The 54,424-nt window shown below is 68.4% G+C and carries 62 protein-coding genes and 2 pseudogenes (2 of these 64 running past the window's edge); 38 read left to right on the forward strand and 26 right to left on the reverse strand.

The genetic code is table 11. The annotated features are described in order from the left end of the window. Positions 1–14: the 5' portion of a response regulator transcription factor gene (locus DL990_RS12250; RefSeq protein ID WP_125788335.1), read on the reverse strand. 679 nt of this gene lie to the left of the window's left edge; the window shows 14 of its 693 coding nt (coding positions 1–14); it begins with the start codon at positions 12–14; its stop codon lies beyond the left edge, outside the window. A 110-nt stretch (positions 15–124) separates the two neighbouring features. On the opposite strand from DL990_RS12250, the gene DL990_RS12255 reads away from it, so the two are divergent. After that, entirely contained in the window at positions 125–1,072 is a 948-nt protein-coding gene (locus DL990_RS12255) for a phosphatase PAP2 family protein (RefSeq protein ID WP_125788334.1), read from the forward strand. A 116-nt stretch (positions 1,073–1,188) separates the two neighbouring features. Here the strand turns inward: DL990_RS12255 and DL990_RS12260 are convergent, their stop codons facing one another. Further along, positions 1,189–2,697 carry a diguanylate cyclase gene (locus tag DL990_RS12260; RefSeq protein ID WP_125798720.1) on the reverse strand — a complete coding sequence of 503 codons (1,509 nt, stop codon included), beginning with the start codon at positions 2,695–2,697 and terminating at the stop codon, positions 1,189–1,191. Positions 2,698–2,837: 140 nt separating this feature from the next. On the opposite strand from DL990_RS12260, the gene DL990_RS12265 reads away from it, so the two are divergent. Further along, positions 2,838–4,058 carry a cytochrome P450 gene (locus tag DL990_RS12265; RefSeq protein WP_125788332.1) on the forward strand — a complete coding sequence of 407 codons (1,221 nt, stop codon included), beginning with the start codon at positions 2,838–2,840 and terminating at the stop codon, positions 4,056–4,058. A gap of 255 nt (positions 4,059–4,313) precedes the next feature. On the opposite strand, the gene DL990_RS12270 is transcribed toward DL990_RS12265, so the two are convergent. Then, positions 4,314–6,596, reverse strand: a complete 2,283-nt coding sequence (locus DL990_RS12270) for a helix-turn-helix domain-containing protein (protein ID WP_233620445.1) — start codon at positions 6,594–6,596, stop codon at positions 4,314–4,316. A gap of 391 nt (positions 6,597–6,987) precedes the next feature. Here DL990_RS12270 and DL990_RS12280 point away from each other — a divergent pair, with 391 nt between their 5' ends. Further along, positions 6,988–7,923 (forward strand): DMT family transporter, encoded by a 936-nt coding sequence (locus tag DL990_RS12280; RefSeq protein ID WP_125788330.1) that lies wholly within the window; start codon positions 6,988–6,990, stop codon positions 7,921–7,923. Here DL990_RS12280 and DL990_RS12285 read toward each other — a convergent pair. Continuing rightward, the gene (locus tag DL990_RS12285) at positions 7,848–8,354 is read right to left on the reverse strand and encodes a GNAT family N-acetyltransferase (RefSeq protein WP_370308573.1); all 507 of its coding nucleotides are present in this window, start codon (positions 8,352–8,354) and stop codon (positions 7,848–7,850) included. The genes DL990_RS12280 and DL990_RS12285 overlap by 76 nt on opposite strands. A 135-nt stretch (positions 8,355–8,489) precedes the next feature. On the opposite strand from DL990_RS12285, the gene DL990_RS12290 reads away from it, so the two are divergent. Next, entirely contained in the window at positions 8,490–8,690 is a 201-nt protein-coding gene (locus DL990_RS12290; protein WP_125788329.1) for a hypothetical protein, read from the forward strand. A 21-nt stretch (positions 8,691–8,711) separates the two neighbouring features. Here DL990_RS12290 and DL990_RS12295 read toward each other — a convergent pair whose 3' ends face one another. Beyond that, a complete protein-coding gene (locus tag DL990_RS12295; protein ID WP_125788328.1) occupies positions 8,712–9,071 on the reverse strand; it encodes a VOC family protein in 360 nt (119 codons plus the stop codon). Positions 9,072–9,160: 89 nt separating this feature from the next. Here DL990_RS12295 and DL990_RS12300 point away from each other — a divergent pair, with 89 nt between their 5' ends. From DL990_RS12300 to fgd, 5 genes are all read left to right on the forward strand, one after another. Further along, complete coding sequence (locus DL990_RS12300) at positions 9,161–10,354, forward strand: zinc-dependent alcohol dehydrogenase (protein ID WP_125798722.1); 1,194 nt, start codon at positions 9,161–9,163, stop codon at positions 10,352–10,354. Positions 10,355–10,413: 59 nt separating this feature from the next. Continuing rightward, the gene (locus tag DL990_RS12305; RefSeq protein WP_125788326.1) at positions 10,414–10,830 is read left to right on the forward strand and encodes a CBS domain-containing protein; all 417 of its coding nucleotides are present in this window, start codon (positions 10,414–10,416) and stop codon (positions 10,828–10,830) included. A 17-nt stretch (positions 10,831–10,847) separates the two neighbouring features. Further along, positions 10,848–11,375, forward strand: a complete 528-nt coding sequence (locus tag DL990_RS12310) for a hypothetical protein (RefSeq protein ID WP_125788325.1) — start codon at positions 10,848–10,850, stop codon at positions 11,373–11,375. 43 nt (positions 11,376–11,418) lie between these two features. Then, positions 11,419–11,895, forward strand: a complete 477-nt coding sequence (locus tag DL990_RS12315) for a DIP1984 family protein (protein WP_233620446.1) — start codon at positions 11,419–11,421, stop codon at positions 11,893–11,895. 352 nt (positions 11,896–12,247) lie between these two features. Next, the gene (fgd, locus tag DL990_RS12320) at positions 12,248–13,252 is read left to right on the forward strand and encodes a glucose-6-phosphate dehydrogenase (coenzyme-F420) (RefSeq protein ID WP_125788324.1); all 1,005 of its coding nucleotides are present in this window, start codon (positions 12,248–12,250) and stop codon (positions 13,250–13,252) included. Between the two features lie 259 nt (positions 13,253–13,511). Here the strand turns inward: fgd and DL990_RS12325 are convergent, their stop codons facing one another. Continuing rightward, positions 13,512–13,925, reverse strand: coding sequence for an SsgA family sporulation/cell division regulator (locus DL990_RS12325; RefSeq protein WP_125788323.1), 414 nt, complete (start codon positions 13,923–13,925; stop codon positions 13,512–13,514). A 435-nt stretch (positions 13,926–14,360) separates the two neighbouring features. Between DL990_RS12325 and DL990_RS12330 the strand changes: the two genes are divergently transcribed. The 5 genes from DL990_RS12330 (at position 14,361) to kstD (ending at position 19,344) form a co-directional block, all read left to right on the forward strand. Next, complete coding sequence (locus tag DL990_RS12330; RefSeq protein ID WP_125788352.1) at positions 14,361–15,284, forward strand: tol-pal system YbgF family protein; 924 nt, start codon at positions 14,361–14,363, stop codon at positions 15,282–15,284. A gap of 60 nt (positions 15,285–15,344) precedes the next feature. Beyond that, positions 15,345–15,860: a helix-turn-helix domain-containing protein gene (locus tag DL990_RS12335; protein ID WP_125798723.1), complete on the forward strand. Its 516-nt coding sequence runs from the start codon at positions 15,345–15,347 to the stop codon at positions 15,858–15,860. A 48-nt stretch (positions 15,861–15,908) separates the two neighbouring features. Then, complete coding sequence (locus DL990_RS12340; protein WP_125798724.1) at positions 15,909–16,427, forward strand: SRPBCC family protein; 519 nt, start codon at positions 15,909–15,911, stop codon at positions 16,425–16,427. Next, the gene (locus tag DL990_RS12345; RefSeq protein ID WP_125798725.1) at positions 16,427–17,464 is read left to right on the forward strand and encodes an LLM class flavin-dependent oxidoreductase; all 1,038 of its coding nucleotides are present in this window, start codon (positions 16,427–16,429) and stop codon (positions 17,462–17,464) included. Before DL990_RS12340 ends, DL990_RS12345 begins: the two co-directional genes overlap by 1 nt. A gap of 131 nt (positions 17,465–17,595) precedes the next feature. Then, positions 17,596–19,344, forward strand: a complete 1,749-nt coding sequence (kstD, locus tag DL990_RS12350) for a 3-oxosteroid 1-dehydrogenase (RefSeq protein ID WP_125798726.1) — start codon at positions 17,596–17,598, stop codon at positions 19,342–19,344. Positions 19,345–19,349: 5 nt separating this feature from the next. Here kstD and DL990_RS12355 read toward each other — a convergent pair whose 3' ends face one another. The 3 genes from DL990_RS12355 to DL990_RS12365 all read right to left on the reverse strand — a co-directional run bounded on the left by DL990_RS12355 (position 19,350) and on the right by DL990_RS12365 (position 22,217). Beyond that, a complete protein-coding gene (locus DL990_RS12355; protein ID WP_233620447.1) occupies positions 19,350–20,645 on the reverse strand; it encodes a pentapeptide repeat-containing protein in 1,296 nt (431 codons plus the stop codon). Between the two features lie 109 nt (positions 20,646–20,754). Further along, positions 20,755–21,729 carry a DNA-binding protein gene (locus tag DL990_RS12360; protein ID WP_125788318.1) on the reverse strand — a complete coding sequence of 325 codons (975 nt, stop codon included), beginning with the start codon at positions 21,727–21,729 and terminating at the stop codon, positions 20,755–20,757. A 17-nt stretch (positions 21,730–21,746) separates the two neighbouring features. Continuing rightward, complete coding sequence (locus tag DL990_RS12365; RefSeq protein WP_125798727.1) at positions 21,747–22,217, reverse strand: DUF1772 domain-containing protein; 471 nt, start codon at positions 22,215–22,217, stop codon at positions 21,747–21,749. Between the two features lie 37 nt (positions 22,218–22,254). Between DL990_RS12365 and DL990_RS12370 the strand changes: the two genes are divergently transcribed. Continuing rightward, positions 22,255–22,863 carry a TetR/AcrR family transcriptional regulator gene (locus tag DL990_RS12370; protein WP_125788316.1) on the forward strand — a complete coding sequence of 203 codons (609 nt, stop codon included), beginning with the start codon at positions 22,255–22,257 and terminating at the stop codon, positions 22,861–22,863. 41 nt (positions 22,864–22,904) lie between these two features. Beyond that, positions 22,905–23,456: a TetR/AcrR family transcriptional regulator gene (locus DL990_RS12375; protein WP_125798728.1), complete on the forward strand. Its 552-nt coding sequence runs from the start codon at positions 22,905–22,907 to the stop codon at positions 23,454–23,456. Positions 23,457–23,554: 98 nt separating this feature from the next. Here DL990_RS12375 and DL990_RS12380 read toward each other — a convergent pair whose 3' ends face one another. Then, positions 23,555–24,247: an IclR family transcriptional regulator gene (locus DL990_RS12380; protein ID WP_125798729.1), complete on the reverse strand. Its 693-nt coding sequence runs from the start codon at positions 24,245–24,247 to the stop codon at positions 23,555–23,557. Positions 24,248–24,475: 228 nt separating this feature from the next. Here DL990_RS12380 and DL990_RS12385 point away from each other — a divergent pair, with 228 nt between their 5' ends. Next, entirely contained in the window at positions 24,476–25,873 is a 1,398-nt protein-coding gene (locus DL990_RS12385; protein ID WP_125798730.1) for a serine/threonine-protein kinase, read from the forward strand. On the opposite strand, the gene DL990_RS12390 is transcribed toward DL990_RS12385, so the two are convergent. From DL990_RS12390 to DL990_RS12400, 3 genes are all read right to left on the reverse strand, one after another. After that, on the reverse strand, positions 25,848–26,705 hold the full coding sequence (locus tag DL990_RS12390; RefSeq protein ID WP_125798731.1) for an LLM class F420-dependent oxidoreductase: 858 nt from the start codon (positions 26,703–26,705) through the stop codon (positions 25,848–25,850). The two genes, DL990_RS12385 and DL990_RS12390, sit on opposite strands and share 26 nt — an antisense overlap. A 26-nt stretch (positions 26,706–26,731) precedes the next feature. After that, positions 26,732–27,922 (reverse strand): cytochrome P450, encoded by a 1,191-nt coding sequence (locus DL990_RS12395; protein ID WP_125798732.1) that lies wholly within the window; start codon positions 27,920–27,922, stop codon positions 26,732–26,734. Positions 27,923–28,066: 144 nt separating this feature from the next. After that, on the reverse strand, positions 28,067–28,591 hold the full coding sequence (locus DL990_RS12400) for a GNAT family N-acetyltransferase (RefSeq protein ID WP_125788310.1): 525 nt from the start codon (positions 28,589–28,591) through the stop codon (positions 28,067–28,069). A gap of 78 nt (positions 28,592–28,669) precedes the next feature. Between DL990_RS12400 and DL990_RS12405 the strand changes: the two genes are divergently transcribed. The 3 genes from DL990_RS12405 (at position 28,670) to DL990_RS12415 (ending at position 30,521) form a co-directional block, all read left to right on the forward strand. Beyond that, positions 28,670–29,038, forward strand: a complete 369-nt coding sequence (locus DL990_RS12405; protein ID WP_125788309.1) for a helix-turn-helix domain-containing protein — start codon at positions 28,670–28,672, stop codon at positions 29,036–29,038. An 82-nt stretch (positions 29,039–29,120) separates the two neighbouring features. Beyond that, a complete protein-coding gene (locus tag DL990_RS12410; protein WP_125798733.1) occupies positions 29,121–29,717 on the forward strand; it encodes a TetR/AcrR family transcriptional regulator in 597 nt (198 codons plus the stop codon). Between the two features lie 33 nt (positions 29,718–29,750). Next, entirely contained in the window at positions 29,751–30,521 is a 771-nt protein-coding gene (locus DL990_RS12415) for a glucose 1-dehydrogenase (protein ID WP_125788307.1), read from the forward strand. A gap of 3 nt (positions 30,522–30,524) precedes the next feature. Here DL990_RS12415 and DL990_RS12420 read toward each other — a convergent pair whose 3' ends face one another. The 6 genes from DL990_RS12420 to DL990_RS12445 are packed head-to-tail and all read right to left on the reverse strand — an operon-like array spanning position 30,525 to position 35,135. Beyond that, positions 30,525–32,315 (reverse strand): thiamine pyrophosphate-requiring protein, encoded by a 1,791-nt coding sequence (locus tag DL990_RS12420; RefSeq protein WP_125798734.1) that lies wholly within the window; start codon positions 32,313–32,315, stop codon positions 30,525–30,527. Positions 32,316–32,344: 29 nt separating this feature from the next. After that, the gene (locus tag DL990_RS12425) at positions 32,345–32,845 is read right to left on the reverse strand and encodes a hypothetical protein (protein WP_125788305.1); all 501 of its coding nucleotides are present in this window, start codon (positions 32,843–32,845) and stop codon (positions 32,345–32,347) included. A 13-nt stretch (positions 32,846–32,858) separates the two neighbouring features. Then, positions 32,859–34,154, reverse strand: coding sequence for an NAD(P)/FAD-dependent oxidoreductase (locus DL990_RS12430; protein WP_125788304.1), 1,296 nt, complete (start codon positions 34,152–34,154; stop codon positions 32,859–32,861). Between the two features lie 2 nt (positions 34,155–34,156). Further along, on the reverse strand, positions 34,157–34,423 hold the full coding sequence (locus DL990_RS12435) for a DUF4235 domain-containing protein (RefSeq protein ID WP_125798735.1): 267 nt from the start codon (positions 34,421–34,423) through the stop codon (positions 34,157–34,159). Then, complete coding sequence (locus tag DL990_RS12440; RefSeq protein WP_125788303.1) at positions 34,420–34,725, reverse strand: DUF3618 domain-containing protein; 306 nt, start codon at positions 34,723–34,725, stop codon at positions 34,420–34,422. Before DL990_RS12440 ends, DL990_RS12435 begins: the two co-directional genes overlap by 4 nt. Continuing rightward, the gene (locus DL990_RS12445) at positions 34,722–35,135 is read right to left on the reverse strand and encodes a phage holin family protein (RefSeq protein WP_125798736.1); all 414 of its coding nucleotides are present in this window, start codon (positions 35,133–35,135) and stop codon (positions 34,722–34,724) included. The genes DL990_RS12440 and DL990_RS12445 overlap by 4 nt, the downstream gene beginning before the upstream one ends. A gap of 135 nt (positions 35,136–35,270) precedes the next feature. On the opposite strand from DL990_RS12445, the gene DL990_RS12450 reads away from it, so the two are divergent. The 3 genes from DL990_RS12450 to DL990_RS12460 all read left to right on the forward strand — a co-directional run bounded on the left by DL990_RS12450 (position 35,271) and on the right by DL990_RS12460 (position 36,647). Beyond that, positions 35,271–35,732, forward strand: coding sequence for an SRPBCC family protein (locus tag DL990_RS12450; protein ID WP_125788301.1), 462 nt, complete (start codon positions 35,271–35,273; stop codon positions 35,730–35,732). A 94-nt stretch (positions 35,733–35,826) separates the two neighbouring features. After that, positions 35,827–36,288 (forward strand): hypothetical protein, encoded by a 462-nt coding sequence (locus DL990_RS12455; protein WP_125788300.1) that lies wholly within the window; start codon positions 35,827–35,829, stop codon positions 36,286–36,288. A gap of 29 nt (positions 36,289–36,317) precedes the next feature. Beyond that, positions 36,318–36,647 carry a DUF3140 domain-containing protein gene (locus tag DL990_RS12460; RefSeq protein WP_125798913.1) on the forward strand — a complete coding sequence of 110 codons (330 nt, stop codon included), beginning with the start codon at positions 36,318–36,320 and terminating at the stop codon, positions 36,645–36,647. A 107-nt stretch (positions 36,648–36,754) separates the two neighbouring features. On the opposite strand, the gene DL990_RS12465 is transcribed toward DL990_RS12460, so the two are convergent. From DL990_RS12465 to DL990_RS12475, 3 genes are all read right to left on the reverse strand, one after another. Continuing rightward, a complete protein-coding gene (locus DL990_RS12465; RefSeq protein WP_125798737.1) occupies positions 36,755–37,342 on the reverse strand; it encodes a dihydrofolate reductase family protein in 588 nt (195 codons plus the stop codon). 65 nt (positions 37,343–37,407) lie between these two features. Beyond that, positions 37,408–38,229: a helix-turn-helix domain-containing protein gene (locus DL990_RS12470; RefSeq protein WP_125788351.1), complete on the reverse strand. Its 822-nt coding sequence runs from the start codon at positions 38,227–38,229 to the stop codon at positions 37,408–37,410. A gap of 55 nt (positions 38,230–38,284) precedes the next feature. After that, on the reverse strand, positions 38,285–39,073 hold the full coding sequence (locus tag DL990_RS12475) for a SigB/SigF/SigG family RNA polymerase sigma factor (protein ID WP_125788297.1): 789 nt from the start codon (positions 39,071–39,073) through the stop codon (positions 38,285–38,287). Between DL990_RS12475 and DL990_RS41465 the strand changes: the two genes are divergently transcribed. Continuing rightward, positions 39,023–39,271 (forward strand): hypothetical protein, encoded by a 249-nt coding sequence (locus tag DL990_RS41465; protein WP_199746370.1) that lies wholly within the window; start codon positions 39,023–39,025, stop codon positions 39,269–39,271. The two genes, DL990_RS12475 and DL990_RS41465, sit on opposite strands and share 51 nt — an antisense overlap. A 315-nt stretch (positions 39,272–39,586) precedes the next feature. Here the strand turns inward: DL990_RS41465 and DL990_RS12485 are convergent, their stop codons facing one another. Next, positions 39,587–39,889, reverse strand: a complete 303-nt coding sequence (locus tag DL990_RS12485) for a plasmid stabilization protein (RefSeq protein ID WP_125798738.1) — start codon at positions 39,887–39,889, stop codon at positions 39,587–39,589. 110 nt (positions 39,890–39,999) lie between these two features. Here DL990_RS12485 and DL990_RS12490 point away from each other — a divergent pair, with 110 nt between their 5' ends. Beyond that, on the forward strand, positions 40,000–40,962 hold the full coding sequence (locus DL990_RS12490) for a TIGR03557 family F420-dependent LLM class oxidoreductase (RefSeq protein WP_125798739.1): 963 nt from the start codon (positions 40,000–40,002) through the stop codon (positions 40,960–40,962). 80 nt (positions 40,963–41,042) lie between these two features. Next, positions 41,043–41,240, forward strand: coding sequence for a hypothetical protein (locus DL990_RS12495; RefSeq protein ID WP_125798740.1), 198 nt, complete (start codon positions 41,043–41,045; stop codon positions 41,238–41,240). Here DL990_RS12495 and DL990_RS12500 read toward each other — a convergent pair. Next, a pseudogene (locus DL990_RS12500) lies at positions 41,241–41,486 on the reverse strand (uracil-DNA glycosylase family protein); the annotation flags it as partial. Here DL990_RS12500 and DL990_RS12505 point away from each other — a divergent pair. Further along, positions 41,486–41,842 (forward strand): annotated as a pseudogene (locus tag DL990_RS12505) (cytochrome P450); the annotation flags it as partial. The pseudogenes DL990_RS12500 and DL990_RS12505 sit on opposite strands and share 1 nt — an antisense overlap. On the opposite strand, the gene DL990_RS12510 reads toward DL990_RS12505, so the two are convergent. Together DL990_RS12510 and DL990_RS12515 are read right to left on the reverse strand one after the other, a co-directional pair. Then, on the reverse strand, positions 41,839–42,051 hold the full coding sequence (locus DL990_RS12510) for a helix-turn-helix transcriptional regulator (RefSeq protein WP_125788292.1): 213 nt from the start codon (positions 42,049–42,051) through the stop codon (positions 41,839–41,841). The pseudogene DL990_RS12505 and the gene DL990_RS12510 overlap by 4 nt on opposite strands. Continuing rightward, positions 42,051–42,530: a DUF2975 domain-containing protein gene (locus DL990_RS12515; protein ID WP_125798741.1), complete on the reverse strand. Its 480-nt coding sequence runs from the start codon at positions 42,528–42,530 to the stop codon at positions 42,051–42,053. Before DL990_RS12515 ends, DL990_RS12510 begins: the two co-directional genes overlap by 1 nt. 480 nt (positions 42,531–43,010) lie before the next feature. Here DL990_RS12515 and DL990_RS12520 point away from each other — a divergent pair, with 480 nt between their 5' ends. The 11 genes from DL990_RS12520 to DL990_RS12570 form a co-directional block, all read left to right on the forward strand. Continuing rightward, positions 43,011–43,418 (forward strand): VOC family protein, encoded by a 408-nt coding sequence (locus DL990_RS12520; protein ID WP_125788290.1) that lies wholly within the window; start codon positions 43,011–43,013, stop codon positions 43,416–43,418. 144 nt (positions 43,419–43,562) lie between these two features. Then, on the forward strand, positions 43,563–43,931 hold the full coding sequence (locus DL990_RS12525) for a hypothetical protein (RefSeq protein ID WP_233620448.1): 369 nt from the start codon (positions 43,563–43,565) through the stop codon (positions 43,929–43,931). A gap of 558 nt (positions 43,932–44,489) precedes the next feature. Further along, positions 44,490–45,746 (forward strand): ATP-grasp domain-containing protein, encoded by a 1,257-nt coding sequence (locus DL990_RS12530; RefSeq protein ID WP_125798742.1) that lies wholly within the window; start codon positions 44,490–44,492, stop codon positions 45,744–45,746. A gap of 58 nt (positions 45,747–45,804) precedes the next feature. Next, a complete protein-coding gene (locus tag DL990_RS12535; RefSeq protein ID WP_125788288.1) occupies positions 45,805–47,118 on the forward strand; it encodes a lysine N(6)-hydroxylase/L-ornithine N(5)-oxygenase family protein in 1,314 nt (437 codons plus the stop codon). Between the two features lie 26 nt (positions 47,119–47,144). After that, positions 47,145–47,510 (forward strand): cupin domain-containing protein, encoded by a 366-nt coding sequence (locus DL990_RS12540; RefSeq protein ID WP_125798743.1) that lies wholly within the window; start codon positions 47,145–47,147, stop codon positions 47,508–47,510. A gap of 2 nt (positions 47,511–47,512) precedes the next feature. Further along, entirely contained in the window at positions 47,513–49,132 is a 1,620-nt protein-coding gene (locus DL990_RS12545; RefSeq protein ID WP_125798744.1) for a class I tRNA ligase family protein, read from the forward strand. A gap of 6 nt (positions 49,133–49,138) precedes the next feature. Continuing rightward, positions 49,139–50,398 carry an MFS transporter gene (locus DL990_RS12550; protein WP_125788285.1) on the forward strand — a complete coding sequence of 420 codons (1,260 nt, stop codon included), beginning with the start codon at positions 49,139–49,141 and terminating at the stop codon, positions 50,396–50,398. Positions 50,399–50,428: 30 nt separating this feature from the next. Beyond that, entirely contained in the window at positions 50,429–52,180 is a 1,752-nt protein-coding gene (locus DL990_RS12555; protein WP_125798745.1) for an ABC transporter substrate-binding protein, read from the forward strand. After that, on the forward strand, positions 52,177–53,457 hold the full coding sequence (locus DL990_RS12560; protein ID WP_125788283.1) for an ATP-grasp domain-containing protein: 1,281 nt from the start codon (positions 52,177–52,179) through the stop codon (positions 53,455–53,457). The genes DL990_RS12555 and DL990_RS12560 overlap by 4 nt, the downstream gene beginning before the upstream one ends. Then, entirely contained in the window at positions 53,454–53,915 is a 462-nt protein-coding gene (locus DL990_RS12565; protein ID WP_125798746.1) for a cobalamin B12-binding domain-containing protein, read from the forward strand. Before DL990_RS12560 ends, DL990_RS12565 begins: the two co-directional genes overlap by 4 nt. Then, positions 53,912–54,424, forward strand: the 5' portion of a protein-coding gene (locus DL990_RS12570; protein ID WP_125788281.1) for a methylaspartate mutase. The gene runs 795 nt beyond the window's last position; the window shows 513 of its 1,308 coding nt (coding positions 1–513); the start codon lies at positions 53,912–53,914; its stop codon lies beyond the right edge, outside the window. The genes DL990_RS12565 and DL990_RS12570 overlap by 4 nt, the downstream gene beginning before the upstream one ends.

Consider the following 54,424-nt stretch of genomic DNA (forward strand, 5'->3'; position numbering starts at 1 on the left):
AGGACACTTGCCACGCCGCCATTATTCGGATGTCGCCGCGCGTGTGCGACTCGGCTCGATCTTGTAGCAGAACCATGACATTGTCCGGACCTCCCGGCTAAACGGCGTGGGGACAGTGAGACGCATGGCCCTACTCACCCACGAAGCGAAGCCGACCCCCGCCCACCGTCCGCTGCCGGGACGGCACGCCGAGCCGAGGCGCACCCTGTCCAGAGCAGTGTTCCAGCTCGCCACCGGACTGGGACTGGCCGCCGCGTTCGTCGTGACCTACGTGCTCTTCGTGCACACGTCGGCCGGGCAGCTCGCGGAAAACGGCGTCGTCCGCAGCGCGCAGTCCGGTCGGTGGTCCACAATGGACTGGTCGGGACCGCTGCGCGATCAGGACATGGTGCTCGTCATCGGCGCCGCCGGGATCGTGCTCGTCGTACTGGCGCTGCTCCGGCGCAAACCCGGCCTTCTGATCCCCGCGCTGAGCGTGCTCGTGCTCCCGCTCGTCGCCGCGCAGTTGCTCAAGCTCTACGTCCTCGTCCGCCCCGAACTGCCCGACGGCGGTCGCGGGCCGGGGCACAACAGTTTCCCGAGCGGACACGTCAGCGCCGCCATGGCCATTCTGATGGCCCTCGCTTTGGTTCTGCCCCAACGGTTTCGCCCGGTGATCGTCGGGATCGGCGGGGTCGCCGTCGCCTGGGTCGCGTCGTCGACCATCGCGCTGGGCTGGCACCGGCTCAGTGACACGGCGGGCGCCTGCCTCCTGGGCGCGTCGTTCGCCTGCCTTCTCGCCGCCTGGCTGACCACCCGGCGCCGAGACCTGCGCCGCACCCCGGCCGCGCTGGTGGCGCTGGCCACGGTGCTGCCCACCGGGATCGTCCTGATCGGCTTCGCGGTGCTGAGCACGGCGACCGACGGCGCCGCCCAGTTCGTCGCCGCGCTGGTGCTGGCCGCGCTCGCCGCGGTGGGCATCGTGCTGGTCGCGCTGTGGCCGTTGCGCGGATCCGCGTTCGAACGGCGGACCGGCGTGGAGACCCGCGTGGTCGACGACCTGCTCGAGACTCGCCTCGTGACCCGCCGCTGACGCGGGCTTCAAGACGTAACTCGCGTGATTGAAGGCGTAACTCACGTGATTGGAGCCGTAACTCACGAGTTACGGCTCCAATCACGTGAGTTACGCGCCTGGACACGCGAGTTACGTCAATCCCGGCGTGAGTCTCCGGCCCTGCTCAAGGGCGACATCGGGGCCCGCGGCGAAGGAGGAACGACGGAAGGCGCCATGACCACGCGGTTGCGCCCGTTCCGTTTCGCTTGGTACATCGCCGAGTCGGCCGCACGGAACAGCTCGCCGTAGTCCGTCGAGTGCTCGGGCGAGAGCCCGACGCCGATCGACACGGTGCAGCCGAGGATCGGTCCCACCGCGCGGGGTTCGTTGGTGGCGTGTCCGCTGGCGAGCTCGGTCAGGCCGGTGATGGCGGTCTTCGCGACGGCCTCCCGGATCCGCTCGGCGATCCGCATCGCCACTTCGCGGGTGGTGTCCGGCAGCAGTACCGCGAACTCCTCGCCACCCCACCGCCCGACGACGTCGGTGGCGCGGGTGTTCTGCCGCAGCACGGCGCTGACGCAGCCGAGCACGATGTCGCCGCCGGAATGCCCGTACTTGTCGTTCCACTGCTTGAAGTGGTCGAGGTCCAGCATCAGGAACGCGGTCGGCCGCCGGTCGGTCTGGTCTTCGAGCAGCCGCAGGGCGGCAGGGGCGTGGAAGGAGTCCTCGGTGAGCAGCCCGGTCTTCCGGTCACGCTGGCTGCGCGCGATCGTGTCCGCGAGCGCCTGCGAGAGCCGGGTCGAGCGCAGCGCGACACCGATCATTACCAGCGGCACCAGTGCGATGTTGACCGCGCCGAGGATCGTGGTGCACGCGGCCAGTTGCAGCGCGTAGACGAAGTCCGCGTTGTCGGCCCAGCTGCCGATCAGCTTCTGCCGCCGCCAGCCGCCCCACGCCAGGCCGCGCGCGATGCTGATCAGGAGGGTTTGCGACGCGAAGTACCAGAGCGCGGCGCCCACCAGCGCGACGGCGGCCATCACGATGTCCTCGGCCCGCTGGGGGAGCGTGCCCGAAGCGAGCCAGGCGTGCAGTGACGTCAGTTCGGTGATCGTGTGCACGCCCAGGATGGACACGGCGTGCGCGGCGGTGGTGAAGAGGAACGTCGTCATCGCCTTGTGCGCGATGGAGTAGCGCTGCACGCGCACCATCAGCAGCAGCACGAGCGACAACGTGGGCGGCAGCAGGACGGCCGCGCTGCCCAGCCAGACGGCGGTCTGGTCGATGTGCTCGCCGCGCCGGTCGTCGGCGCGGCGCTGTTCCTCGGGATGCTGCGTCTGGACGAGATACCAGATCGTGCAGCCGGCGATCACACCGAAACGGACGAGGTCCGTGGCGGTGACGGAGTCCTTGAAACCGCTGTACAGGGCCCAGACGGCGACCGCGATCTCGGTGCCGAGCATCCAGAAGACCGCCGCGGGCGGCAGCCGCCACAGTTCCCATCCCGCCGGATGCCGCAGGGTGTTCCAAGCGCGACCGCGCAGCCGCCAGACGCGGGCGGCGGCGAGGCCGACGGTGTCGGCGAAACCCCGGAGCGAACCGCGCGGGCGCTCCGAGACCGGGTCACGGTCGTGCTCGGTGAACTCGCTGACGAGGGTCACCTCCATCCGTCACACACCGCACCCGCTCGATCTTGCTGGGTCACCACGAGGGGGTGACAGGGGGACCGCGTTGACGATCGCGTGAGACAGGCCGATGCCTGCGTTCGCCGGACGCGATACCGCCACAAGCTGGCATGGTGACTCGTATGCCTGATGCCGCATACGACGACGCCGCGGTCCCCGTGATGTTCGGCCCGGAATTCGACAGGGATCCCTCGCCCGCATACGAATGGCTCCGGGCGAACGCCCCGGCGTTCCGGCTCCCGCTCCCCGGCGACACCTGGACCTGGCTGCTGACCCGGCACGCGGACGTCGTCTCCGCGATGGCCGATCCCCGGTTGTCCAAATGCCCGTCCGTCGCGGCGGAACACTGGCGCAAGGCCAACCTGGGCCTGCCCGCCGACCACCGGCCGTCGCTCATCGGGCATATGAACAACTTCGAGGGCGAGGAGCACGCGCGGCTGCGCAAGGCCTGCGCCGGCGCGTTCGGCCCGCGGCGGTTGCAGCATATGCGCGACCGCACGCATCGGCTCGCGAACGAACTGCTGGACCCGATCCTGGACCGGGGTGAGGGCGACCTCGTCGAGGATTTCGCGTACCCGCTGGGAATCCGCTCGATCTGCGAGCTGATCGGCATCCCGGACACCCTGCTGGACGAGGTCCGCCCGCCGGCGCTGGTGGTCGCCGCCGGCGACGTCACCGACATGGCGTCGATGCTCAAGGCGACCGACGATCTGGACGCGTTGCTCGCCGACGTCGTCGCCCGCAAACGCGCCGAACCCGGGGCGGACCTGATCAGCGACCTGCTCACGCAGGAAGCCGCCGGGAAGCTGACCGACGAAGAGGTCGCCGCGACGGCGTTCCTCTCCCTGATCGCCGGGCACGAGACGACGATCAGCCTCATCGCGTCCACCGCGCTGACCCTCATCACACATCCGGAGGAGGCGGCCCGCGCCCGCGCCGACGGCTCGTATCTGACGCTCGTCATCGAAGAGGTCCTGCGCCGCGACACCCCGCTGCAGAACACCAGCTGGCGGTTCGTCACCGAGCCGATGGAACTCGCCGGGCAGCGGATGGAAGCGGGCGATCCGATCCTGTTGTCGTTGCTGGCGGCCAACCGCGATCCGGAGGTCCACCCCGAACCGCTCGCCTTCCGCCCTGGCGAGCGGCCGGTGCGGCACGTGGCCTTCGGCGTCGGCCCGCATATCTGCATCGGCGCCGCGCTCGCGCGCATGCAGGCGTCCGCGGCCCTGGAGACGCTGTTCGGCCGCGCGCCGTCGATGACGCTGACCGTGCCGGAAGACCGGCTCGTGTGGTGGCCGAGCGCGATCACCCGCGGCCTGCACAACCTGCCGGTGAAGCTCTAGGCCGGAGCTGAAGGCGTTGTTTGCGGAGGGGTCGTGAGTGGCGATTCGGGTTAGAACCCGAATCGCCACTCACGACCCCAGTCGAAAACCGGACATGGCAGCGTAAGCCGAACGGCCACTCAAGCTCTGCCCCTTCGGACAGTCGACGATATCCGGTTCGAATCATCAAGAGCGACACCGACAAGCGGATATTCGACGTTGCCGGGACCCTGGCGCCTAGAACAGGAAGGGGTCCTTCATGTACTTCAACGCGCTCTAAACCGCGCCTTCGAGGCGGCCCCGCAGCACGCTCGCCTTCCGGTCGTCGAGATCCATGACGAGCTGGAGCGCGTCGCGCCAGGCGGTCATGGCCTCATCGGCCCGCCCCCGCGCGGCCAGCGCGCAGCCGCGTTCGTCGAGTGCGTCGGCCTGCCCCCAGACGTCGCCGCAGTTCCGGTAGGCGGTCAGCGCCTGCTCGCAGTACGCGAGCGCCTGGTCCAGATCGCCGAACCGGCGGCTGGTCCTGGCGAGCGGCACCAGCGCGAAACCCATGCCGTGCTGGTCCGCGTCCTTCGCGTACGCCTCGAAGGCGCGGAGGCCGTGGTCGAGAGCGAGGTCGCGTTCGCCGAGATCGCGGTACGCACGGCCGAGGTGGACCCGCGCGGTCGCTTCACCGAGCCGGTAGCCGATCCGCGCGTTCACCTCGACGCTCTTTTCGGCCAGCCGCACGGCTTCGGCGTAGTCCTCCCGCTCGTGCGCGATGTTCCCGAGCCCGACCAGCGCCCAGCCGAGGCTCGGGTTCTCGCCGATCTCATCGGCGATCTCGACGGCTTGGCCGAACAGTTCGTGCGCTCGGTCGAGGTCGCCGCGCCGCCGGTGCGCCTCGGCGAGGTTGATCGCCGACCACGCCAGTCCGCCGAGGTCGTCGCCCGCCTTCGCGGACTCGATCGCGACTTCGTGGCTGGAGATCCACGTCTGCCATGGCCTGCCGAGCAGGTGGTAGTCGAACAGTTCCACCGGCAGCCGCCAGCCGATCTCGTACAACCCGTGGTCCAGCGCCAGCCGGGCGACGCCGGTGATGCTCGGCATCTCCGACGCGCACCAGATGTAGGCCTCGTCGAAGGTGGCGAACCGGAGCGGCTCGACGCCTTCGGGTGCGGGACCGAGGTCGACGTGGTGGTCACGGGCCGGGGTGAGCGTCCAGCTCGCCGCGTTGGCCGCGTGGAGGTACCAGTGGGTCAGCCGGGAGACCGCCGCCTGCCGCTCGTCCCGCCATTGCCCGGCTGCGGCTTCTTCGGCGGCGTAGACGCGGAGCAGGTCATGGAAGCGGTAGTACCGCGCGCCGATCTGCTGGACGAGATGGGCCTGCACGAGTTTGTCGAGAAGCCGGCGCGCGTCGTGTTCGGGCAGCCCGGCGAGTGCGGCCGCCGCGCCCGCGGTGAACCGCGGGCCGGGGTGGAGGCCGAGCAGCCGGAACATGCGGGCGGTGTCGGCCTCCAGCGCGCGGTAGGACCAGCTGAACGCGGCCCGGACGCCGACCGCGTCGTCGTCGACCGCGAGCAGTTCCAGCCGCCGCCCCTCGGCGACGAGTTCGCGGGCGAGCTCGCCGACACTCTGATGCGGATGCGTGGCGACCCGTTCGGCGGCGATGTTCACCGCGAGTGGCAGCGCCGCGCACAGCCGGACGAGCCTGCCGACACCTTCGGGATCGCCCGCCGCGCGTTCGTCGCCGATGAGGTCGGCCATGAGTCGCGTCGCTTCGAGTTCTTCCAGCGGTTCCAAGGAAACCTGGACCGCGCCGCTGCCGACGACCAGTCCGGACAGCCGGCGTCTGCTGGTGATCAGCACGGTGGTGTCCGGCGTGCCGGGCAGCACCAGCCGCACCTGCTGCGAGTCGAGGGCGTTGTCCAGCACCACGAGCGTGCGCTGGCCGCGCAACAGGCCGCGCAGGAGCGCGAGCCGCATGTGCTCCTCGGCGGGGATGCGGTCGGGGCGGACACCGAGGCAGCGCAGGAGGTCGTCGAGGATGTCGGCGGGTTGCGCGGGGGAGCCCGCCGCGTAGCCGCGCAGATCCGACCAGAGGACGCTGTCGAACTCCTCCTGGCGCCGGTTCGCCCAATGCAGGACGAGCGCCGTCTTCCCGACGCCGGGCGGCCCGGCGACGAAGACCACTTTGGCCGCTTCGGTGAACACTTTTTCGTCGAGCAGGGCGAAATGTTCCGCACGGCCGACGAAATGGCCCGGCGGCGGTGGAAGGTGCACATACGGTTCGGCGCGGGCGGCTTCGGCGAGCACGATCAGCGTCCCGCCGGCCCCCAGCGCGCGATCGCAGGCCGCGGCGAATTCCGCGCTCGGCGGGGTGAGGCCGCGTTCGACCCGGCTGATCAGACTTTTGTCGACATAGGCGAGTTTCTGGAGATCGCGCAACGCCAGTCCGACGTCCTGCCTCCGCTGTCGCAGTGCGCGCCCGAACGTCAACGCGGCCGTGGAAACCGGTCTCGGTTCCGCGCGTGCTTTCCCGGTCTCACCGGATCTGGCGGAGCCGGAATTCTCGGTCACCAGAAGCACCTTTCTCCCCGCTTCGCGGCAGATCGTGCCACAACCTTCCCATTGCCTGGGTCACAACACGGACACCGGGTGTGCGGAGGTGCGAAGACAGCCCGCAAACTGAGCGAGAACGCGCCCGTTCCCCACCGGTGCGCCAGTCGAAAGGGAGGTGGATCATGCGCGACCGCGAAATGTGAGCAGGCCCTGTTCCGCCTTGCGAACAACCGGGCGAGTACTGATCTCCTCGGAAACCGGTCGTGGCCGCCTTTCCCGGCGGCCACGACCGGGACCCTTTCGGAACATGTAGGAGCGCTTAACGTCGGTGTAGATCTTTTCACTTGTCCTGACGAGTCGCCCGAGGCAGCTTGGAGAGGTATCGAAGCGGCCCGGCGAAAGGAAACAAGTGGGCATCGGCGCGCCGGGAACCCTGGTCCGGATGGGTGTTCTCGCCCTGTTGTGGGGATCGGGGTTCCTCTGGATCAAACTCGCGCTGACCGGGCTTCCGCCCGTTCAGGTCACCGTCATCCGCTGCGCCCTCGGCGCGGCCGTCCTTCTCGTGCTGAGCCGCTGGGCCGGGCAACGCCTCCCGCGCGGCCGCCGGATCTGGGGCAGGCTCCTCGTCGCCGCCTTCTTCTGCAACGCCTTGCCGTTCGCGTTGTTCAGCGTCGGTGAACTGACCGTCGACTCCGGTGTCGCGGGGGTGATGAACGCGACGACCCCGTTGTGGTCGTTGCTGATCGGCATCGGGATCGGCACCGAACGCCGGATCACCGTGTTCCGGATGGGCGGGCTGATCCTCGGTTTCAGCGGCATCCTGCTGATCTTCGCGCCCTGGCAGAAAAGCGGCCTGCTCGGCTGGGGGACACTGGCCCTGCTCGGCGCCGGCATCAGCTACGCCATCGCTTTCGCTTACATGGGAAGGAAACTCGTCGGCGAAGGCGGCCCGATCGCGATCTCCGCCGCTCAACTGCTGACCGCCACCGGGTTGAGCGCGCTCGCCCTGCCGTTCGACGCGGCACCGGCCGGACCGCTGAACGTGACCGCGTTGATCGCCGTCGTCGTCCTCGGCATCTTCGGCACCGGCGTCACGTTCTACCTCAACTACCGGCTCATCGCCGACGAAGGCGCCACTTCCGCGGCGACCGTCGGCTACCTGCTGCCGGTCGTCTCGGTCGCGCTGGGCGCGATCGTGCTCGGCGAGGACCTCGGCCCGCGGGTGCTCGCCGGGATGGCGGTGGTGCTGCTCGGAGTCGCGCTGACGCGTTACGTGAGGTCTTCGGCGAGCAAATCCATCAACAGCCCGTCGTGCCAGCCGTCGCCATCGGTGTCGCGTTCGTAGCCGCGCATCACCCCGACCTCGCGGAAGCCGACGGCCTTGTAGCAGCGGATGGCGGCGTCGTTGTCCACGGCGGGATCGATCACCAGCCGGTGGTGCCCGCGATCGTGCAGCAGGTGGCGGGCCATCGTGCGGACGGTGTCCGTGCCCAGCCCGCGGCCGTGCGCGGCCGGATCGAGGAACAGATCGACCGACGCGTGCCGGTACATCGGGTCCTCCTCCTCGCCGTATTGGACGAAACCGCGGACGACGCCTTCCTCGAGGACGGTGAAGCAGGCCGTCGTGGGGTCGTCGAACGGCCAGGTGGGGGAGTCATCGACCGAACCCCAGCGAGCCCCGACCTCGGCCGTGCCTCGGATCCGCCGCAGATCGGCGACGTGGGCTTCGGTGACCGGGGTCAGCGTCACGATCTCCCCGCGCAACTCGGTGGTCAGTTCCCGCTCCGTCCACTCGTACGAATGGCGCCAGTCTAGGGAGAAATCGGCGGGGGCGCCGCCGGAACAGCACGGAGAGAGGGTGTCTTCCCGGCCCGGATCAGGTATCAACGAAAGGGAAGGTGGAGGTGGGTCATGGGGAACCCGATCGAGGGACTTCGTCCGGTGGAAGAACTGGCCGACGGCGGCCCGACGGCCGTGCGGGCCGCGGTGCTGCGCAAGGCGACCGAAGCGGTCGTCGGGAACGCCCGCGACGCGACGGATTGCCGGATGCTGCTGGAGATGCTGGGGCTGCATTCCGAGCCGTCGGTCCGGGCAGGCGATCAGGCGGCTTGAGCCCCGGCGGAGCCGCGCTGCTCAACGGCGCGGCAACACGCAGAATTCGTTGTCCTCCGGGTCGGCCATGACCACCCAGTGATCCGATTCGGGGTCCTCGACGATCCTGGCACCGAGTGACACGAGCCTCGCGACCTCCTCGCGTTGCTCGAGTTCGGTGGGGGCGAGGTCGAGGTGCAGCCGGTTCTTGCCCGACTTCCCCTCGGGGACCGGCTGGAAGAGCAGGCTCGGCACGTCCGGGCTCTTCAACTCGACATAGGTCACGCCGTGACCGTCGGTCCAGCGTTCGGTTTCGGGATAGCCGAGTGCTTCCTTCCAGAACGCGGCCAGTGCTTCGGCCTCACGGCAGTCGACGGCGACGGCGATCATCCGGGTTCGCATGATTCCACGGTGGCACGGAGCGGCGAGGTTTGCCGGATGCGCGGACGGGCATCCGGCGGAGAACTGGTCCACTCGCCGAAGGGAGCACCATGAAGGCCGTCACCTGGCACGGGAAACGTGATGTCCGGGTGGACACCGTCCCGGATCCGAAGCTGGTCGAGCCGACCGACGCCATCGTACGCATCACCTCGACCGGTATCTGCGGCTCTGACCTGCACCTTTACGAGGTCCTCGGCGCTTTCATCGACGAGGGCGACATTCTCGGGCACGAGCCGATGGGCGTCGTCGAAGAGGTCGGCGCCGAAGTGACGAACCTGAAACCCGGTGACCGGGTCGTGGTGCCCTTCAACATCTCCTGCGGCCACTGCTTCATGTGCGACCGCGGTCTGCAATCGCAGTGCGAGACCACGCAGGTCACCGACCACGGCAAGGGCGCGGCACTGCTCGGCTACACCAAGCTCTACGGCCAGGTCCCCGGCGGCCAGGCCGAATACCTGCGGGTCCCGCAGGCCCAGTACGGCCCGATCAAGGTGCCGGACGGCCCGCCGGACGAGCGATTCGTGTACCTCTCGGACGTCGTGCCCACGGCTTGGCAGGCCGTCGATTACGCGAACATCCCCGAAGGCGGCACGGTCGTGGTCTTCGGGCTCGGCCCGATCGGCCAGTTCTGCTGCCGGATCGCGAAACACCGGGGCGCGGGCAAGGTGATCGGCATCGACCTGGTGCCCGAACGGCTCGCGAAGGCCGCCTTGACCGGCGCCGTCACCTACGACACGCGGGAGCACAAGCGTCTCGGCGACCTCATCCGCGAGACCACCGGCGGCCGGGGCGCGGACTCGGTGATCGACGCCGTCGGGATGGAGGCGCACGGTGCCCCGGTCGGGCGGCTGGCGCAGAATCTCGTCGGTCTCCTGCCCGATCCGATCGGCGCGAAGATCACCGAGAAGGCCGCGATCGACCGGCTCAGCGTGCTGTACGCGGCCATCGACTGTGTCCGGCGCGGCGGCACGATCTCGCTGAGCGGCGTCTACGGCGGCATGGTCGACCCGCTGCCGATGATGGATCTCTTCGACAAGCAGATCACCTTGCGGATGGGGCAGGCCAACGTCCGGCACTGGCTCGACGACCTCATGCCGCTGATCGCCGACCCCGCCGACCCGCTCGGTGTCGAGGGCTTCGCGACGCACAAGCTGCCGCTGGCGCAGGCACCGCACGCCTACGAGATCTTCCAGAAGAAGCAGGAGGGCGCGGTCAAGATCCTCCTCGAACCGTCTGCGGCCTGAGGTGTCGGCTCGCGGATGGCGGGTATCCGTAGGCGGATCCTGACGAAAGGAGCGAAGGGATGACCACGGCACGAGAGATCATGACCGCCGACGCGACCTGTGTGTCCGCGTCCGACACCGTGCTCGACGCCGCGAAGAAGATGGCCGCCGAGTCGGTCGGCGCGCTGCCGATCTGCGGTGAGGACGGCAAGCTCAAGGGCATGCTGACCGACCGCGACATCGTGGTGAAGGTCCTCGCCGAAGGCAAGGACCCGAGGGCGCTGCACGCCTCGGAACTCGCTCAGGGCGAGGCGGTGACGATCGGCGCCGACGACGACGCCGAGGCGATCATGCGCACCATGGCGAACCACAAGGTCCGGCGTCTGCCGGTGATCGACGGCCACAAGCTGGTCGGCATCGTGGCGCAGGCCGACGTGGCGAGGGCGCTGCCCAACCCGGACAGCGGCGAACTGGTGGAAGCGCTGTCCTACGACTGACCGGCCATACTCCTTCGGTGGCGTTCTTCGACATCGAAGGTTATGCACCCGTGTGGCTCTCCGGACTCGAGACGATCCGGAGGGCGCACGGGGATCGTTTGCGCGCGTTGGTGGGCGAACGGCTCCAGCGCGTCCACCTCACCTGGTTCGTCGAGTACGCCGAGTGGCTTTCGGACGCGCCCGTGGTGGTGGACTTCGGTGCCGAGCGGCTGGAGATCACGCACTGGAAGTTCGACGAGCTTTCCCTGACCTGGAACACGATCGACCCGTACGGCAGGTCCGCATGGGACTGGGGTGACCCGGCCGAGCCCAGCCCGCTCCGGTGGCGGCAGGACGTCCACCCGGAACTGTCCGCTTTGGAGGGTCAGGTACTGCAGGATGTCGAGCTCCTGCAATCCGTCAGCCGGGACATGGCCGGACGCATGGTGGCGCTCGGGTTTGTCTTCCCGCGGGGCCGGTTCACCGTCTTCAACGCGCTCGACGAGAACGGCATCGAGTTCGTCGAGCCGGACTCCTCCTACCGGAGGCATTCCCTGGCGGGCTGAAAACGGGATGCGGCGGTCTTCGATCTTGGCGATACTTCCCGGCATGTCCCGGATCAAGCTGGCCGAAGCGCTCGCCTTGCGCGCCGACGCGACCAAGAAGGTGGAGGCACTGCGCTCCCGGATCGTCGACAACGCGCGGCACCAAGAGGGCGAGGAACCGTCGGAAGACGCGTCCGCACTACTCGTCGAGGCCGAAACCGCTTTGGACGAACTGGAATCGCTGATCCAGCGGATCAACCGGACCAACGCCGCGACCTCGCTCGGGGACGGCACGATCACCGACGCGATCGCGCGCCGCGACGTCCTCCGCCTCCGGCACGGGGTGCTCACCGCGGCCGCCGACGCCGCGGCCGGTCGCAACCAGGGCGGCTACGGCCGCCAGCTCCGTTCGGAACTCCGGTATCTCTCCGCGCTTCCGGTCGCGGAACTGCGGTCCCGCGCGGACCGTGTCGCGGGGGAGATCCGGGTGGTCGACGTCGAGATCCAGCGCACCAACTGGGAGACCGATCTCCTGGACTGAACGTGGAAAGCAGGTAGCCCTCCGGGAAGCGGGCACAAGCCGAGGGCCGGCGGTACTCCGGCCCACCTCCTGGCACGTGGCGGGCAGCGTGGGGTTCGACTCCCCGATCACAACTCCGCCCAGCACGACGCACAGGTGACGGCGCAAACGGCACAGTTCATCACCACGTGCCGGTCCCGGAAGGCGAGGGTGGGTACGGGGTCTTTCCACGATCCGGCGGTTCCGCACCGCATTCCCCTCCGCACAGTGGTGTTCCCGACACCCTTCACTCGGTCGAGGCATGGGCGGAGCTGATCGACTCTGTGCCAAGGTGAAGAGCGGAACAACCCAAGAGCCCAGGTGGTGACCCCGGATGGCACTGAAGATCGGTTACAAGGCGTCGGCCGAGCAATTCGGCCCGCGCGACCTCGTCGAGTACTCCGTGCTCGCCGAGCAGGTCGGGCTGGACAGCGTGATGGTCAGCGACCATTTCCAGCCCTGGCGGCACCAGGGCGGGCACGCGCCGTTCTCGTTCGCGTGGATGGCGGCGGTCGGCGAACGCACCGAGAGGGTCGTTCTCGGCACCAGTGTGCTGACGGCGACCTTCCGCTACAACCCTGCCGTGGTGGCACAGGCGTTCGGCACCCTCGGCAGCCTGTACCCGGGCCGCGTACTGCTCGGTGTCGGCAGCGGCGAGGCTCTCAACGAGGTCGCGGTCGCCCGCATCGAGTGGCCCGCGTTCAAGGAGCGGTTCGCACGGCTGCGCGAGGCGATCGAGCTGATGCGCAAACTGTGGACGGAAGAGCGCGTCACGTTCGAGGGCGAGTACTTCCAGACCACCGACGCCACCGTCTACGACCGTCCCGAGGGCGGCGTGCCGATCTACATCGCGGCAGGCGGCCCGGTGATGGCGAAATACGTCGGCAAGCAGGGTGACGGCTTCATCTGCACCAGCGGCAAGGGGATGGAGCTTTACACCGAGAAGCTGCTGCCCGCGGTCGCGGAAGGCGCGGAGCAGGTCGGCCGCGGCACCGGCGACATCGACAAGATGATCGAGATCAAGCTGTCCTACGACCCGGATCCGGCGCAGGCGCTGGAGAACACCCGGTTCTGGGCGCCGCTCTCGCTGACGCCGGAGCAGAAGGCGGGCATCGAGGACCCGGCCGAAATGGAGAAGGCCGCGGACGCGCTGCCGATCGAGCAGGTCGCTCGCCGCTGGATCGTCACCTCCGACCCGGCCGACGCCGTCGAGCAGATCAAGCCGTACGTCGAGGCGGGCTTCAACCACCTCGTCTTCCACGGCCCCGGCCACGATCAGGAGCGGTTCCTGCGCTCGTTCTCCGAGCAGGTCGTCCCGGGTCTCCGCGAACTCGGCTGACCCGGCGCGGGCGGCGGCACCGCGCGGACGGTGCCGCCACCCGGCTCCCGGGTGGTGAGACCTTGTCGACCCGTCCCGGTGAACGATCCGCTGCTGTGCGACCAAGGGCCGGATCGCCTGGAACATCGTGACGTCCTATTCGGACAGCACGGCAAGCTGCGAAGGGGTGCTCGCCCTGTCCGGCTGTTCACCGACCTCGTGGTCCCGGAATTGCGGCAGTGCGGATCGGGCGCCGCGTTCGCGAGCATCCCGCCGGCGATCAGGACTCGGTGACGAGTTTGCCGATCTCCTGGTCGAAGTCGAACCATTCCGGCTCGGAGCCGGCGGGCACGATGTCGTAGGTGCGGTCGAGGAATTCGGCCAGTTCCTGTGCCGGGGCTTCGAGGACCGCGCAGCCGTCGGGCGCGCTGAGGGCGAAGATCACGATCGAGGTGTCGTCCGCCGGGCTGATGATCACGTCGCCCTCACCCGATGGAGTGAGGAGTCCGTCAGCGAGGAGGTCACGGCCGAACATCCACCGAACCGTCCCCCCGCCCGAGTGGTAGGCCACCACGACGGCGTAGGGATCCTCCGGGTCGTATTCGAGATCGGCCTGGACTGGGAGCGGGTCCGCACCGAAAGTGCGCAGGCCGAAGACGATCGTCCCCCGGATGAGGTCGCTTTCCTTGTCCAACGCTTCAGCCCCTTACGTTCGGTTGCTGTTGATCTTCAGCTATTGATAACGCAATGTGAAGCCTTTTCGTGACCCGAGTTGACAAGGTTCACACGTTCGGCTGAGAGCTGCGTCTCAGGTGCTCACGGACGGTTCCTGCCGGGCACGTGGGGTGAGCAAGCCGGGAATGCGATCATTCGTGCAAAAGAAAGAGATTCCGCACGTGCATATTCCGGTGAATGAAAATAGCCAACCGTTCGGCGGAGTGCATCGGTATTTGTCGTGGTTAGCATCATTGTGCGTCGTTCGCGTATTCCAGGAGATCGGCGTTGCTCCGTCCTGGACCTTGACGAGCTTGATCGTTGTGGATCGGGAGGGAGCGATAATGGGCGTACGAATCACCGTCACCATTCCGGTGCGTCGACCAGGCGCGTCGCCGTGATCGACCGGTTGCCGCTGCGCGTCGGGCGGCCCGATATCGACCGGCTGGAGGGCGTCATCGCCGCGCTCCGGGCGCGCGACTACCGGGAAGGCGGCGGGTCCTGCCGGGAACTGCTGCGCGTGCTCGAGCCCTATGGTTCGGCACTGCGACGGGGAATGATGTCCGATCAGCTGGCCAGGCGGCTGGCGGGAGTGGTCGCGGATCTGCACAACCTGAGGGGCTGGACGGAATTCGACTCCGGCCGCCCTGTCCGGGCGGAGCGGCACTTCCGCTGCGCGCTCGGGCTCGCGGCGGAGGCGGGCAACGACGACCTCGTCGCCAACGTCCGTTACCGGCTCGGCCGGATGTATCTGCATCATCGCACTCCGGCGGAGGCGCTCGAGCAGTTCGGTCATGGGCAGGTCGCGGCGCGCCGGGCGGGAAGGTCGTTGTCGCAGGCGATCCTGTCGGCGAACGAGGCTTGGGCTTATGCGCTGCTCGGTGACGTGCGCCGGGCGCTGGACAAGCTTTCCCTTGCCCCGGAACAGTTCGCGGAGTCCGTCGGGGACGCGGTCCCGTCGTGGTCCGCCTTCTTCACGGCTAATGACCTCGCCGCGATGATCGGCACGGTGCGCACCGAACTCGCCAGGCTCGTCGATGTCCGGCACAGCCGGGAGGCCATCCCCGCGCTCACCGAGGCTATCGACGGCTACGGCCCGGACATGGTGCGCAGCCGGTCGCTGACGATGATCTGGCTGGCGGTCGACCACGCGCTGGAAGGCGACCTCGACCGCGCGGCGGAGGTCGGTCTCGCCGCGATGGAGATCGCGGACGGAATCCGTTCCGCCCGGACACTAGACCGTTTGCGGCCGCTGTCGGAAAGCGTGCGGAGGCGGGTGGGTGACATTAATGCGCGGGATCTTCTTGACCGGATCGCAACATTTCGGGCCAGCGCCTGAGCGCCGGAGAATAGGTGGAGGAATGACCGGATCAATTTCGCCGGGCGTAGGCTCGCGGGCATGAAACGGACTTCGTTCGCGCAGTGGCCGTGTTCGATCGCGCGCACCATGGACCTGCTCGGCGACTGGTGGACGCCGCTGGTCCTGCGGGAGGCCTTCTACGGGATCCGCCGGTTCGACGAGTTCCAGCAGGAGCTCGGTATCGCGCGGAACACCCTCGCCGACCGGCTGCGCCGCCTGGTCGGGGAGGGGCTGCTGGAAAAGCGCGCCTACCAGGCCGACCCGGTCCGTTACGACTACGTCCTGACCGAGAAGGGCGCGGATTTCTACGGTGTGCTCGCGGCGATGTCGCGCTGGGGCGACCGCTGGCTCGCCGAGGAGGCCGGGCCGCCCATCGTCCTCCACCACGAGACCTGCGGGCGCGATACGCACGCCGAGGTCGTCTGCGCGCACTGCGCCGCGCCGCTCACCGCCGAGAACACCCGTGCACGACTGGGGCCCGGCTACCCGCCGAAGCTCGTGAACCGGCCTGACGTGGTGCGCCGCTTCGCCGCGCAGGAGGGTTTGACAACGTAAGTCCATCTACGCAACTATCGAGGTCACGAGCACGGGAGGGCGACCACGATGGAGTGGACGGGCGCCAAGTACGCCGACAAACCGACGGTCGAGGTCGAGGCATGGGTCGACGCCGATCCGAAGCAGGTCTGGTCGATCGTCTCCGACGTGCGGCTGATGCCGGAGATGAGCCAGGAAGTCCGATCGGTCGAATGGTGCGATGGCGCGGCCGGTGAAGTCACGGTCGGCAGGCGGTTCGTCGGCCGCAGCAAGCACGATTCGTTCGGCGAATGGGAGACGACCTCGTACGTCGTCGAATGCGAGGCGCCGCGTGTCTTCGCCTGGGCGGTGCAGGATCCCGAAACGCCGACCGCGGTGTGGCGCTTCACGCTGGAATCCGAGAACGGCGGAACCAAGCTCCGGCAGTGGATGCAGATGGGGCCGGGGCGGTCCGGGCTTTCGCTGGCCATCGACCAGATGCCGGACAAGGAGCAGAAGATCGTCTTCGTCCGGTTGCGCGAGTTCGAGAACGCGATGACCGGGACCCTCGCCGCGATCAAGGAGCGGGCAGAGGCCGGCGGCGCCTGATGCGGACGGCGACCACGGTCGAGGCCTCGCGCGGCCGGCGGGAAACGCTGGACTTCGTGCTGGAGGCGGAAAAGCTCGGTCTCGACGACTGCTGGGTCGCCGAGGCGTGGGGTTCGGACGCGCCGTCCGTACTCGGCTACCTCGCCGCGCGGACCGAGCGGATCCGCCTCGGCTCGGGGATCATCCAGCTCGGCACCCGGACCCCGGTGGCGATCGCGCAGGCCGCGCTGACGCTCTCGGACCTGTCCGATGGCCGGTTCGCCCTCGGGCTCGGCGCTTCGGGGCCGCAGGTGATCGAGGGCCTTCACGGTGTTTCGTTCGCCCGGCCGCTGACGCGCATGCGGGAGACGGTCGCGATCATCCGTCAGGCGTTCGCGGGGGAGAAGATCTCGTTCTCCGGCAAGGAGTTCGAGATCCCACTGCCGGGTGAGAGCAGGCCGATGCGGCTGTCGGCCGCGCCGAACCCGGATATCCCGATCTATCTGGCGACGCTCTCGCCGAAGCTGCTGGAACTGACCGGCGAGATCGCGGACGGCTGGTTGGGCACCAGTTTCGTCCCGGAGGGCGCGGAGGCCTACTTCTCGCATCTCGACGCCGGACTCGGGAAGTCGGGCCGGTCGCGGTCGGACCTCGAAGTCTGCCAAGGTGCCGAGGTCGCCTTCGCCGAGGCCGAGCACGAGTTGCGCGGGATGGTCGCCGGCCGCAAGGGCGAACTCGCGTTCAGTCTCGGCGGGATGGGTTCGGCGAAGACGAACTTCTACAACAACGCCTACAGCAGGCAAGGCTGGGCCGAAGTCGCCGCCGCGGTGCGGGAGTGCTGGCAGTCGGGCGACCGGGAAGGCGCCGCCGCGCTGGTGACCGACGAGATGGTGCTCGGCACGACGCTCATCGGCACCGAGCCGATGGTGGCGCGGCGGCTGCGCGTCTGGCGTGACGCGGGGGTCGACACGGTCCGGCTGTACCCGGCGGGGGAGACGGTCGCGGATCGGCTCACCACCCTCGGCCGCGCGCTGGACCTGGTCCGCGCGCTGGGCTGAATGCCCGAGCCGGTTGAGGTGACCGGTCGAGCGAAGCCGGTCCCGCCTGCTCCAAGCGGGTAGAACTTGTTTCACTTTTGTCGTCGGCTGGAGAACATGACCTCGCTCGATCCCCCACGCGAGGAGGATTCATGGGTCCCGATTTCCGCCTTTCCCGGCGTCAGGTGCTGCGCGGTACGGGGATCGCGCTCGCTTCGGGACTGCCGTTCGCCGGGACGGCGTCGGCCGAGGCCGCGGTGCTCGGCGAATACGACGTCGTCGTGGTCGGGGCGGGCCCGCCGGGGATGACCGCCGCGCTGACCGCGGCCAGACGCGGACTCAGTTGCGTGGTGCTGGAGAAAGCGGCGAAATTCGGTGGCTCGGCCGCCCGTTCGGGGGCGGGGATCTGGATTCCGTGCAATCCGGTGCTGGCCGCGGCCGGCGTCCGCGACACCCCGGAGCAGGCCGCACGGTACTTGGCCGCCGTGGTCGGCCCGTCGATCCCCGCCTCGCGGCAACAGGCCTTCCTCGCCAACGGCCCGGCGATGCTGTCGTTCGTGATGGCCAACAGCCCGCTGCGGTTCCGGTGGATGGAGGGCTACAGCGACTACTACCCGGAACTGCCCGGCGGGATGCCGGACGGCCGCTCGATCGAGCCCGACCAGCTCGACGGGAACATCCTCGGGGCCGAACTGGCCAACCTGAACCCGCCCTACCTCGCGACGCCCGCGGGGATGGTCGTCTTCAGCGCCGACTACAAATGGCTCGCGCTGGCCGCGGTCAACCCGAAAGGCGCCGCGGTGGCGACGGCCTGCCTCGCCCGCGGCACGGCGGCCGCGCTCGCCGGGCAGAAACCGCTCACCATGGGCCAGTCACTCGCCGCGGGACTGCGGGCGGGGTTGCAGCGTGCCGGTGTCCCGGTCTGGCTGAACACGCCGTTGACCGATCTCGTCATCGAGAACGGGAAGGTCGCCGGCGTGACGGTCGCGGCGGGTGTGGTGAAGGCCCGGCGCGGTGTCATCGTCGGCTCGGGCGGATTCGAGCACAACGCCGCCATGCGGGCGGAATACCAACGCCAGCCGATCGGTACACAGTGGACGGTCGGCGCCCGGTCGAACACCGGAGACGGGATCCTGGCCGGAAAACGCGCCGGAGCCGCACTGGACCTGATGGACGACGCCTGGTGGGGACCGGCGATCCCGCTGCCCGGCGAACCGTACTTCTGCCTCGCCGAGCGGACCCTGCCCGGCGGGCTGATGGTGGACGCGGCGGGCAAGCGATTCGTCAACGAGGCGGCGCCGTACAGCGACGTCGTGCACACGATGTACGACCGGAACCCGACGTCGCCGACCATTCCGGCGTGGCTGGTCGTCGACCAGCACTACCGCAACCGGTATCTCTTCCGTGACGTCGCACCGCTGCTGCCGCTTCCCAGCGAGTGGTACTCGGCGGGCGCGGTCAAGAAGGCGTGGACCGTGGAGGCGCTCGGCACCGCGATCGGTGTCCCGCCGCAGGCGTTGCGCGCCACGGTCAACCGGTTCAACGGACAGGCACTGTCCGGTGTGGACAGTGACTTCCGCCGGGGCGCCAGTGTCTACGACCACTACTACACCGACCCGCACGTCCTGCCGAACTCGTGCCTCGCCCCGCTCTGGGAGCCGCCGTTCTACGCGTTCAAGATCGTCCCTGGCGACCTCGGCACGAAGGGCGGGATGCGCACCGACGCGCGGGCGCGGGTCCTGCGGGCGGACGGCTCGGTCATCGCAGGCCTGTACGCCGCCGGGAACGCCAGCGCGGCGGTGATGGGCAACAGCTACGCGGGCGCCGGTTCGACGATCGGGCCGGCGATGACCTTCGGGTATGTCGCGGCGAACGACCTCGCCGAGCAGGCTGTGGGCTGAGGGAGCTATTCCTCCTTGAGTGGCTCGTGTGGCTGAAGTTGCGAGGGGATGAAGGGAACGCCGTCCAAGGTGGAGTCTGTGAATCTGATGTCACCGCTGAACGTCGCGCCGTGGAAAGTGGTGTAGCTGCTGAAGGTCACCTGGTTGAACCAGGCGTCGCCCGCGAACGCGGCTTCGGTGAAGTAGGATCGGTGCGCGAAAGTTACACCTGGCAGGTAAGCGTCTTCGAAAAACGTGGCGTCGTCGAAGGTCGCACTTTCGGTGAAGGTGGCTTTGCTGAACACGACGCTTCCGGTGAACGTCGTGTTCGTGAACCGAGCTTCGCGCAGGAATGAGGCAGCGCGGAAGGTGGCTGTGCCCTTGAAGGTGGCCGCGTCGAATCTGGCCATCGCCTCGAAGGACGCATGGTCGAACCGGACATTGCCGGTGAACCGGGCTTCCGAGAACCAGGAGTCGCCCGTGAAGATGACGCCGTCGAACCTGGTTTCTCCTTCGAAGTGGATGCCCATGAACAAGGTGTCACCGCAGAACCGAGCGTTCGAGAAGCGGGCGTTGTTGAGCCGGCAGTCGCGGAACATGACGTCGATCAACAGCGCTCCGCTGAGATCCAGGTCGATGTCCGGCCAGAACCGGTTCCCGTCCTGGTAGTTCGGGTCGAGATGATCGGTCAGGATGCGTTGGGCGGTCGTGCGTACCTCGCGTTCTTGGATGTCACTCCGGTATTCGTCATGGGCTTCTTTTTCGGCGCTGGGATCGGGAGGCTTGTCAGGTAGTTCGTAAGGCATCCGCAGATAGGCGCTGATGACGTTGACGATCATCTGACGTTGCGAAGGGGTGTCCTGCGCCAGGCGATCGAGCGCGTACAGCCCGGCGAGCCGGACGGGTGCCTTGTCCGATCCCAACTGCTCGACTGCCTTCAGGTAGAGATCACTGATCCGCCGTTCCGCGGCGTCATGGCGAGCGTCGTCATTGGCCCGCTCCCGTAGTTGGAGGTCATGACGTTTGGTGAGGAGGTCCTGCTCTGCGGTCTGCTGGCGTCGAGCGGCCAGGAGTAACGCGATGGCGCCACCTGCTCCGAGCACGATCGTACCGACGGTGCGCACGCCTTCCAGCTGGGCTTTGTCGGCGTCGGTCCCCTTTCCATAGAGAAAGAACAGCACCCAGCAAGCGGCGATCGCGAAGACGAGCAGAATCACGGCGCACAGGGTGATGGTGCGATTCGACAGGGTCCGGTGTTTTCCATTGGAAGGCGCGGCGGGTCGGGTTCGAGACTTCTCCGGAGGCTGGGAATCATCGACCATCTGACCATGATCGCAGCGTGGGGGTGGTTTCGAATCTGGCGAATACGTGATTGGACCGGTCGCTCACGATCTGGCCCAATCGGCTTTCGTGGCTTCACGTCCCGCGCGGTCACTCGCCCGTGAGCTCGCCTTCGACGAGCTGGACCGCGATGATGGCGCCGAACGCCAGGAGATGGACGAAGCAGTGGTCGGTGTACCCGCCCGCTCGCCAGGTCTTCACGTCGGTTTCGGTGATCCGGCCCGGCGCGACGCCGGCCAGCACGGCGAGTGTGGCGCCCGCGCGGTCGGCCGGGTCCAGGGCGGCGAGGGAGTCGGTGAGCCGGCCGCGGTCGCCGTCCAGGGCGGATCGCCGATGGCGCGCGATCGTTTCACGCACGACGGACTGGGCCGGTTCGGACAGGAGGCCGCCTCCGCGTTCGGCCGCGCGCGACAGCGCGGCGTAGGCGGGGCCGACCGCGCTGGTGCCGGCCCACGCGGGTAGTCCGGTGGACGGGACGTCGTCGAGCAGGGAAAGGCTGTCGCCGTTGGTTCGCTCTCGGTGTATCGCGCGGGCGATCGGCGCGCCGTCGAAGGCGGCGGGGACGTCATCGCGCATGGCACCCGGAAGGAGCTTTTCGTTCAGCAGTACCAGGACCATCCGATTGATGAAGTGCAACGCGAGTGCCGTTCCGAGGTATTCCGGTGCTTCTCGGGCGGGGAAGGGCTGTGGTCCGCCCGATCGCGCCCAGCGGGCGAGTGCGGCGAGGTCCTCGTCCGCCGGTTCCTTGCCGTGTTCCAACGCGTCCGCGGCGTCCTCGCCGCCTGCCAGGCGCAGGAACACCAGATGCCCGGCGGTGTCGTAGGCGCAGTCGTTGCGCTGTGAAACGGATACCGTGACGATCTCCTTGCGCCATCGGGGAACCGCGCCGGCAACGAGCGACTCGCGCAGCAGCGCCCAGCACGGGGCGAGCAGTTCCGGCGCGGGGGAGAGCATCCGGACCGCCGGCCCGATACTGCTGAACTCGGTGTCGACTTGCCGGTAGACGTCGGCGACCGGGCCGGTCGCGTCCTCGGGGGAAATCGGCGTGATGTGACGGAAGAGCATGGTGGAGACCTTTCGGGTCAGTGCACGCGGTCGAGTCGTGAAGCGACGATGATGAGCACGAAAGCGGTGAGCGCGGCGACGGTTCGGATGACGTTGTAGGTCTCCCAGCGATCGAGGATCGCCGCGTGGTCGGCGGGTGCCGAGGTGACGGCCCAGACCTTGATCCGGCCGTTGATCGGGACGTTGCCGAAGCGGGTGACCAGAAACGACGTCACGACCAGGACGGCGGCGATTCCGGCCAGTCGCCGGGTCCGTCCGCGGTTCAGGAAGGCGAGCGCGGCGGAGCTGAGCGCCGCGAGCGCCATCGCGGTCTGCATGACGACGCCGTTCCGCTGCATGAGCGCGGTGTGGAAGGTCAACCGCACGTCGAGCGGGACGACGTCGAAGGTGGCCGCGACATTGACCACGCCGTAGCCGAACGCCCCCGCGAGCAGACCCGTCGACGAGAGGGCGACGCCGGTGACCAGACCCGACCTTAAATTTGACATGCTGTCAAACATAGCGGCCTGCGTTAAGCTTGACAGCATGTCTGAGATAGTCGCGGGCCGTCGGAGGCGACGGCGGACCGATGCCGACCGCAGTGCCGCCTCGATCCTCGCCGCCGCCAAGGAAATCCTCGGTACGCGAGGTGCCGCGAGCGTCGAAGACATCGCGACAGCGGCCGGGGTGAGCAGGCAGACCGTCTACGCGCACTTCAAGACCCGGGAAGCGCTCCTGAGCGCGGTGATCGACGCGGTGTCCGAGGAAGCCGCGAACGAGATGGACGCCGCGCGTCTCGACGAAGGTCCCGCCGCGGACGCCCTGTTGCGCTTGCTCGGCGTCGGGTGGCGGACGTTTCGGCGCTATCCCCTGCTGCCCGCCGGCGCCGCCGAAGAGAACGACCCCGAGGCCGACCGGGCCCGTCATTCGGCGGTGTCCGATCATCTGGACCGGCTGCTCACCCGTGGCAAGGCGTCGGGGGAATTCGACCAGGCACTCGGGAATCCCTGGCTCGTCGACGCGATCGTGGCGCTCGGCCATTCCGCCGGACAGGCTGTGGACGCGAAGCAGATGACGTTCGAGGACGGTGTCGACGCGCTCGCCGAGAGCGTGCTGCGGCTCTGTGGTGCTCACGGGCGGTCCCGGACCGGTTAAGGTGGGGCGTTCGCGTGGCATCAAGGGCTGGGGGGTCCGCCATGATCATCAAACGTGCCTATCACCACGGGGATCTCCGACGTGCGCTCGTCCTCGCCGCACGGGAGCTCCTCGTCGAACGAGGTCCCGAGGGGGTGAGCCTGCGCGGCGCGGTCGCGAAGGTGGGCGCGTCCACCGCGGCGCCGTACCGGCATTTCCGCGACAAGGACGCGCTGCTGGTGGCGGTCGCGCTGGAAGGGCATGCCGAGTTGCAGGGTTGCCTGCGTGGCTGCGGCGCCGGGACGGTGACCTTGCTCGGGCATTCCTACCTCGGCTTCGCACTGGAGAATCCGGCGTTGTACCGCCTGATGGCCGGTGCCGGAATCGGGGACCGCGCCGCATATCCGGAACTGGCCGAGGCGCATCGGGCGACCTGCGCGGCGCTGGCCGACCGGGTCGGGGAGCGGCACGATCCGGGCGGGTTCGCCGTCACGCTCTGGTGCCTGCTGCACGGGCTGGCCACACTGGTGATCGACGGCCACGTCGAGCGCGGCTCCGCCGTCGCGGAAGCCGAACGCAGTCTGGCGCTGCTTCGCCCAGCCGGAAGTGCATGAAGGCCCTGAGCGTCCACCTGACACGACACTTTCGGCTTCCGAATCGGGCACTTCCGTGCCGGAAAGTGTCCCTTGTGGACAGTTGAGCCCGCCGCGGCTCACTGACCGTCCGTACCGCTCACGAGGTGAGCGAGCGCGGCGCTGAACGAGCGCGCGGTGCTCGCCAGTCCGGCGACCGCGGAAACCGGGTCGCGGTGGACGGGGACGACGGCGGCGAGGGCCGCGCCGACCCGGCCGTCCGGGGTTCTGATGCCGACGGCGGCGCAGCCGAGCCCCGCCGTGATGGTCTCCGACTCGGCGGCGTAGCCGGCCGCGCGGATCTCCAGCGCGTCGGTGTCCGGTTCGGCGAGCGCGGAGTGGTGAGCGGCGAGGAGCCGCCCGGCGGCGGTCCCGGGCGGCAGCGGGCTGCCCGGCGACACGGGCACCTCGTCGGCGGGCAGGACGGCCCCCGCCGCGACCAGCGCGCGGCCCTCTCTCGGGACCACGAGCACCAGGCTCGCGCGCATCCGCGCCGAAAGCGCCGGCAGCCACTCCTTGGCAAGGTCGCGGATTTCGGGCTGCCAGAACCGCCCGAGCCGGAACACCCGCGAACCGATCCGGTAGCCGCGGCCCGCCCGCTCGACCGCGCCGAGGTCGGCCAGCTGGTCGAGGAGCCGGTGCGCGGTGGTCTTCGGAAGCCCGGTGGCCCGCACGAGCTGGGTCAGCCCGGCTTGCCCGCCGCGCTCGTTGAGTGCTTCGAGCAACGCGAACGCGCCTTCGAGCACGCCGCGTCCGCCGATGGTTTCCCGCATCGCCGACCTTTCCCGAAAACAGGCCACACCGGAGAAGTAAGTGCGCCCACGGCAGGCCGGGATACGAACTTCCGGGCAGCCGTTGGGGCGGGGTTCCGCTGAACGGCCCAGCAGGCGACGTGACCGACACCGCCCCGGAAACCACCCTGCCGGGTCCTGCCTCCCGGCACGTTCCTGGCATGCTGGCAAGGTTCGCGCGAACATCACAGCTCCAGGGGGACGTCGACAATGGAGGAGATCCGCCGCCTCGCCGACCGGTTCGATCTCATCGAGCCCGTCGGCGGTGGCTCCATGGGCACCGTGTGGCGGGCGCGCGACGAGAACCTGGAACGCATTGTCGCGATCAAGGAACTCCTTCTGCCGCACGGTGCCGGTGAGCAGAAGGCGGACGAGGCCAAGAACCGCGCGCTGCGCGAGGCCAGGATCGCCGCGCGGCTGGTGCATCCGCACGCCATCACCGTCTTCGGCGTGATCGACGAGCAGGACCGCCCGTGGATCATCATGGAGTACCTGCCGTCGAGGAGTCTCGCGGACAAACTGCGTGACGGGCCGATGGAGGTCGACGACGTCATCCGCCTCGGCATCCAGCTGTGCTCGGCGCTGGCGGCCGCGCACCGCGCCGGCATCGTCCACCGCGACATCAAGCCCGGCAACGTCCTGCTCGGCGAGGACGAGACCGTCAAGATCACCGACTTCGGGATCTCACGGGCGATGGGCGACGTCCAGCTCACCGCGACCGGCGAGATCTCCGGCACGCCGGCGTTCCTGGCGCCCGAGGTGGCCCGCGGCGAGGACGCCACGTCCGCTTCCGACGTGTTCTCGCTCGGCGCGACGCTGTACACAGCGCTCGAAGGCGGGACGCCCTATGGCACGGCGGAAAACCCGATCGCGTTGCTGTACCGCGCGTCGAGCGGCGAGATCACCCCGCCGGTCAGGTCGGGGATCCTGACGCCACTGCTGAACCGTCTTCTCGACGTCCGGCCCGACAGCAGGCCGACGATGACCGAGACCGAACGAGAACTGCGGGCGTTGGCGGCGGGGGAGCCGACGACCCTCGTCGCCGAAGAGCCGCCACCGAAGGCGCGCAAGGGAATGCTGATCGGCGTGATCGCCGTGTTCCTCGTGCTCGCGGCGGCGGCTGCCGCGGCCGTGGTCGTGGTGCTCACCCGCGGTGACGACACTCCGTCGGGCACGGCGCCGCCGCAGGGTTCGCAGTCACAGGTCGTCACCCCGACGTCGTCGGAGCCGGTCGCGCCGCCGCCGTCTCCGGCGCCGTCCTCGACACCGCCCCCGTCCTCGTCGTCCTCGTCTGCGCCGCCCCCTGCACAGACGCCTGGGCAGGCGCTCGCGGCCTACTACGCGCTCATCCCGGGGAACCTCGAGGCCGGGTTCGCGACGTTGACCGACAACTTCAAGACGAACAGGAAACAGAGCTTCGAGCGGTACTCGAGCTACTGGAGGCAGTACAGCGCGGTGACCGTGTCGAACGTGACCGAATCCGGGAACACGGTGTCGGCGACGCTCACCTACGTCAAGGCCGGCGGCGGCACCACGACCGGGCGGGAGACCTTCGTCCTGGTCCAGCAGAACGGCCGATACCTCATCGACTCGCAGCGGACAGGCTGAGTTTCCCGGCGAGGCGCTGAAGCCAGGCTTCGACCTCGTCGGGGGAGCGGTCCGGGAGGCCGAAGATCGTCTCGGTGACCCCGGCCGCTTCCAGTTTGGCCAGGTTCTCCGGATCGGGACGGACGCCGAGTGCCGAGATCTCCGGTTCGCCGGCGCGGCCCGCTTCGTGCCAGATCTCGCGCAGCCGCCGTGCCTTGTCCTCGATGTCCGTGTCGCCGGGGGTGGTGAGCCAGCCGTCGGCCGACTTCGCGATCCAGTGGAACGTCTTCTCCGTCCCGCCCGCGCCGACGATCACCGGGATGTGTGCCTGAGCCGGTTTCGGCCACGCCCAGCTGGCGCCGAACGAAACGAACTCGCCCGCGTACGAGGCTTCGTCCTGTGTCCAGAGCGCGCGCATCGCTTCCACGTACTCGCGCAGAACCGTCCGCCGTTTGCCGCCCGGGACGCCGTGGTCGGCCAGCTCGTCGACGTTCCAGCCGAAGCCGACACCGAGGGTGACCCGCCCGCCCGAGAGGTGATCGAGGCTGGCGATCGTCTTGGCGAGCGTGATCGGATCGCTCTCGACCGGAAGGGCCACCGCTGTCGCGAGCCGGATCCGGGTGGTCACCGAGGCAGCCGTGGCCAGCGCGACCCACGGGTCCAGTGTGCGCAGGTAGCGGTCGTCGGGGAGCGACGAGTCGCCGGTGCGCGGATGCGGCGCTTCCCGTTTGACCGGGATGTGCGTGTGCTCGGGTACGTGGAAGGCGTCGAAGCCCGCGGCTTCCGCCGCCTGTGCGGCGGCCGCCGGGGTGATGCCCCGGTCGCTGGTGAACAGCACTATCCCGTGTCTCACAAGCGGCCACGTTATTAGAACGTGTTTCAGTTTGCAACCGTAGTCCGCAGCTTGACCGGCAGGGCGTTCAGTCGCCAGGTGCCCGGGTCCGGGATCCGCAGCGGGCCGCCGTGGAGCGCGAGATCGGGAAACCGGCGCAGCAGGGCGGCGAGCGCGACTTCCGTTTGGGCTCTGGCCAGTGAAGCGCCGAGGCAGAAATGCGGCCCGTGGGCGAACGCCAGATGCCAGGCCGGTCCCGCCGCGCGGCGGATGTCGAAGACGTCCGGATCGGGGAACGCTCGCGGATCCCGGTTCGCCGCGGCGACCGCGACGGTAACAGGTTCTCCTTCGGGAATCAGGACGTCGCCGATCCGCACGTCGGTGGTGGTGAACCGGGGGATCGTCAGCAACTGCGGGCTCTGCCAGCGCATCACTTCCTCGACGGCGCCGGGCATGAGCGCCGGATCGTCGCGGAGTTCGGCCAGTTGATCGGGGTGGGAGAGGAGGATCTCGACGGCGTTGGCGATGAGATTGCCGGGGACCTGACCGCCGAGGACGAGCTGCCAGACCAGGGCGACCAGTTCGGTTTCGCCGAGCCTGTCGCCGTCTTCGGCCTGGATCCGGAGCAGTTGCGAGACGACGTCGTCGGCGGGCTGGAGCTTCCGGTCCTCGATGGCGGCGAGGGCGCCCTCGACGATTCCCGGGACCGCCTTCGCGAGCCCTGCCCCGTCGCCCGCCGAGATCAGGGCGCCGTACTCGCGCCATCGCGGGCGGTCGGCGGCGGGGATGCCGACCAGTGCGCAGATCACGTCGACCGGCAGTGGGCGCGCGAAGGCGGTGACCAGGTCGATGTCGGTTTTGCCGTCGAGGCTGTCGAGGAGGTCGTCCACGAGTCGCTCGATTCCCGGGCGGAGCGCGGCGGCCTTGCGCGGCGTGAACGCGGGGGCGACCAGCCGTCGGAGCCGGAGGTGTTCCGGGCCCTCGACCTCCTGCATCGTCCGCAGGTAGGGACGGCAGTGGTCGGGGACGTCCATGCGCTGGTAGCTGTCCGGGCTCAAGGCGAAACGAGGGTCGCTCAGCATCTTCCGCGCCTCTTCGTGGCGCAGGACCGCCCACATCGCGAATTCCGGCGCGACCAGCTTGGCGACCGGGGAGCGCTCGCGGACCGGACCGTAGGCGGTGAACGGGTCGTGCAGGACCTCGGAGTCGGTCAGGAGGATCTCGGGAACGTCGGACAAGGCGGGCCTCCCAGTTCGAATGCTGACACCATCTGAATGATGACGGTATCTCGATTCGGGGGCGAGAGCAATCGCGCTGGGTGAGAGGAGGTTCGATGGCCCGGCTGAGCGGGGCCTCGGGTGAAGTGTCCCGCGTGGACGTTGTTAGACGATGTCCGTGTGGCGGATCCGGTACACCTGCAGGCGAAGCCCGTAGTACTTGTCGGTTTCCCCGACCCAGTTCATCCCGAGCCGTTTCGCGGTCGCGATGGCACGGGTGTTGTTCGGCCGCGCGACGGCGAAGAGTTCGTCCGTGTCCTGGGTGAACGCCCAGCCGATCAGGGCACGGGCCGCCTCGGAGGCGTACCCCTCGCCCCAGGCGTCCGGATGCAGCTGCCAGCTGATCTCCAGGTCCTCTTCGTACGGGGGCAGCAGGTGGATGCCCAGCCCGCCGACGACCGCGCCGTCCTCCTTGCGCCGCACCGCCCATCTTCCCCGCGGGGGCACGAGATTCGGCTGCGCCTGCTGCCAGGCCTGTAGCACCGAACGCATGGCCGCCGCGTCGGTCACCCGGTCCATCGCCGGGGTGAGCCACCGGGTCACGTCGGTGGTGCCGTAAATCGCCAGTGCGGCTTCGGCGTCGTCCTCGGACCAATCACGGACGACGAGCCTTTCGGTGGTCAAGTCCATGACAGAACGTTACGCGCACAGATGGGTTCATGGGGTGTCCGGATCATGACAAGTCGGCAACCCGCGTACCTTGGCTTCATGCGCGCCGACGCCACGACGACCCCCGAACAGGCCTGCCCGATCGCCCCGGTGGTCGACCTCGTCTTCAGTCGCTGGACCACGCCGATCCTGTGGGCGCTCAACGAATTCGGCAGGCAGCGGTTCGTCGAACTGGAGCGGCGGATCGGCTCGATCACGCCGAAGGTGCTGACGCAACGCCTGCGGCAACTGGAACGCGACGGCCTCCTCACCCGGACCTATCACGCCGAGGTGCCGCCCCGGGTCGAGTACGAGATCAGCGATCTGGGCAGGAGCCTCGCGCCGCTGTTCGCGACCCTCGCGGATTGGTCGACGGAGAACCTGCCGAAGGTGGAGAAGGCCCGGACGACTTACGACTCCGCTTCCTGAGCTTCCCCCCCCCGCAAGTAGGTGACTAGTTGCGAGGATCGCTTTCTTGACCGATCGGTCCAGATGTGGCTAAGCTCCCCTCATGTCCCGGGTGAAGGAATTCGACGTCGACGCGGCCTGCGACGCCGCGCTGGAATTGTTCTGGCGGCAGGGGTACGAGGTCACCTCGGTCAGCGACCTCGTCACCGAGCTCGGCATCGGCAAGGCGAGTCTCTACGCGACGTTCGGCACCAAGCACGAGCTGTACCTGACCGTCTTGAACCGCTACATCGCCAGGGGGAACGAGCGGTTCGTCGAGGACTTCGCCGGACCTGGGCCCGCGCTCGCCGGGGTGCGGCGGCTCATCGACCGCTATCTCGCCGAAATACTCGGGGAATCGGGACGCAAAGGCTGTTTCGTGGTCAACGCCGCCATGGAGATGATGCCGAGGGATCCCGAGGTCGCGAGGGTCGTCGAGCGCAGCTGGGACGCGCTCGAGCTGGCCTTGCGGATGGCGTTGAGCCGGGCCAAGGCACAAGGCGAGCTCGCCGCCGCCGCCGACCCCGAAGCGCTGGCCGGCTTCCTGCTCACCGTCCTGCAGGGGATGCGGGTGATGGGCAAGGGGCCGGATCCCGCGGCGCGGGCCCGTGCGGCGGCGGGGCAGGCCATCGCGGTTGTCGAAGCCGCTCGCAAGCACTGATACTAGAACGATCGGACCAGAAAGTTGGGTACTGTGGGTAGTGCAGGGAAGCGATTCAGCGGCAAGGTCGTCCTGGTCACCGGAGGAGGTTCCGGGATCGGCCGCGCCACGGCGACGGCTTTCGCGCGTGAAGGCGCTCAAGTCGTCGTTTCGGGCCGGGACGGCGAGAAGCTACGTCAGACGGTGAAGGAGATCGAGGTCGAGGGTGGCACCGCCGACGCGGTGACCGCGGACGTGGGTGTCGGTGCCGACGTCGAGCGTCTCGTCGCCGAAACCGTGCGGCGGCACGGCAAACTCGACATCGCGTTCAACAACGCCGGCGTCCTCGGCAGTCCCGCGCCGACGGCGGATCTCGACGAGGACGGCTTCGACGCGGTCGTGCGGACGAACCTCACGGGCACCTGGCTGTCCATGAAGCACGAGATCGCCCAGATGCGGGCGAACGGCGGCGGAGTCATTGTCAACATGGCGTCCAACATCGGCTCGCACCACCGCTTGCCGGGAATGGCCGCCTACGCGGCTTCGAAGGCCGCCGTGGACGTGCTGACCCGCACCGCCGCCCGCGACCACATCGCCGAGGGCATCCGGATCAACGCGGTCAGCCCCGGTGCCACCGACACCGGCATGTCGTTCCGGCCCGGCGAGACCGAGGCCGACCGCGCCGAACGGCTCGGCGCGGTCATCCCGATCGGCCGGATCGGCGCGGTCGAAGAGATCGCCGCGGCGGTCCTCTGGCTGGCCTCCGACGAGTCCGCGTACGTCGTGGGGCACGACATCGTCCTCGACGGCGGCGCGAGCGCCTGAGGGTCAGCGGCGCGAAGGCAGCAGTTCCTGCATCTTGGTCTTGATCCCCTGCGTCACCATGTGCCAGGCGTCGGGTTCGCCCTTGAGGACCGCTTCGGTCATCGACTTCATCTGCTCGATGGTGGCGTGCGGCGGGATCGGGGGCACCTCGGGATCGCAGCGGACGTCGAGCACGGTCGGCACATCGGTCGACAGCGCGACGTCCCACGCTTCGCCGAGCTCGCCGAGGTCGTCGACGGCGATCCCGCCGAGGCCGACCTCGAGAGCGAAGTCCGAATAGGACACTTCCGGCAGGCTCTGCGACGGCTCGAACTTCGGCGAGCCGCCCATGGCCCGCAGCTCCCATGTGACCTGGTTCAGGTCGCCGTTGTGGAACACGCAGATGACGCATCGCTGATCGGACCACAGTTCGCGGTACCGGGCGATGGTCAGCAGTTCCGCCATCCCGTTCATCTGCATCGCGCCGTCGCCGACCAAGGCGATCACCGGCCGGTCGGGATGGGCGAACTTCGCGCCGATCGCGTAGGGGACGCCGGATCCCATCGTCGCGAGGGTCCCGGAAAGCGTACCCCGCATCCGGCCGCGCATCCGGAGATTCCTGGCGTACCAGTTGGTTGCCGAACCGGAGTCGGCGGTGACGATGGCGTCTCCGGGGATCCGCTCGGACAGTTCGTGCACGATCCGCATCGGGTTGACCGGGTCCGCCTCCAGCATCGCCTGGCGGGTCACCGTCTCGTGCCAGTCGCCGACGTCCTTTTCGATCTTTTCCCGCCAGCCAAGGTCGGTTTTGCGCTCCAGCAACGGAATCAGCTGTTGCAGTGTGCCCTTCGCGTCGCCGAGCAGGTTGACCTCGGTCGGATAGCGCAGCCCGAGGAACCGGGGATCGATGTCGATCTGGACGGCGCGGGCCTGGCCGAATTCCGGCAGGAACTGCGCGTACGGCATATTCGAGCCGACGATCAGCAACGTGTCGCAATCCCGCATCATCTCGTACGTCGGCCGCGTGCCGAGCAGGCCGATCGAGCCGGTGACGTACGGCAGATCGTCGGGCAGGACATCCTTGCCCAGCAACGCTTTCGCCACTCCGGCGCCGGTGAGCTCGGCGACCTCGCGCAGTTCAGTGACGGCGTTACGCGCGCCCTGCCCGACCAGGATCGCGACCTTCTCACCCGCGTTCAGCACCTCCGCGGCGCGGGCGACCTCCTCCGAAGGCGGGATGACGCTGGCCCGCGGATGGTCGGGCGGGGAGGACGGCACGTGCTTGAACTCGTGCCGCGGCGGGCGGTAGGACTCCTCCTGCAGATCCGCCGGGATGATCAGCGCCGTGGGCGCGCGCTGCGCGATGGCCGTGCGGAGGGCCCGGTCGAGCGCGTTCGGCAGTTGTTCGGGGACGTTCACCTCGACGAGGTACTCACTCGCCACGTCCTTGAACAGTGCCTGGAGATCCACCTCCTGCTGGTAACTGCCGCCCATCGCGCTGCGCGCCGTCTGCCCGACGATCGCCACCACCGGCACGTGGTCGAGTTTGGCGTCGTAGAGACCGTTGAGCAGGTGGATCGCCCCCGGGCCGGACGTCGCCATGCAGACACCGGGCCGTCCGCTGAGTTTCGCGTACCCGACGGCCGCGAACGCCGCCATCTCTTCGTGGCGTGTCTGCACGAAGCGAGGGTTGTTCTTCGCCGCGCCGAACGCGCTCACCAGCCCGTTGATCCCGTCCCCGGGATAGGCGAAGACCTGCTCCACGTCCCATTCGCGCAGCCTGGTCAGAACATGGTCCGCAACGGTTTCGCTCATGGTCGCCGGATACCGCCGCCCTCCGGCGGCTAAACGTCCTCGAGGATCTTGGTGATCCCCGCGACGACATCCGGATGCCCGAGGGTCAGCGGCGGCGGCAGCCGGTTGTACGGTTCGCCGGTGCTGTGGGGGAGGACGTCCACCGCGGTCCCGGCGGAGCGCACCCGGTCGGCCAGTTCGGACGACCCGTCCGGTACCGGGTCGATCAGCAGGACGTGGGACGCGGCGCCCGGGTGTCGTTCGGCCAGCCGGAGCGCGTCTCCCGCCGCCTCGCCGGCGGCCACGACGTCGATCGGCGGGCCGCCGGGTTCCGCGTCACCGAGTACGTCTTCGGCCTGGCTGAGGGCGCCGTCGACCGGCAGCCGGCACCAGATCACCTGACGGTGGGCCGCGAGTGGCCGCCACGTCGCCGGGAGTTCGCCGTGTTTGGCCTCGCCCGCGGGGTCGAGGACCAGGAGCTTCGCCCCGCTGTCGCCGTCGATGACCACCGAGGGGCCTTCGGCGCGGGCGGAATCGGTTTCGGCGGTCATGGTCGTCTCTCCTCTAGCAGTTCGTGCGGGGGAGTTCGGGGGAATCCGTGTCCAGCGGCACCGAACCCGATCGTACGAGTCCTAATTGGACTGTCTGCCGCTTCGTCACCGCTTCGAGCGCCCAGTCGGTGGCGGTGCGCAGCCGGTTGCCCGGCATGGCCAGCAGATGGTAGCCGCGGGTGACCGCCTTGGCGGCGAATCCGGAAAGCGGGATGTGCAAGGGATTCGCCGCGGCCTGGCGGGCGCCGAGGTCGACGACGAATCCGAGATCGTGGTGCCGGTAGGTGCCGTGTGAACCGTGCCCGAGCGAAGCGGCCACGTTCCGCCCGGCGAGTTTGCCCTGCCGTTCGGCGTGCTGGGCCGTCATCGCCGTGTATTCGCCGGGCCTGGTCAGATCGGGGACGGCGGCCGCGTCTCCGCACGCGTACACGTCACGTCGTCCGGGGACGTTCAGCTGCGCTGTCACGACGAGCCTGCCCTTGGCCGTCTTCAGTCCCAGATCCTCGATCAGCGGATCCGGTCGGACCCCGACGCACCACACGAGGGTGTGCGTGGGCACGGATTCACCGGAGGTCAGCGTGACCCCGTTTTCGCCGGCGTTGTCGATCGAGGTCTTCATGAGCACCTCCACGTCGCGTTCCCGCAGCACCTCGTCGGCGGTGTCGCCGAGGCGCCGGTCGAGTTCCGGCAGGACACGTTCGGCCAGGTCCAGCAGCAGCCAGCGGATCTTCTGATCCTTCAGTTCGGGATGCCGGGCGGCGAGCGCGGCGGTGAACGCCGGCCCCTGCGCGGCGACCTCCGTGCCGGTGTAGCCGGCGCCGACCACGACGAACGTGCAGCGCGCGTCGCGTTCTGCCGGATCCTGCGCGGAAGCGGCGAGTTCTATCTGGCGGGTGATGTGGTCCCGCAAATAGAGGGCCTCGGGCAGACCACGGAAGCCGTGGGCGTACTCGGGCACACCGGGGATCGGCAGCAGCTTGTTGACGCTGCCCGCGGCGAGCACGAGGCGGTCGTAGCCGAGGGAGTGTTCGCGGTCCTCGGGGTCGACGTAACTCACGCTGCGGCCGTCGAAGTCGACGGATCTGGCGGTGCCGAGCACCAGCCGCACACCGCGCAGCGTGCCGGGGATGGACACCGAAATCCGCCTTGGCTCAAGGATTCCGGCGGCGACTTCGGGCAGGAGGGGGAGATAGAGGAAATAGTCGGTCGGGTTCAACACGACGATCTCCGTGTCGTCGCCGACCGATTTGAGGAGGGTTTTGGCCGCGTTGTAGCCGGCGAACCCGCCTCCGATGATCACCACGCGCATAGTCAGTCCTCCGTGGGCCAGTCGCCGGTCGCCTTGCGGTAGCCGACCGCGCCCGCCCGTTCGGTGGCGGCCTTGACCGCGCCGAAGATCGCGCCCTGCGCGGTGGCCGCGACGATCACCTGTGTCCAGGTGAAGTCGCGGTCCGTGGCGTCCGGCGCGTCTTCCTCACCGCTCACGCGTTTCCAGATCTGCTTGAACGCGATCCCGGCGAGTATCCCGCCCGCGGCGCTGACGACCATGTTCAGCGGCTTGTAGAGAACCTTGTTCACGACGAAGACCTCTTTCGCATGATCAGCCGGATCGTCACGAGCAGTGCGAGAACACCGGCGAAGATCGGCAGGGGATTCGCGCGGACGACTTCGGTGCCCTGACGGAACTTCTCCGCCGCGGGCTCGGAGACCTTCTCGGAGATCGCGGCGCTCGCCTCGTCGACCTTGGCGTCGAGGTTGTCGTTCACCCTCGATTTGACGTCCAGTTTCCGGCCGAGCGCGTCGAGCGTCTCGGTGAGCTCTTCGCGGGTCACGTCGCGATCCGCGCGGGCTTCTTCCGCGTTCTTGGGGAAATCGTTCATGAGCGCACTCCTTGCTTGACGGTGTCGACGTCCTCGCGGACACCCGCGATGGCCTCTTCCGGCACCGGCGGGGTTCCGCTGGTGATCTCCTTCTTGCCGATGAGGGCGGAAATGCCGCCGATCAGCAGCAGCGCCGCACCGGTCACCACGGCCGCCAGCCACGCGGGCATGACCATGGCGAGTGCCAGCACGACAGCGGCGATCAGGGTCGCGAGGCCGAAGAGCGCGAAAATGCCCGCGGCACCGAACAATCCGGCGCCGGCCCCCATTTTCTTCCCTTTGCTCTGCAACTCGAACACGGCGAGCCGCATTTCGTCGCGGACCAGGTGCTTGACCTCGTCGCTCAGGTCGGAAACCAGTTCGCCGACCGACTTTTCCCCGGACGGCTTCCGGTGGGTTTCTTCGATCATGGAGCACCTCCTCGGAGCGTTCTGCCCGGCGGGTACCCGGCGTCCCGCCCGGTCAATCACAGCGTGTTTCGCCCCGCTGAGCGCCGGGTAGCCGGGGAGTGCCGGCTCGAAAAGACCGAACCGACAGGAGGATGCATGAGCACGATCACCGAAATGGTGGACGTCCAAGTCCCGGTGAAGACCGCGTACAACCAGTGGACCCAGTTCGAGAGCTTCCCCCAGTTCATGGAAGGTGTCGAGGAGATCCGCCAGATCGACGCGACACACACCCACTGGGTGACCAAGTTCGGTGGGGTGAGCCGGGAATTCGACGCGACCATCACCGAACAACATCCCGACGAGCGCGTCGCGTGGACGTCGGACTCCGGTCCCGACCACGCGGGCGTCATCACCTTCCATCGCCTTGACGACAACAAAACCCGTGTCACGGCGCAGATGGAGATCGACCCGGAGGGCTTCGCCGAGAACGTCGCCGACAAACTCGGTGTGCTCGACCGCCGGGTCAAGGGCGACATGAAGCGGTTCAAGGAGTTCATCGAGAGCCGCGGCCGCGAGTCCGGCGCGTGGCGCGGTGACGTGGACCGCCCAGGCAGCTGATCATCACCCGGGACCTCCCCTGGAAGACGGCGTTTTCCCGGGGGAGGTCCCGGGTATCTCAAGGGCGAGTCCATTACGAAGGGAGCGTTCCGGCATGACTACCAACGCATACGTGGCCTTCCTCGTCATCGGGGTGGCTCTGGTCATGCTCGACGGTCTGATCATCTACCAGAGCGGTAAGCGCTACCTGCGAGGTTCCCACGGCGACCCGGCCGCGGGCGCGTCCATGACGTGGCTCGTCACGGTGTTGTTCCATCTCGCGACGCTGGGCGTTTTGGCGCTGCTGTCGACCGTCGACATCGGGGGCAGCGACCTTCCGGGTGTGGTGGGCAGGCTGGGCGTTCTGTTGCTGGTCCTGGCCGTCGCGCACGCGATCACGCTCAGCGTGCTTTCGCGGATCCGTGGTGAGCAAGAGGCCGAAGCGGTCATCAACCGGCCGAAGCGCGTCGAGCCCGAGCAACAGGGCACGACGGTGACGCCGGTGCCCGGCCAGGACGGTCGTTACCCGGCCGCGAGCCCGTCCATCGAACAGCGGGCGCCGTACACGACGCCGTAGGAAGTCGAGTGCTGGCAGGAGGTTTCGCCGTGCACGAGATCGAAGACGAACTGTGGGAAGAATTCCACCGCGTGGTCAACATGACTTCGCGGGAACTGGCCGACTGGTTGCGCACGCGGTCGGCCGACCCCGAGGACGAAGCACTGCCGGACCAGGCGGGTACCCCGACCGGACGGCATGTGCTCGGCATCCTCGGCAAGCGCAGGACCGACCTCACCGCCGACGACGAACGGGTGATGCGCTCGGTCGTCCAGCGGGTGGCGGACGAGCGACGCGACGATCTGGAACCGGTCGCGGGCGAGGCGCACTGGCGGCACAAGCTGATGTCGATCGGGCACGATCCGCTCAAGCCCGCTTGACCGTGGCGGATGGCTTGCGCCCCCTCGGAAGTCCGTGAAGGCCTCCTTGAGGGACTCTGGGTCCCTCAAGGAGGCCTTCACGGACCTTCGGCAGCCCGAATCGCCACTCACGACCCCCGGCGCACCCGGTAGCGCAGATGAAGCACCCGGTCGCCCTGGATCACCGCGTCGGGATCCTCCAGCAGATGCCGCGCGTCGACCGGCCCGAAGTAGCGCTTGCCGGACCCGAACACCACGGGTACGACGTCCATGCGCACCTCGTCGACCAGGCCCGCGGCGAGCGCCTGGCCACCGACGTCGCCGGCGGCGACCTCGACCAAGCGGTCACCCGCGAGCGCCTGCGCCTTGGCCACGGCCGACTCGACGCCGTCGACGAAATGAAACGGCGCCTCCGGGTCCCAGCCCTCGGGCGACGGCCGGTGCGTCACGACGACCACGTGGTCGATCCCGCTCGGCGGCTTCCCGTCCCAGCCGTCCGTCAGGTCGAAGACGTGGCGGCCGGCGATCGTCACTCCGATCTGGTCCCAGTAAGGCCGGGTGTGGTCGTAGGAGGCCTGCGACACCTTCAGCGCGCCGCTCTCGTCCAATGGGACGTCACCGCCGGACAACCAGTCGAACAGCGGCCCCGGCTGGTCGTTCTCGTCCGCGACGAAGCCGTCCACCGACACCGAGCCGTACATGACCACCTTGCTCACGGGGCGCTCCTCTGCTTGGGGAGCCCTCAAATTAGCGTGTCGTGAGCTGCCGCTCTTGTAAGAAATCAATCGGCGGGCAGCGGCCAGCCGTCCAGCGTGTGGCCGGGATGTTCGCGCAGGAACCGCCGCCGGACTTCGAGGTACCGGGTCGGGGTGAGCCCGGTGAACGCCCGGAACTCGTGGCCGAAGTGGGCCTGGTCGAAGTACCCCGCGCGACCGGCGAGGTCGCCCCAGTCGACCGGTCCGGTGGGATCGATCGCGAACACGGTGGCGGTGAAGCGGTAGGTGCGGGCCAGCCGTTTCGGCGTGACGCCGACGATCTCCTTGAACCGCCGTGCCAGATGAGTGCCGCTGACACCGGCCGCCTCGCTCAGATCGCCGATCGCCACCGCCCCGCCTGCCGCCGCGATGACACTGCTCGTATGGCGGACCAGCCCCAGGCCGTCGGTTTCGCACAGCCGCCGCATCAGCTCCTCCTCGAGCAGCGTCAGCGTCTCGTGCGGTCCGTCCGCGGTGGCCAGCCGATCCCGCAGCTCGGTGACGGCGGGCCGTCCCCAAACCTGCTCCACCGTCACCGGCCGGTCACACAGCTCGGCCGCGGGCATCGGCAGGAACGGCGCCGGCCCCCACGGCTTGAAGTGCACGCCGACGGACCGGGACCGTGCTGGATAGCCGAACTCCCACGCGCGAGTGGGCGTGGTGACCACGCAGCCGTCGGCGTACTCGGCCGTCTCGATGTCGGTGACGGCACGGATCCGGAACGGCGCCCCGAGGTTGACGATGAGCAACGCCGACGGCGACGGCGGCAGTGTCAGCCGGGCGTACGGCGGCGAACCCTCCAGGTAGTAGAGGTCGTCGATCAGCCCGTCCAGCGGCGGTCGCGGCACTCTGGACACGTACTTCACGCACACAGCATCGCATCGTGCGCCGGGATGCGGAGCCTTACTCCGAGAGCTTGCCCCGCAACTGGTCCAGCGTCTGCGCGAGAAGGCGCGACACGTGCATCTGCGAGATGCCGATCCGTTCCGCGATCTGCGTCTGCGTGTAACCGCCGAAGAAGCGCATCACGAGGATCGCGCGCTCCCGTTTCGGGAGTTCCCGCAGCAGCGGTTGCAGCGCCTCGTGGTTCTCCACCAGAGCCATCTCGTGGTCCTCTTCGCCGATCGTGTCGGCGAGCGAAAGGGCCTCGGTGGCGTTGTCATGGACCGGCTTGTCGACCGACAACGTCTGGTACGCCTGGCCTGCGAGCAGCCCTTCGCGCACTTCGTTGACCTCGAGCCCGAGATATTCGGCGAGTTCGGTCGGGGTCGGCGCGCGGCCGAGCCGCTGGGACAGCGCGGCCGTGCCCTGGCTGAGGGAGACGTGGAGTTCCTTGAGCCGCCTCGGTACCCGGACCGACCAGCCGGTGTCCCGGAAATGCCGCCGGACCTCGCCCATGATGGTCGGGACGGCGAAGGAGAGGAAGTCGTGCCCGCGGCCGGGATCGAAACGGTCGACCGCGTTGATCAGGCCGATCCGCGCCACCTGCACCAGATCTTCCCTTGGCTCGCCCCGGCCGGAGAACCGGGTGGCGATGTGCTCGGCGAGCGGCAGCAGTTCGGTGACGAGGCGGGCACGCAGATCCTGGCGGCGTCCGGAATCCTCCGGCAACGAGGACATCTCGTCGAAGAGGACTCCGCAATGAGCGTAGTCGTCCGCCTGCCGCGTGAGGGTCTTGCGCTCGCCGCTCACCCGTCGCTCGTTCCCGGGGCCAGGACGAGGTCGATCGTCGTCGTACCCCCCAGTTCGCCGGGAATCGGCTCGCATCGTGCGGCCACCGAGCCGGCCAAGGTCGTCAGGACGTGCCAGCCGAACGTCGTCTCGCTCGGCAAGAAGGGCTTCGCCGTCCGTGTCGAGATCGAGACGGCGATTCCTTCCGGTACCTCGTGAAACACACAACAAAGTACGGCTCCCAGTGCAGCGGGCTGGACAAGTTGGGAACAGGCTTCGTCGACGGCCATCTTCGCGTCTGAAATGGCGTCCAAGCCGAAGTCCGCACGGGACACCACACCGTGGGTGAGCGTGCGGACAAGGGGAATCTGCTCCGCCTCGGCAGGAAGGCGGAGTTCGACCCGGTCGGACAGCCCGTCCGACTGTGGCCGGGTTTGGGGAGTCAGGCCGCCCCGTCCGTGTGCATCCATTATGAAACCCATCCGTCCGTGGCCGTGGGGTGATCGCGGCGGGAACTCGCCGCGAGACGCTTGATCAACGGCCCAGGGCGCGCTGAAGCTCCTTTTTGGACATCTTCGACCCGCCCTCGACGTTGCGCTGCTTCGCTTCGTTGTAGAGCTGGTCCTCGGTCGGGCCGTCCGGGCCCAAGCGGTTCCCGGACCGTATGCCGCCCCGCCGCCGAGGTGACATGTCCTGGAGGGATGTCCGGCTCGCCTCGCGCGACTCGCCCGCCCGCGCGCGGTTCTTGTTGACCGTGCGCGCGGCGATCTCCTCGGCCGAATCCTTGATGTGCTCGTACTGATGTTCTCGTTTGTCGCTCCAAGCCTGCTGCGGCATCGCGCCTCCTCTCTTCCCGGGTCAGGTACCCCGTTCGATTCGCCGGATAAACGTCCGGTTGACCCCGGGAACGGGCGGGTACGCGGGGGTCGGACGCGAAGGAGGCTTCGATGCGCATCGGCTACACACTCATGACCGAACAAACCGGCCCGAAGGACCTGGTGAGCTACGCCGCCGGGGCCGAGAAGGCGGGTTTCGACTTCGAGGTGATGAGCGACCACTATTCGCCCTGGCTGGACGCGCAGGGACATTCGCCGTACGCGTGGAGCGTGCTGGGAGCGGTCACCCAGAGCACCGAACGGGTCGAACTGATGACCTTCGTGACGTGCCCGACCATGCGTTATCACCCGGCGGTGGTGGCGCAGAAGGCGGCGACCGTGCAAGCGCTGTCGGACGGCCGGTTCACGCTCGGGCTCGGCGCGGGGGAGAACCTCAACGAGCACGTCGTCGGACGCGGCTGGCCGCCGGCGAACGTCCGCCACGAGATGCTCGCCGAGGCGGTCCAGATCATCGGCGGGCTGTTCGACGGCGGGTACTTCAACTACGCGGGTGACCACTTCCGGGTGGACTCGGCGAAGCTCTGGGACCTCCCGGAGCAGCGCGTCCCGATCGCCGTCGCGGTGTCCGGGTCGCAGTCGGTGACGCGGTTCGCGCCGATCGCCGACGCGATGATCGCGGTGGAACCGGACGGATCGCTGGGCAGGGAGTGGGACGCCACCAGACTCGGCCCGCCCGGCAGGAAGATCGCGCAGATGCCGGTGTCCTGGGGTGAAGACCGCGACGCCGCGATCCAGCGGGCGCACGAACAGTTCCGCTGGTTCGCCGGCGGCTGGAAGGTCAACGCCGAACTGCCGGGGCCCGCGGGGTTCGCCGGGGCCACCCAGTTCGTCAAACCGGAGGACGTCGCCGCGGCCATCCCGTGCGGATCCGACGTCGACCGGATCGTGAAGCAGGCGGGCGAATTCGAGGCGGCCGGGTTCACCGACCTCGCCCTGATCCAGATCGGCGGCGACCAGCAGGAAGGCTTCCTCCGGTTCGCCGAGGACACGCTGCTGCCGGCGTTGCGAGGGTGATTCACCCGGAACGGGAGTGTGCGAACCCGCGGACGCGGGTACCAATGCGGCACGTCGTCCTTCACCCAAAGGGGGAACTGATGAACAACGAACTCGGACTTCATCCGGTACCCGACCTGGTGCCGGAAGGCCAGGACACGCCGGAACAGGAGGCGATCCGCCGCAAGGCGGCCCTCGCCGTGGCTTCACGGGCGAGGAGTGCCGAAGACTGCGCGACCCTGCTGGACATGCTCGGCCTGCACGACGGCGGCGGCAGCAGTAGCTCCGAAGTGGCTTGATCAGCGACCGCGCGCCGTGACGAGGTCCGCGACGAAGGCCTGATAGGCCTCGTCGCGGTCCGGCACGCGTAGCACCGCGGACGGGTGCACCGTGGCGACCGCGGTGATGTCGAACTCCGCCAGCTCGATCCGCTCCCCGCGGCTTCGGGTGACGCGGAAGTCGTCGCCGAGCAGCGCCTTCGCCGCGGTCGCGCCGAGGAAGATCGGCAGCTCCGGATGGACCGCCGCCAGTTCGGCGTGCAGCCACCCCGGCCCTGCTGCGCGAGATCACGGCCGAGACCGTCTGGGGTCGCGCGGGAACGACGATCCTGATCTTCACCCCGTTCTTCCACCGCGACCCCGAATCCCTGCCCTGCGCCGCCCGGTTCGAACCAGGGATCTGGCTCGACGGCAGCGCGGCGGCCAATCCGGCGCTGGTCCCGTTCAGCGCCGGACCGGCCATCTGTCCCGGCCGGGATCTGGTGCTGTTCTGCGCGAGCACGATGCTGGCGCACCTGATCCGGGATCGCCGCTTCGAACTGGCCTCCGGCGGCGTACTCGGGCCGGAGCGGCCACTGCCCGCGACGCTGGACAACTTCCACCTGAAGTTCTCGGCGGCCTAGGACTCGTCTTCGACCCACTCGAGCAGATCGCCGGGCTGGCATTCGAGCACCCGGCACATCGCTTCGAGGGTGCTGAACCGGACGGCCTTGGCGCGCCCGTTCTTCAGCACCGCCACGTTCGCCGGGGTCAGCCCGACGAGTTCGGCGAACTCGCCGACACTCATCTTGCGCTTGGCCAGTTCGACGTCGATGCGGACGACGATCGGCATCAGATCACCTGCTCCAGATCGGACCGCAGGGTGGTGGCCTGGCGCAGCAGCGTGCGCATCACGACCATGAGGAGGCCCAGCACGGCGACGCCGATCAACGCCAGGAACAACAGCAACGGCAGACCCGGGTCTTCGGCGTTGAAACCGACGTAGAGGAACACGCCCGCCAGCACCACCCAGCCGGCGAGGATCGCCCACACGATGGCGTCCACCCACCGCAGGGACGCCTCGGTGAAGATCCGGTCCTTCTTGACCAGGGTGAGCAGTTGCCAGGTGGCGACGACCACGACCTGCACGCACAGCACCCAGAAGATGGAGACCGCCGTCGCCGGCCAGCGCAAGTACGCCATCTCCGGGTCCTGTCGCGCCATATGCGCGAACTGCCCCGGCAGGGACATGGTCTGGAAGAGGACCAGGATCCCGAACAACAGCAGAAGGAACACTCTGAGCGGCGCGACGGCCCGTTGCCCTGTGATCATGCATCGAGTTTCGCGCGTTATCTATCGAAAGTCAATCGGTCGGCATCGAAGTTCGATGACTCATGGTCAAGGAGGCATCGAACGGCCCCGATTTCGGGACGCGGCCGGTGAGAGCGGTGACCTGTACGACGATCTCGGCGGGCCGGGCCGACGATGGAGGATTTGGGACACTCAACGTCCCAAATCCTCCATCGTCGCTCACTGGGGTACTGAGCCGAGGTCGCGCGGAGGTGCCCAGGCCGAGGCGCATCAGCAGACGCGGTCATGCCACGCCGCCCGTCGCCGGGGTATCCGAAGTGCGGGCATACGCGGACACTGAATCGGCATTCGCGACGAGTCCATGGGGGAATCGCTCACCGCATTCGGTGAAGGGGTTGAATTTTCGTTGTGCGAAGGAATTCACCCGGCGGTAGCTCAGCCGTTGTCGCGCCAGGAGGGGTCTGTCAGGATGCTCGTGACCCGACCAGAAGGAGCGTTCCAGTGGCTTCCCGTCTCAATCCTTACATCAGCTTCGCCGGCGACGCCCGGCAGGCCATGGAGTTCTACAAGTCGGTGTTCGGCGGAGAACTGACGCTGAATACGTTCGGTGAATCCGGGATGGCCGGTTCGCCGGTGGAGAACCAGATCATGCACAGTCAGCTCGACACGCCGAGCGGCTACACGATCATGGCGTCGGACACGCCGCCGGGAATGGAGCACAAACCGGGCACCAACCTGTCGGTCAGCCTCAGCGGCGATGACGGCGGGGAATTGCGCGGATACTGGGAGAAGCTGTCCGCCGACGGCACGGTTTCGGTTCCGTTCGAAAAGCAGATGTGGGGTGACGAATTCGGTGCCTGCACCGACAAGTTCGGCATCTCGTGGATGGTGAACGTCATCCAGTCCTAGGGCTTTCCGGCCCGATCCACCCCCTGCCGAAGCTCCTGACTTCCGGGGACTTCAGGCCTCGATCACGCGGTTCTTGTCACGGCACCGGTGAAATCGCCGTTCTCCTCCGGAGAGGGTCCGGCGGTTTCATCGGGAGGCAAGGATATGAACAGGATGATCGCGGTACTGCTGGTTTCGGCCGGTGCCGTCGCTTCCGTCGTGGGACTGGGCGGTTGTGGTACACCGACCGCCGGTACACCGATCACCGTGGTGCGCGAGATCGCACCTCCCTCGACCACCACCGCCGTTGTCGTCGCACCGCCGCCGCCCGCTTCGGCGGTCGTGGTGGAGCCACCGACGACGGTCACGCGGGCGCCCGCCGTCCAGCGCCTCACTTCGTGCCGGCGGCTTCTCGCCGAGGGTTACTCCTTCGAGTACGCGTTCAGCGCCTGGGTGAACGCGGGCCGTCCGCTGAGCTGGGACGCCGATCGTGACGGATACCCGTGCGAGCAGTCCTACAGGAACCGGAACTAGGCGGGTCCACCCATCACCTGAAGTCCGTGAAGGCACCCGCGCCGTAAGTGTCTAGGGCGTACTGAGGTTCTGTTGAGGGGTAAGGCAAGGGCGGCGTGGTCGGTGCCGGGGGTCGTGAGTGGCGTTCGGGTTAGGGCGGACCGGTATTTGCCTACCTACGCTGGACCAGGCCGAGAGGCTTGACGATGTAGGTATTGGGACGTTGAGTGTCCTGATTCCTGCATCGTCACGACGTCGTGCCGGCCCGGATCTTGATCAACGGAGGGTGGGGACACTCAACGTCCCCCAATCCCTCCACGCTCGGCCCCTGCCGTAACACCGGCACCAGTGGGTAGGCAAATACCGGTCCGCCAGAACCCGAATCGCCACTCACGACCCCCTCGCGCCTGACACGGCACGTTCGACCTCCTTGGGCCTGACCGCCATTACCGCTCACGGACCAGGCACACCCGCGCCACGCGTCGGCGTTGATTGTTCTTCCCGAATCAAGGGTTCCGGTCAACCCGTCCCCGGGATGTAGTAGCCCGCGACGAAGCGACGGGCTGGTGGGGAGAGGGAATGAGCTCAGCGGAGGGTGTTGTCCTGGTGATCGGCTGCGGAGCGCGGCCGTACCGGGAGTACCTGTTGGCGTCGGCCGGGCACCGGCATCCCTTGTGGCTGTTCAATGGGACCGAGCCGACCTGGCAGGAGCGCTACATCACCGGCGCGACGGTGCTGGACACGCAGGACCAGGACGCCGTGCTGGCCGAGGCCCGCGCGCTCCACGCCACGACGCCGGTGCTCGGCGTGGTGTCCTGGGACGAGGCGTTGATCGTGGCGGCGGCACACGTCGCGGACGAACTCGGCGTGCCGGGCGCGGGGATCTCCGCGATCGAGGGCTGCCGTGACAAGTGGTTCAGCCGCCGGACGCTCACGGCGGCAGGCGTCGCCCAGCCCGATTTCGGCTTCGTGCACGACGAGGACCAGGCGGTCCGCGTGGCGGAGCGGATCGGGTTCCCGGTCGTGGTCAAGCCGCGTGGGGGAGGCGCCAGCATCGGCGTCAGTCTCGCGGAAGACGCCGGCGCGGTGCGGAAGGCGTTCCACACCGCCGAGGACGCCAGCTTCGACGGCTCTCCCGCGTACATGGGCGGAGCGCTGGTCGAGGAGTACCTGAGCGGTCCGGAGATCAGCGTGGACGGCGCCGTCGTGGACGGTGAGTACACGCCGATGTTCGTGGCGCGTAAGACGGTCGGCATGCACCCGTACTTCGAGGAACTCGGTCATCTGGTCAGCTCCGCGGACGAACTGCTCGCCGACCCGGCCCTCTGCTCGACGCTGGCCCGCGCGCACAGCGCGATCGACTTCCGGTACGGCATCACCCACACCGAACTCAAGCTCACCGAACGCGGACCGGTGATCGTGGAGATCAACGGCAGGCTCGGCGGGGACCTGATCCCGTTGCTCGCCAAGTTCGCGACCGGGGTCGACCCTGGCGCGGCCGCGGTCGACGTCGCGCTCGGCATGCGTCCTCATCTCCCCCACGAGGCCGAGCCCCGCTGGGTCGGCGTGCGGTTCGGGTACCCGAAACAGGACTGTGTCGTCGAGTCCGTGTCCGTCCCGGGTTCCCTGCGGGACAACGGAATCCTCGTCGCCGACGCGCTCGTCGAGCCGGGCGCGCGCCTGCGCCTGCCGCCGGCGGCGTTCATCTCGCGGCACGCGTACGTGATCTGCGCGGGCGCCGATCCCGAAGACTGCGAGGCGGTTCTGGACAAGGCCATGGCCCAGGTCCGGCTGACCGCGCACCCGCTGCTGCCCGCGGTCGCCGCCGGTGGCTGACCGCGCACGCGCACCGCAGAACACCTTCCCAGCACTCTCAACGATGGCGGAGCAAACAATGGCGAACCGTGATGTCGAGCTGCTCGCAGTCGGAGCAGGACCGTCCAACCTGGCCCTCGCCGTGGCGCTGGAGGAGCTCGCGCCCGGCCTGGCCCGCGAATCGGTCCTGCTCGAACGCGACGAAGAGGTCTCCTGGCAGCGGGGGATGCTCCTGCCGGAGGCGCTGTCGCAGGTCTCGTTCCTCAAGGATCTGGTGACCCTGCGCAATCCGCGCAGCCGCTTCTCCTTCCTCAACTACCTGCACGCCACCAACCGGCTCAACGAGTTCGTGAACATGGGCAGCTTCGTCCCGTACCGGGTGGAGCTCGCCGACTATCTCAAGTGGACGGCCGACTCGCTTTCGCTGGTGGATCTGCAGCGTGGCCGGGAATGCCGCGAGATCACTCCCGTGTGGACGGACGGCACGCTCACCGGCTGGGACACCCGCGTCGCCGACGGCGAGGTCATCCGCAGCCGGTACCTGGTGGTCGGCGCCGGCCGCGACGCGCGGATCCCCGACCGGCTCCGGACGGTGAACCAGGACCGCGTCATCCACAGCACGCAGTACCTGCCGAGGATCGCGAAGCTGCGCAAGGACCTTCCGTACCGCGTCGCGGTGATCGGCGCCGGGCAGAGCGCGGCGGAACTGTTCAGCTCGGTGCAGACCGATCTGCCCGAATGCAAGCCGACCATGGTGATGCGTTCGATCGGCCTGAACTACTACGAGAGCAGCAAGTTCAACAACGAGCTGTTCTTTCCGTCCCATGTGGACACGTTCTTCGGCTCGCGGCCGGAAGCGCGCGAACAAATGCTCAAAGAGATGCACCACACGAACTACTCCGGGCTGGCGCCGGGCACGATGGACGCGCTCTACCGCTCCGTCTACCTGGACCGCCTCTCCGGCCGTTCCCGGCTGCGGATGATCACCATGGCCGACCTCACCGACGCCCGTGACGAGGGCGACGAGATCGTGCTGGAACTGACCGACCGGCGCACCGGCGAGACGCAGGAACTGCGCACCGACCTCGTGCTGCTCGGCACCGGTTTCTCCCCGGAGATGCCGAAGATGGTCCAAGAGATCGCGAAGTCGATCGGCCTCTCGGAGATCAAGGTGACCCGCGACTACCGGTTGGAGATCGACCAGCCCGCCACCGCGGCCGTGTACCTCCAGGGCGTCAACGAGGCCACGCACGGGATCGCGGACTCGCTGCTGAGCGTCCTCGCCCCGCGCGCCAACGACATCCTGCAGGACATCCTCACCCTCCGCGGCGAAAACCCCTCGGTGCCGCCGCAGCCGACGTCGGACACCGCGCCCATCGTCGCCACCCGCTGAGCCCCCAGGAAAGGAAGAAGACAGTCATGGAGATCCGTCCGCTCGAGCGGGAAAAGATGGTCTTCGAGAACGGAGCCTACGGCCAGCGGCTCCTGCCGTGGGCGGCGCTGAACGCGCCGTTCGAAGGCGCGTGGGTCACCGTGCCGGCGCACGGCGCGACGGGTGCGCATTCCCACCACGAGTACGAGCTCTTCATCGCCGTCAACGGGGAGGCGGTCGTCGAGTCCGGGGGAGAGCGCCGCGCCTTCCGCCCCGGTGACGTCGAGTTCCACCAGCCCGGCACGGAGCACCGCATCCTCAACGACGGCGCCGAGGACTTCGAGATGTACGCGATCTGGTGGGACTCCGACATGACGGCGAACTTCGCCGCCCGGCATGCGGAAGAGTCGTGAGCATGGCCGACACGCGACCGGTGGTGATCATCGGCGGCCCCCCGACGTCCAACGGAGACCTGCACATCGGGCATATCGCCGGCCCGTACCTCGGTGCCGACGTGCACCGGCGGTACCTGCGGGCGGCGGGCCGCGAGGCCGTGCTCGCCTCGTGCACCGACGACAGCCAGACCTACCTCGTCACCAGCGCGGCCCGGGTCGGGCTGACGCCGCCCGAACTGGTGGAGCAGTCGACCGAGAACATCCAGCGCACGTTCGAGGCGATGGGCGTCGAGGTCGACGGCTTCTCGCCGACCGACGACGGCTACAAGGCGCTGGTCTACGACTACGTCAAACGTCTGTACGACAAGGGAAAGCTCCGCCTGCGCAAGGTGCGGCTGCCGTACAGCGAGAGCAGGGGCGAGTTCCTGGTCGAGGGTTTCGTCGGCGGTGGCTGCCCGACGTGCCTCGCCGACAGCCGCGGCGGATTCTGCGAGGGCTGCGGGCATCCGATCGACTTCGACGCGCTGATCGAGCCGTACTCGGTGCTCGACCCCGCCGACGAGGTGACCTACCGTGAGACCGAGATCATGGTCTTCCCCGTCTCGGAGTACCGCGAGCAGCTCCTCGCCTACTACGAGGAACGCGGTCCCGCGTGGCGACCGCACGTGCTCGGGCTCATGCGGGAACTGCTGGCCGGGCCGCTGCCCGATTTCGCCATCACGTACCCGGTGAAGTGGGGCCTGCCGGCGCCGTTCCTCCAGACGCCGGGGCAACGGCTCAACGCGTGGGTCGAGGGTATGCCCGCCTCGATGTACTGCACCGAGTACGCGTTGCGGCGCAACGGGAAGCCGAAGGCCGCCGACGACGACGCCTGGCTCGCGGAGAACGACGCGCGAGTCGTGGTGTTCATGGGGTTCGACCCGCTGTTCACCTGGGGCGTCGTCCACGTCGCCGAGCTGATGGCCATCGAGGGCCGCTATGTCCTCCCGGACACGCTGCTGGTCAACGAGTTCTACGAACTGGAGAACGAGAAGTTCTCCACCAGCAAGGGACATGTGGTCTGGGCCAGGGACCTCGCGGCCGAGGTGCCCCGCGACATCGCGCGGTTCCACCTCAACCTCACCGCCCCCGAGTTCGCGCGGACCAACTTCTCCCGCGCCGCGCTGGAGAAGGTCGCGGGGGAGCGGCTGGTCGCGCCCTGGAACGAACTCGCCGAGACGCTGGCCAAACTCACCGCCGAGGTCGGCGGGGAGAATGGCTCGCTCCCGGTGTCGGCCGAGGCCACCGAACGCGCGGCCGCGATGGTCTCCCGGTTCGCCTTGAACTACGAACTCGAGGACTTCAGCCTCAGCCGGGCTGCCGATCTGGTTGTGCAGCACGTCGAACGCCTGCGGGCGGCGACGGAACGCACGCTGAAGGGCAACCTCGACCAGGAGATGCTCCGCGCGAGGCTCGGCGACCTCTTCCTCGAACTGCGGGCACTGATCGGCTGCGCGTCGCCGATCCTGATCGACCTCGCCGAGCGTGCCGCCGAGGCAGGCGGGTTCGAACTCAGGATCGCCGCGGCCGCCTTCGACGTCACGCACACCACGGCCTTCACCGTGCCACCACTGGAATTCCCCCCGACGAGCGAGGTCTGAGACCCCATGTCACTCGACAGCACCCTCTCCCCCGACGTGGTCAGGAGTTCCCGGCTCGCCGAACGCCTGCTGGTGCCGGCGGGCTTCGTCACCACGGCGGGCAACGCGTTCCAGATCACCGCGGCCGCCATCCTGGTCTTCCACGCCGAACAGACCACCCTCGCCGTCGGCTGGCTGTTCATCGCGGTGTCCATCCCGCAGGTCGCGCTCGCCGTCCTGTTCGGCAAACTGGTCGACAAGGTCGACCGCCGGATGCTGTGCGTGGCGGCGGATCTGGTGAGCGCGATGACCGCGCTGGCGCTGCCGCTGTGGCTGTGGCTGGGCGGCCCGGCGAATCTGGGTTCCTACATCGCGAACTTCATGCTCGCCTGCACCGCGGCGTTGTTCATGCCCGCGAGCAACGGCCTGATCAAGGAACGGATCCGCGACGAGCGGCTCGGGAAGTTCAACTCGCACTTCGAGATGGCGAGCAACTCCGGCATGCTGCTGGCGTCCTCGCTGGCGGGCTTCCTGGTGATCTGGTTCGGCGCCACCCCGTTGTTCGTGTTCAACTCGCTGAGCTTCGTCCTCTCGGCCGTGCTGGTCTACGCGATCGGCCGCAAACCGGTCAAGACGCCGGTGACCGTCGAGACCACGACGACCGAAACCCCGGCGGCCCCGGCCGAGACGCCGGTGCGCCAGCCGGTGAAGCGGCTCGCGCTGTTGTACGCCAACGGGAACATCGGCCTGATGGTCGCCAACGTGATCCTGACGACGCTGATCCTGCAGACGTTCAACCAGGGCGCCTGGATGATCGGGGTGGTCGACGCGCTCGCCGGTGCCGGGTTCATCATCGGCGCCGCGGCGTACGGCAAGGTCAGCAAGCGGTTCAAGGGTATCCACCTCGCCGTGCTCGGCACGCTCGGCAACCTGATCTGCCTGGCGATCCAGCCGTTGCACTACATCGCGCTGATGGCGGCGATCCCGTTCGCCGGGTTCTGCTTCGCGCAAGGCCGGATCGCGGCCCGCACCCTGTTGATGCGGGCCAGCCCGGAAGAGCGCGTCGGCCGGATCTTCGGCGGCACCCAGGCACTGGGCCTCGGGCTCGGTGTCGGCGCGACGGTCGTGCTGTCCTCGCTGGCGGACGCGACTTCCGTGCCCTACGCCTTCTGGGGACTGGCTCTCCTGCAGGGCGCGATCGTGATCGGTACCTACTTCAGTCTGGCGAAACCGTTGTCGGCGCAGGAAAAGCGGCCGGCCGAGGTTCTCGAGGCGACCGCCGCCTGAGTGCGGCGACGAGCGGAGGAAACGAAAGTCATGACGGAAAAGCCGATCAAGGGCGGCGTGGCGACCTGGGCCTGCCTGCCCGGATTCCCGCCGGCGATCATCTTCCCGTTCACCCCAGGTGAGCGGTACGGCATGCGGAACCTCTACGAGTTCCAGATGCTGATGTACCGGCCGCTGTACTGGCTCGGCCGCGACGGCGAGCCGACGGTCGACCACGACCTCAGCATCGGCGAGGAGCCGGTGTGGGACGAAAGCGGCCGCACCTGCACGGTCCGCATCAAGTCGTGGAAGTGGTCCAACGGCGAGACGGTCTGCGCGGACAACGTCATCTTCTGGGTCAACATGCTGAAGGTGAAGGGGCCGAAGTTCGGCGCCTACACCGAGGGGTTCTTCCCGGACAACCTGGTGTCGTTCGAGAAAGTGGCCGAAGACAAGGTCAGTTTCACCTTCGACAAGGCGTATTCGAAGAACTGGATCCTGCTCAACCAGCTGACCATGATCACGCCGATGCCGAAGGCATGGGACCGCACCGCGGACGGACCCGCCGACGCCACGCACGACATCGGCCAGGCCGAGGCCGTGTACGAGTACCTGATGGCGGAGAACGGCGACCCCGTCGCGGAGGACAACACCCACCGCACGCGCTGGGCGGACAGTCCTGTGTGGAGTGTCGTCAACGGTCCGTGGAAGCTGAAGAGTTACACCGAAGAGGGCGTCGTCACCTTCGTCCCGAACGAGCACTACAGCGGCCCGAACCCCGCGCACCTCGACGAGCTGCGCCAGGTCCCGACGTCGTCCGACGAACAGCAGTACGCGCTGCTGGAGTCGGGCGACGTCGAGGTCGGCTTCCTGCCGCTGGGCATGGGCGTCCAGCCGGACGGCGATCCGACCAAGGGTGGCCCCAACCCGCTCGGCGACGGCTTCCAGCTGGAACCGCAGATCCTGTTCACCATCAACTTCATCGCGGTGAACTTCGGCAACCCGACCATCGCCGGCCACCTGATCCGGCAGCCGTACATCCGGCAGGCGCTGCAGAGCTGTCTCGACCAGGAATACGGCGCGCGCGAGATCTACCAGGGTTACGGATGGAGCCAGACCGGCCCCATCCCGGTGCTGCCGACGAGTGACCTCGTCTCGCCGAAGATCACCGAACGTGGCGGCTTCTGGCCGTTCGACCTGGAGAAGGCGCGGAGCCTGCTCTCCGAGAACGGCTGGGACGTCAGCGTTTCCCCGGCGGTCTGCGTGCGTCCCGGCACCGGCCCCGGCGAGGCGGGCGAGGGCATCCCCGCCGGCACCGAGCTGAGTTTCTCGCTGCGGTACTGGGAAGGCAGACCGGCGCTGACCCGGCTGATGGAGCAACTGCGCGACAACGCGGCCAAGGCGGGTATCGAGATCCGCCTGCAGGAAGTGATGGGCTCGGTCCTGGTGGCGCAGGACGGCCCCGGCGAGGCGCGGATGTGGGAGCTGTCCTGCTGGGGCGGCGGCTGGGTCTACAACTATCCGACCGGCGAGAACCTGTTCCAGAGCTCGGCTTCCTGCAACTTCAGCAACTACCGCGACGCCAAGGCGGACGAGCTGATCGCGAAGACGGTCACCTCCGACGACCTCGAAGCGCTGCACGAGTACCAGGAGTACATCGCCGACCAGGCCCCGGTGATCTTCATGCCGACGTTCCCGCGGCGGTTGTTCGAGGTCAAGGGCAACCTGCGCGGGTTCTCGCCGATCAACCCGTACGGGCTGATCAATCCCGAGAACTGGTACTACGTCGAGGATGGGTCATGACGCGGCCGGTGCTGTTGGTCGGGTTCGTGGCCGCGGCGCTGGGTTCGTCCATCAAGGACTTCCAGCCCGACGGTTCGGTGATCTTCGTCGAGGAGCCCGACGTCGTCCGCAAACGCGACGCGCGGAAGACGGTGGCCGGTTCGGCGCTGGTGCGCGAGCTGATCGAATGGGAGTTCCACCTGCCGGGCAAGGCGGACGAGTTCTACCACGTCCACCACGACCTCGACCCGGCCGCGGTGGTGCCGCTGACCGAGTACGCGACCCCGTTCGCGGCACGGCTCGCGGAACGCTACGGGCTGCCGGGCGCGGGGTTCGGCGCGGCGCGGATCCTGCGGGACAAGGCGGTGCTGCGCCTGGTCAGCCGGGCGGCGGGGATCGCGAACCCGGCTTCGGCGCGCGTCGAAAGCCCGGCGCAGGTCCGCGAGTTCATGGCCCGGCATCCGGGGAAGATCGTGCTGAAGCCCGCGAACCGGCAGGCGTCGGTGGGGACCAAGGTGCTCACCGACGAGGCCGAGGCCGAGCAGGCGTGGGCGAACTGTGTCGTGCAGGACGAGGGGATCTTCGTCCCGGACCGCGCGATGGAACTGAAGATGCTGGCCGAGAGCTTCGTCGAGGGCGACGAGTACAGCGTCGAGATGCTGCTGCGGGACGGTGAGCCGCTGTTCGCCAACGTCACCGGCAAGCAGCTGTTCCCCGGTCCGCGCCCGATCGAGCTCGCGCATATCGTTCCCGCCGACATCCCGGACGAGCTGACCGCGCTGCTGAACGAGGAGACGCGGCGCCTCACCCACGCGGCCGGGTTCCGCACCGGGATCGTCCACTGCGAATGGATCGTCTCGGACGGCGTCCCGTATCTGGTCGAATGTGCCGGCCGGTTCGCGGGCGATGGCATCATCGAGCTGATCCAGCGCGCCTACCCGGTCGAGCTGAACCGCGCCTACTTCTCGGTGATGAAGGACGAGCCGGTCGCGGACCTGTTGCCGCGCAAGGCCGAAGGCGGCGCGGCCGTCCGGTTCCTCTCGATCGAGCCCGGGCTCATCGAGGACGTACGCGGAGTGGAAAAGGCGTCGCAGTCCGAAGGCGTGTTCATGTGCGACGTCGGCGTTTCGGCGGGTGACCGGTTCGACGGGCTGCGCAGTTCGTGGGACCGCGTCGGCGATCTGATGGTGACCGCGGACAGCCCGGCGGAGGCGTTGCGCCTGGCCGAAGAGGCGGTCGCGCTGATCGAGATCGACGTGCGGCCGGATCGCGAAGAGAGGGAGAACGCCGCACCATGACCATCGAAGCCGTCCAGTCCGTACTCCCGGACGCCGGTCTCGACGTGATCGTCACCGGGCTCTCGTCGGACGCGCACACCTGGAACCTGGTGTACCTCGAGCTGTTGCTGGAGGAGCTGGGCTGCCGGGTGACCAACCTCGGCGCCTGCGTGCCCGACGCGGTCATCGTGCGCGAATGCGCCGCCCGGCGGCCGGATCTGGTGGTGATCAGCAGCCTCAACGGGCATGGCCGCCAGGACGGCGTCCGGTTGATGGAAGCCTTCCGCACGCGGGCGGAGCTGGTCACGACGCCGGTCGTCATCGGCGGAAAGCTCGACGTCACGGGCGGCAGCAACGCGGCACGGCTGCTGGAGGCCGGTTTCGACGCGGTGTTCGAGGACTCCGGCGGCCTGACCCCGTTCCGCACCTTCCTCCGCACGCTGTCCGTGCGCACCGGTGTCCCGCTGGGCGCCGGATGAGCGTGCTCGCCCCGCCGCGGGGACTGTCGTTCGGCGAGGTGATCGCGCGTCACCACGCCAAGGGAGAACTGGTCGTCCAGCCCCGGATGGGGTTCGCCGATCCGGGGCGGATGACCAGAGGGTTGCTCGCGACGAGGGCGGCGCGGGCCGCGACGGTCGGCACCATCACGATCGACAGCTACACCAGGGTGGGCGACCACGAGGCGGCTCGCGCGGCGCTGGCGGCCGACGCCGATCTCAACGGGTACCCGCTCGTCGACCACGATCCCGCGACGACGACGGCGTTGCTCGACGGCGTGCTGAGCAGGGACTTCCCGGTGCAGATCCGGCACGGTTCGGCGGACCCCCGCCGGATCGTGCGGACGCTGCTGGACTTCGGGCTGCACGCGACCGAGGGCGGGCCGGTGTCGTATTGCCTGCCCTACAGCCGGATGCCGCTCTCGGCGGCCGTCGACAACTGGCGGCGGTCGTGCGAAACGCTGGCCGAGGCACGGGGCCCCGAACTGGAG

This window comes from Amycolatopsis sp. WAC 01416, assembly GCF_003947485.1.
Lineage (GTDB): Bacteria > Actinomycetota > Actinomycetes > Mycobacteriales > Pseudonocardiaceae > Amycolatopsis.

Coding starts and splice junctions, on each gene's coding strand:
- DL990_RS12540 (WP_125798743.1), top strand. CDS start 47,145: ATGGAGATCCGTCCGCTCGAGCGGGAAAAGATGGTCTTCGAGAACGGA.
- DL990_RS12335 (WP_125798723.1), top strand. CDS start 15,345: ATGAAACGGACTTCGTTCGCGCAGTGGCCGTGTTCGATCGCGCGCACC.
- DL990_RS12260 (WP_125798720.1), bottom strand. CDS start 2,697: ATGGAGGTGACCCTCGTCAGCGAGTTCACCGAGCACGACCGTGACCCG.
- DL990_RS12300 (WP_125798722.1), top strand. CDS start 9,161: ATGAAGGCCGTCACCTGGCACGGGAAACGTGATGTCCGGGTGGACACC.
- DL990_RS12525 (WP_233620448.1), top strand. CDS start 43,563: ATGAACAGGATGATCGCGGTACTGCTGGTTTCGGCCGGTGCCGTCGCT.
- DL990_RS12365 (WP_125798727.1), bottom strand. CDS start 22,217: ATGTCAAATTTAAGGTCGGGTCTGGTCACCGGCGTCGCCCTCTCGTCG.
- DL990_RS12515 (WP_125798741.1), bottom strand. CDS start 42,530: ATGATCACAGGGCAACGGGCCGTCGCGCCGCTCAGAGTGTTCCTTCTG.
- fgd (WP_125788324.1), top strand. CDS start 12,248: ATGGCACTGAAGATCGGTTACAAGGCGTCGGCCGAGCAATTCGGCCCG.
- DL990_RS12265 (WP_125788332.1), top strand. CDS start 2,838: ATGCCTGATGCCGCATACGACGACGCCGCGGTCCCCGTGATGTTCGGC.
- DL990_RS12510 (WP_125788292.1), bottom strand. CDS start 42,051: ATGCCGATCGTCGTCCGCATCGACGTCGAACTGGCCAAGCGCAAGATG.
- DL990_RS12305 (WP_125788326.1), top strand. CDS start 10,414: ATGACCACGGCACGAGAGATCATGACCGCCGACGCGACCTGTGTGTCC.
- DL990_RS12430 (WP_125788304.1), bottom strand. CDS start 34,154: ATGCGCGTGGTGATCATCGGAGGCGGGTTCGCCGGCTACAACGCGGCC.
- DL990_RS12380 (WP_125798729.1), bottom strand. CDS start 24,247: ATGCGGGAAACCATCGGCGGACGCGGCGTGCTCGAAGGCGCGTTCGCG.
- DL990_RS12315 (WP_233620446.1), top strand. CDS start 11,419: ATGTCCCGGATCAAGCTGGCCGAAGCGCTCGCCTTGCGCGCCGACGCG.
- DL990_RS12410 (WP_125798733.1), top strand. CDS start 29,121: ATGTCCCGGGTGAAGGAATTCGACGTCGACGCGGCCTGCGACGCCGCG.
- DL990_RS12355 (WP_233620447.1), bottom strand. CDS start 20,645: ATGGTCGATGATTCCCAGCCTCCGGAGAAGTCTCGAACCCGACCCGCC.
- DL990_RS12445 (WP_125798736.1), bottom strand. CDS start 35,135: ATGATCGAAGAAACCCACCGGAAGCCGTCCGGGGAAAAGTCGGTCGGC.
- DL990_RS12405 (WP_125788309.1), top strand. CDS start 28,670: ATGCGCGCCGACGCCACGACGACCCCCGAACAGGCCTGCCCGATCGCC.
- DL990_RS12565 (WP_125798746.1), top strand. CDS start 53,454: ATGACCATCGAAGCCGTCCAGTCCGTACTCCCGGACGCCGGTCTCGAC.
- DL990_RS12340 (WP_125798724.1), top strand. CDS start 15,909: ATGGAGTGGACGGGCGCCAAGTACGCCGACAAACCGACGGTCGAGGTC.
- DL990_RS12400 (WP_125788310.1), bottom strand. CDS start 28,591: ATGGACTTGACCACCGAAAGGCTCGTCGTCCGTGATTGGTCCGAGGAC.
- DL990_RS12555 (WP_125798745.1), top strand. CDS start 50,429: ATGACGGAAAAGCCGATCAAGGGCGGCGTGGCGACCTGGGCCTGCCTG.
- DL990_RS12385 (WP_125798730.1), top strand. CDS start 24,476: ATGGAGGAGATCCGCCGCCTCGCCGACCGGTTCGATCTCATCGAGCCC.
- DL990_RS12450 (WP_125788301.1), top strand. CDS start 35,271: ATGAGCACGATCACCGAAATGGTGGACGTCCAAGTCCCGGTGAAGACC.
- DL990_RS12375 (WP_125798728.1), top strand. CDS start 22,905: ATGATCATCAAACGTGCCTATCACCACGGGGATCTCCGACGTGCGCTC.
- DL990_RS12295 (WP_125788328.1), bottom strand. CDS start 9,071: ATGCGAACCCGGATGATCGCCGTCGCCGTCGACTGCCGTGAGGCCGAA.
- DL990_RS12425 (WP_125788305.1), bottom strand. CDS start 32,845: ATGACCGCCGAAACCGATTCCGCCCGCGCCGAAGGCCCCTCGGTGGTC.
- DL990_RS12345 (WP_125798725.1), top strand. CDS start 16,427: ATGCGGACGGCGACCACGGTCGAGGCCTCGCGCGGCCGGCGGGAAACG.
- DL990_RS12360 (WP_125788318.1), bottom strand. CDS start 21,729: ATGCTCTTCCGTCACATCACGCCGATTTCCCCCGAGGACGCGACCGGC.
- DL990_RS12490 (WP_125798739.1), top strand. CDS start 40,000: ATGCGCATCGGCTACACACTCATGACCGAACAAACCGGCCCGAAGGAC.
- DL990_RS12545 (WP_125798744.1), top strand. CDS start 47,513: ATGGCCGACACGCGACCGGTGGTGATCATCGGCGGCCCCCCGACGTCC.
- kstD (WP_125798726.1), top strand. CDS start 17,596: ATGGGTCCCGATTTCCGCCTTTCCCGGCGTCAGGTGCTGCGCGGTACG.
- DL990_RS12370 (WP_125788316.1), top strand. CDS start 22,255: ATGTCTGAGATAGTCGCGGGCCGTCGGAGGCGACGGCGGACCGATGCC.
- DL990_RS12535 (WP_125788288.1), top strand. CDS start 45,805: ATGGCGAACCGTGATGTCGAGCTGCTCGCAGTCGGAGCAGGACCGTCC.
- DL990_RS12440 (WP_125788303.1), bottom strand. CDS start 34,725: ATGAACGATTTCCCCAAGAACGCGGAAGAAGCCCGCGCGGATCGCGAC.
- DL990_RS12560 (WP_125788283.1), top strand. CDS start 52,177: ATGACGCGGCCGGTGCTGTTGGTCGGGTTCGTGGCCGCGGCGCTGGGT.
- DL990_RS12495 (WP_125798740.1), top strand. CDS start 41,043: ATGAACAACGAACTCGGACTTCATCCGGTACCCGACCTGGTGCCGGAA.
- DL990_RS12530 (WP_125798742.1), top strand. CDS start 44,490: ATGAGCTCAGCGGAGGGTGTTGTCCTGGTGATCGGCTGCGGAGCGCGG.
- DL990_RS12420 (WP_125798734.1), bottom strand. CDS start 32,315: ATGAGCGAAACCGTTGCGGACCATGTTCTGACCAGGCTGCGCGAATGG.
- DL990_RS12255 (WP_125788334.1), top strand. CDS start 125: ATGGCCCTACTCACCCACGAAGCGAAGCCGACCCCCGCCCACCGTCCG.
- DL990_RS12550 (WP_125788285.1), top strand. CDS start 49,139: ATGTCACTCGACAGCACCCTCTCCCCCGACGTGGTCAGGAGTTCCCGG.
- DL990_RS41465 (WP_199746370.1), top strand. CDS start 39,023: ATGAGCGTAGTCGTCCGCCTGCCGCGTGAGGGTCTTGCGCTCGCCGCT.
- DL990_RS12455 (WP_125788300.1), top strand. CDS start 35,827: ATGACTACCAACGCATACGTGGCCTTCCTCGTCATCGGGGTGGCTCTG.
- DL990_RS12485 (WP_125798738.1), bottom strand. CDS start 39,889: ATGCCGCAGCAGGCTTGGAGCGACAAACGAGAACATCAGTACGAGCAC.
- DL990_RS12290 (WP_125788329.1), top strand. CDS start 8,490: ATGGGGAACCCGATCGAGGGACTTCGTCCGGTGGAAGAACTGGCCGAC.